The 57,040-nt window shown below is 72.0% G+C and carries 49 protein-coding genes (1 of these 49 running past the window's edge); 24 read left to right on the forward strand and 25 right to left on the reverse strand.

The features are described from left to right. The first annotated feature begins 249 nt into the window (after positions 1–249). From AB0M36_RS02830 to AB0M36_RS02845, 4 genes are all read left to right on the forward strand, one after another. On the forward strand, positions 250–921 hold the full coding sequence (locus tag AB0M36_RS02830; RefSeq protein WP_364151328.1) for a hypothetical protein: 672 nt from the start codon (positions 250–252) through the stop codon (positions 919–921). 1 nt (position 922) lies between these two features. Continuing rightward, positions 923–2,107: a M20/M25/M40 family metallo-hydrolase gene (locus tag AB0M36_RS02835; RefSeq protein WP_364151331.1), complete on the forward strand. Its 1,185-nt coding sequence runs from the start codon at positions 923–925 to the stop codon at positions 2,105–2,107. A gap of 32 nt (positions 2,108–2,139) precedes the next feature. Beyond that, entirely contained in the window at positions 2,140–2,907 is a 768-nt protein-coding gene (locus tag AB0M36_RS02840) for a hypothetical protein (protein WP_364151333.1), read from the forward strand. A 145-nt stretch (positions 2,908–3,052) separates the two neighbouring features. Continuing rightward, positions 3,053–3,913: a glycosyltransferase family 2 protein gene (locus tag AB0M36_RS02845; RefSeq protein WP_364151336.1), complete on the forward strand. Its 861-nt coding sequence runs from the start codon at positions 3,053–3,055 to the stop codon at positions 3,911–3,913. 647 nt (positions 3,914–4,560) lie between these two features. On the opposite strand, the gene AB0M36_RS02850 is transcribed toward AB0M36_RS02845, so the two are convergent. Further along, complete coding sequence (locus AB0M36_RS02850) at positions 4,561–6,009, reverse strand: FAD-dependent monooxygenase (protein WP_364151339.1); 1,449 nt, start codon at positions 6,007–6,009, stop codon at positions 4,561–4,563. A gap of 60 nt (positions 6,010–6,069) precedes the next feature. Here AB0M36_RS02850 and AB0M36_RS02855 point away from each other — a divergent pair, with 60 nt between their 5' ends. Then, entirely contained in the window at positions 6,070–6,888 is an 819-nt protein-coding gene (locus tag AB0M36_RS02855; RefSeq protein WP_364151340.1) for a TetR family transcriptional regulator, read from the forward strand. Positions 6,889–7,054: 166 nt separating this feature from the next. Here AB0M36_RS02855 and AB0M36_RS02860 read toward each other — a convergent pair whose 3' ends face one another. The 5 genes from AB0M36_RS02860 to AB0M36_RS02880 all read right to left on the reverse strand — a co-directional run bounded on the left by AB0M36_RS02860 (position 7,055) and on the right by AB0M36_RS02880 (position 17,400). Further along, positions 7,055–7,456: a nitroreductase/quinone reductase family protein gene (locus AB0M36_RS02860; protein WP_364152236.1), complete on the reverse strand. Its 402-nt coding sequence runs from the start codon at positions 7,454–7,456 to the stop codon at positions 7,055–7,057. A gap of 89 nt (positions 7,457–7,545) precedes the next feature. Further along, the gene (locus tag AB0M36_RS02865) at positions 7,546–9,822 is read right to left on the reverse strand and encodes a GGDEF domain-containing protein (protein WP_364151343.1); all 2,277 of its coding nucleotides are present in this window, start codon (positions 9,820–9,822) and stop codon (positions 7,546–7,548) included. Beyond that, positions 9,819–15,005 (reverse strand): diguanylate cyclase, encoded by a 5,187-nt coding sequence (locus AB0M36_RS02870; protein ID WP_364151346.1) that lies wholly within the window; start codon positions 15,003–15,005, stop codon positions 9,819–9,821. Before AB0M36_RS02870 ends, AB0M36_RS02865 begins: the two co-directional genes overlap by 4 nt. Positions 15,006–15,179: 174 nt before the next feature. Further along, positions 15,180–15,950, reverse strand: a complete 771-nt coding sequence (locus AB0M36_RS02875; protein ID WP_364151349.1) for an SDR family oxidoreductase — start codon at positions 15,948–15,950, stop codon at positions 15,180–15,182. Positions 15,951–15,972: 22 nt separating this feature from the next. Beyond that, a complete protein-coding gene (locus tag AB0M36_RS02880; protein WP_364151351.1) occupies positions 15,973–17,400 on the reverse strand; it encodes a multicopper oxidase family protein in 1,428 nt (475 codons plus the stop codon). A gap of 116 nt (positions 17,401–17,516) precedes the next feature. Here AB0M36_RS02880 and AB0M36_RS02885 point away from each other — a divergent pair, with 116 nt between their 5' ends. From AB0M36_RS02885 to AB0M36_RS02895, 3 genes are read left to right on the forward strand one after another with little or no spacing between them, the layout of a single operon-like run. Beyond that, positions 17,517–18,530 carry a magnesium transporter CorA family protein gene (locus tag AB0M36_RS02885; RefSeq protein ID WP_364151353.1) on the forward strand — a complete coding sequence of 338 codons (1,014 nt, stop codon included), beginning with the start codon at positions 17,517–17,519 and terminating at the stop codon, positions 18,528–18,530. A 14-nt stretch (positions 18,531–18,544) separates the two neighbouring features. After that, positions 18,545–19,006: an OsmC family protein gene (locus AB0M36_RS02890; protein ID WP_364151355.1), complete on the forward strand. Its 462-nt coding sequence runs from the start codon at positions 18,545–18,547 to the stop codon at positions 19,004–19,006. Between the two features lie 30 nt (positions 19,007–19,036). After that, a complete protein-coding gene (locus AB0M36_RS02895) occupies positions 19,037–19,975 on the forward strand; it encodes a ribose-phosphate pyrophosphokinase (RefSeq protein ID WP_364151358.1) in 939 nt (312 codons plus the stop codon). 3 nt (positions 19,976–19,978) lie between these two features. Here AB0M36_RS02895 and AB0M36_RS02900 read toward each other — a convergent pair whose 3' ends face one another. Together AB0M36_RS02900 and AB0M36_RS02905 are read right to left on the reverse strand one after the other, a co-directional pair. Beyond that, positions 19,979–22,045: a response regulator gene (locus AB0M36_RS02900; protein WP_364151361.1), complete on the reverse strand. Its 2,067-nt coding sequence runs from the start codon at positions 22,043–22,045 to the stop codon at positions 19,979–19,981. An 82-nt stretch (positions 22,046–22,127) separates the two neighbouring features. Continuing rightward, positions 22,128–23,039 (reverse strand): aminoglycoside 3'-phosphotransferase/choline kinase family protein, encoded by a 912-nt coding sequence (locus AB0M36_RS02905; RefSeq protein ID WP_364151363.1) that lies wholly within the window; start codon positions 23,037–23,039, stop codon positions 22,128–22,130. Between the two features lie 193 nt (positions 23,040–23,232). Here AB0M36_RS02905 and AB0M36_RS02910 point away from each other — a divergent pair, with 193 nt between their 5' ends. Beyond that, the gene (locus AB0M36_RS02910) at positions 23,233–25,017 is read left to right on the forward strand and encodes a protein kinase (protein WP_364151366.1); all 1,785 of its coding nucleotides are present in this window, start codon (positions 23,233–23,235) and stop codon (positions 25,015–25,017) included. Positions 25,018–25,058: 41 nt separating this feature from the next. On the opposite strand, the gene AB0M36_RS02915 is transcribed toward AB0M36_RS02910, so the two are convergent. After that, positions 25,059–25,856: an SGNH/GDSL hydrolase family protein gene (locus tag AB0M36_RS02915; RefSeq protein ID WP_364151369.1), complete on the reverse strand. Its 798-nt coding sequence runs from the start codon at positions 25,854–25,856 to the stop codon at positions 25,059–25,061. Between the two features lie 239 nt (positions 25,857–26,095). Here AB0M36_RS02915 and AB0M36_RS02920 point away from each other — a divergent pair, with 239 nt between their 5' ends. After that, entirely contained in the window at positions 26,096–26,479 is a 384-nt protein-coding gene (locus AB0M36_RS02920) for a hypothetical protein (protein WP_364151372.1), read from the forward strand. A gap of 78 nt (positions 26,480–26,557) precedes the next feature. Here AB0M36_RS02920 and AB0M36_RS02925 read toward each other — a convergent pair whose 3' ends face one another. The 4 genes from AB0M36_RS02925 to AB0M36_RS02940 form a co-directional block, all read right to left on the reverse strand. After that, on the reverse strand, positions 26,558–27,262 hold the full coding sequence (locus tag AB0M36_RS02925; protein WP_364151375.1) for a hypothetical protein: 705 nt from the start codon (positions 27,260–27,262) through the stop codon (positions 26,558–26,560). Then, positions 27,259–27,780 (reverse strand): SigE family RNA polymerase sigma factor, encoded by a 522-nt coding sequence (locus AB0M36_RS02930; RefSeq protein WP_364151378.1) that lies wholly within the window; start codon positions 27,778–27,780, stop codon positions 27,259–27,261. The genes AB0M36_RS02925 and AB0M36_RS02930 overlap by 4 nt, the downstream gene beginning before the upstream one ends. 70 nt (positions 27,781–27,850) lie before the next feature. Continuing rightward, positions 27,851–28,684 (reverse strand): patatin-like phospholipase family protein, encoded by an 834-nt coding sequence (locus tag AB0M36_RS02935; RefSeq protein ID WP_364151380.1) that lies wholly within the window; start codon positions 28,682–28,684, stop codon positions 27,851–27,853. 44 nt (positions 28,685–28,728) lie between these two features. Further along, a complete protein-coding gene (locus tag AB0M36_RS02940) occupies positions 28,729–29,883 on the reverse strand; it encodes a glycosyl hydrolase (RefSeq protein ID WP_364151382.1) in 1,155 nt (384 codons plus the stop codon). Between the two features lie 233 nt (positions 29,884–30,116). Between AB0M36_RS02940 and AB0M36_RS02945 the strand changes: the two genes are divergently transcribed. Further along, positions 30,117–30,404, forward strand: a complete 288-nt coding sequence (locus AB0M36_RS02945; RefSeq protein ID WP_364151384.1) for a DUF1540 domain-containing protein — start codon at positions 30,117–30,119, stop codon at positions 30,402–30,404. Positions 30,405–30,491: 87 nt separating this feature from the next. Here AB0M36_RS02945 and AB0M36_RS02950 read toward each other — a convergent pair whose 3' ends face one another. After that, a complete protein-coding gene (locus AB0M36_RS02950; protein WP_364151386.1) occupies positions 30,492–31,637 on the reverse strand; it encodes a DUF5925 domain-containing protein in 1,146 nt (381 codons plus the stop codon). A 185-nt stretch (positions 31,638–31,822) separates the two neighbouring features. Between AB0M36_RS02950 and AB0M36_RS02955 the strand changes: the two genes are divergently transcribed. From AB0M36_RS02955 to AB0M36_RS02970, 4 genes are read left to right on the forward strand one after another with little or no spacing between them, the layout of a single operon-like run. Continuing rightward, positions 31,823–32,836 carry an ABC transporter substrate-binding protein gene (locus tag AB0M36_RS02955; RefSeq protein ID WP_364151388.1) on the forward strand — a complete coding sequence of 338 codons (1,014 nt, stop codon included), beginning with the start codon at positions 31,823–31,825 and terminating at the stop codon, positions 32,834–32,836. Beyond that, positions 32,833–33,924: an iron chelate uptake ABC transporter family permease subunit gene (locus tag AB0M36_RS02960; RefSeq protein ID WP_364151391.1), complete on the forward strand. Its 1,092-nt coding sequence runs from the start codon at positions 32,833–32,835 to the stop codon at positions 33,922–33,924. Before AB0M36_RS02955 ends, AB0M36_RS02960 begins: the two co-directional genes overlap by 4 nt. Next, a complete protein-coding gene (locus AB0M36_RS02965; protein ID WP_364151393.1) occupies positions 33,921–34,952 on the forward strand; it encodes an iron chelate uptake ABC transporter family permease subunit in 1,032 nt (343 codons plus the stop codon). Before AB0M36_RS02960 ends, AB0M36_RS02965 begins: the two co-directional genes overlap by 4 nt. Continuing rightward, positions 34,952–35,794: an ABC transporter ATP-binding protein gene (locus AB0M36_RS02970; protein WP_364151396.1), complete on the forward strand. Its 843-nt coding sequence runs from the start codon at positions 34,952–34,954 to the stop codon at positions 35,792–35,794. Before AB0M36_RS02965 ends, AB0M36_RS02970 begins: the two co-directional genes overlap by 1 nt. 3 nt (positions 35,795–35,797) lie before the next feature. Here AB0M36_RS02970 and AB0M36_RS02975 read toward each other — a convergent pair whose 3' ends face one another. Continuing rightward, the gene (locus AB0M36_RS02975) at positions 35,798–36,235 is read right to left on the reverse strand and encodes a nitroreductase family deazaflavin-dependent oxidoreductase (RefSeq protein WP_364151398.1); all 438 of its coding nucleotides are present in this window, start codon (positions 36,233–36,235) and stop codon (positions 35,798–35,800) included. 71 nt (positions 36,236–36,306) lie between these two features. Here AB0M36_RS02975 and AB0M36_RS02980 point away from each other — a divergent pair, with 71 nt between their 5' ends. Continuing rightward, positions 36,307–37,044 carry a 4'-phosphopantetheinyl transferase superfamily protein gene (locus tag AB0M36_RS02980; protein ID WP_364151400.1) on the forward strand — a complete coding sequence of 246 codons (738 nt, stop codon included), beginning with the start codon at positions 36,307–36,309 and terminating at the stop codon, positions 37,042–37,044. Between the two features lie 14 nt (positions 37,045–37,058). Here AB0M36_RS02980 and AB0M36_RS02985 read toward each other — a convergent pair whose 3' ends face one another. Both AB0M36_RS02985 and AB0M36_RS02990 read right to left on the reverse strand, forming a co-directional pair. After that, positions 37,059–37,196 (reverse strand): hypothetical protein, encoded by a 138-nt coding sequence (locus AB0M36_RS02985; RefSeq protein WP_364151403.1) that lies wholly within the window; start codon positions 37,194–37,196, stop codon positions 37,059–37,061. Beyond that, a complete protein-coding gene (locus tag AB0M36_RS02990; protein WP_364152239.1) occupies positions 37,196–37,411 on the reverse strand; it encodes a Scr1 family TA system antitoxin-like transcriptional regulator in 216 nt (71 codons plus the stop codon). The genes AB0M36_RS02985 and AB0M36_RS02990 overlap by 1 nt, the downstream gene beginning before the upstream one ends. A 709-nt stretch (positions 37,412–38,120) precedes the next feature. Between AB0M36_RS02990 and AB0M36_RS02995 the strand changes: the two genes are divergently transcribed. After that, on the forward strand, positions 38,121–38,531 hold the full coding sequence (locus tag AB0M36_RS02995; RefSeq protein WP_364151406.1) for a hypothetical protein: 411 nt from the start codon (positions 38,121–38,123) through the stop codon (positions 38,529–38,531). Between the two features lie 68 nt (positions 38,532–38,599). Here AB0M36_RS02995 and AB0M36_RS03000 read toward each other — a convergent pair whose 3' ends face one another. The 6 genes from AB0M36_RS03000 to AB0M36_RS03025 form a co-directional block, all read right to left on the reverse strand. Beyond that, positions 38,600–39,775, reverse strand: coding sequence for a VWA domain-containing protein (locus tag AB0M36_RS03000; protein ID WP_364151409.1), 1,176 nt, complete (start codon positions 39,773–39,775; stop codon positions 38,600–38,602). Continuing rightward, positions 39,772–42,261 (reverse strand): DUF5682 family protein, encoded by a 2,490-nt coding sequence (locus AB0M36_RS03005; RefSeq protein ID WP_364151411.1) that lies wholly within the window; start codon positions 42,259–42,261, stop codon positions 39,772–39,774. Before AB0M36_RS03005 ends, AB0M36_RS03000 begins: the two co-directional genes overlap by 4 nt. Continuing rightward, a complete protein-coding gene (locus tag AB0M36_RS03010; protein ID WP_364151414.1) occupies positions 42,254–43,315 on the reverse strand; it encodes an AAA family ATPase in 1,062 nt (353 codons plus the stop codon). Before AB0M36_RS03010 ends, AB0M36_RS03005 begins: the two co-directional genes overlap by 8 nt. Next, positions 43,312–46,182 (reverse strand): SWIM zinc finger family protein, encoded by a 2,871-nt coding sequence (locus AB0M36_RS03015; protein WP_364151417.1) that lies wholly within the window; start codon positions 46,180–46,182, stop codon positions 43,312–43,314. The genes AB0M36_RS03010 and AB0M36_RS03015 overlap by 4 nt, the downstream gene beginning before the upstream one ends. Positions 46,183–46,191: 9 nt before the next feature. Then, positions 46,192–47,214, reverse strand: a complete 1,023-nt coding sequence (locus tag AB0M36_RS03020; protein WP_364151419.1) for a glutathione S-transferase C-terminal domain-containing protein — start codon at positions 47,212–47,214, stop codon at positions 46,192–46,194. Positions 47,215–47,288: 74 nt separating this feature from the next. Next, on the reverse strand, positions 47,289–47,468 hold the full coding sequence (locus AB0M36_RS03025; RefSeq protein ID WP_364151422.1) for a hypothetical protein: 180 nt from the start codon (positions 47,466–47,468) through the stop codon (positions 47,289–47,291). A 267-nt stretch (positions 47,469–47,735) separates the two neighbouring features. Here AB0M36_RS03025 and AB0M36_RS03030 point away from each other — a divergent pair, with 267 nt between their 5' ends. The 6 genes from AB0M36_RS03030 to AB0M36_RS03055 all read left to right on the forward strand — a co-directional run bounded on the left by AB0M36_RS03030 (position 47,736) and on the right by AB0M36_RS03055 (position 52,538). Continuing rightward, positions 47,736–48,110, forward strand: coding sequence for a VOC family protein (locus AB0M36_RS03030; protein ID WP_364151425.1), 375 nt, complete (start codon positions 47,736–47,738; stop codon positions 48,108–48,110). Between the two features lie 109 nt (positions 48,111–48,219). Further along, positions 48,220–48,579 carry a YciI family protein gene (locus AB0M36_RS03035; protein ID WP_364151427.1) on the forward strand — a complete coding sequence of 120 codons (360 nt, stop codon included), beginning with the start codon at positions 48,220–48,222 and terminating at the stop codon, positions 48,577–48,579. After that, entirely contained in the window at positions 48,576–49,835 is a 1,260-nt protein-coding gene (locus tag AB0M36_RS03040; protein WP_364151429.1) for a DUF6596 domain-containing protein, read from the forward strand. Before AB0M36_RS03035 ends, AB0M36_RS03040 begins: the two co-directional genes overlap by 4 nt. Positions 49,836–49,911: 76 nt before the next feature. Continuing rightward, positions 49,912–50,634 (forward strand): response regulator transcription factor, encoded by a 723-nt coding sequence (locus AB0M36_RS03045; protein WP_364151432.1) that lies wholly within the window; start codon positions 49,912–49,914, stop codon positions 50,632–50,634. Beyond that, entirely contained in the window at positions 50,627–51,976 is a 1,350-nt protein-coding gene (locus AB0M36_RS03050) for a HAMP domain-containing sensor histidine kinase (RefSeq protein ID WP_364151436.1), read from the forward strand. The genes AB0M36_RS03045 and AB0M36_RS03050 overlap by 8 nt, the downstream gene beginning before the upstream one ends. 40 nt (positions 51,977–52,016) lie before the next feature. Then, positions 52,017–52,538 (forward strand): hypothetical protein, encoded by a 522-nt coding sequence (locus AB0M36_RS03055; protein ID WP_364151440.1) that lies wholly within the window; start codon positions 52,017–52,019, stop codon positions 52,536–52,538. An 89-nt stretch (positions 52,539–52,627) separates the two neighbouring features. On the opposite strand, the gene AB0M36_RS03060 is transcribed toward AB0M36_RS03055, so the two are convergent. Both AB0M36_RS03060 and AB0M36_RS03065 read right to left on the reverse strand, forming a co-directional pair. Further along, a complete protein-coding gene (locus AB0M36_RS03060) occupies positions 52,628–53,404 on the reverse strand; it encodes a DUF5995 family protein (RefSeq protein WP_364151442.1) in 777 nt (258 codons plus the stop codon). Positions 53,405–53,564: 160 nt separating this feature from the next. Next, positions 53,565–56,381 (reverse strand): AAA family ATPase, encoded by a 2,817-nt coding sequence (locus AB0M36_RS03065; protein WP_364151445.1) that lies wholly within the window; start codon positions 56,379–56,381, stop codon positions 53,565–53,567. Positions 56,382–56,596: 215 nt separating this feature from the next. Here AB0M36_RS03065 and AB0M36_RS03070 point away from each other — a divergent pair, with 215 nt between their 5' ends. Further along, positions 56,597–57,040: the 5' portion of an adenylate/guanylate cyclase domain-containing protein gene (locus tag AB0M36_RS03070; protein ID WP_364151448.1), read on the forward strand. 153 nt of this gene lie beyond the right edge of the window; only the first 444 of its 597 coding nucleotides appear in the window; its start codon is at positions 56,597–56,599; its stop codon lies beyond the right edge, outside the window.

A 57,040-nucleotide genomic window follows, 5' to 3' on the forward strand; every position in this document is an offset into this window, starting at 1 on the left:
ACCGCCGGGTCGTTCGGCTGCGACACGTTGCCGACACCCGCGCGACACCGACGGGCAATGTCTTTCAGCGTTGTTTCATCCGGGGTACAGTGACCTCCGCTTCGATGGACGCACGCCAATGTCATCCACGATGGATGCCGGCAGACTCGGGCGAATCCAGGAAACGGCACCATCCATGCACCATCGGACAGGGCGAACGAGGCTGGACACGGCCCGCGGCCCGGTTCCCTCGCGGGAGAGGACTGGATCATGAAGTACGTCATTCCTGCCAAACGCTCGTCGAGCAGGGTGCCCGACAAGAACTACCGTCCCTTCGCGCACGGCAAGTCGTTGCTGGACATCCTGGTCGGGAAGCTGTCGCGCCTCGGCGAGCCGGGGGACGTCTACATCTCCTCGGAGGACGAGTCGACGCGTCTGCTGGCCGACAAGTACGAGGTCTCGTTCCTGCCCAGGCCCGCACACCTCGCCGAGAACTCGTACCCGTTCCAGTCCGTGGTCAACGAGGTCTGCAAGCAGCTGCCGGGCGACGACGACGTGATGTGGTGCCACGCCACGGATCCGTTCTTCGACGAGCACGAGGCGGTCGTGCGGGCTTGGCAGTCCCGCGATCCCTCCACCTCGGATTCCATCACGGTCGTATATCCGATGAAGGAGTATCTGCTCGACCCGAACTTCTATCCGATCGGCTTCGGCTTCGGCTCCTGGCACCGTCCCTCGCAGGAGCTACCGACCTTCTACCAGCTCGGCTTCACCTGCTCGATCATGACCAGGCACGTCGCGACGACCCTCGGACTCGTCGGCGCGCGACCGATGTGGCACCAGGCCTCGAATCTGACCATCGACATCGACACCCAGGCCCAGTTCGACCTCGCTGCCCGGCTCTACGAACTGGGCGACTCCCGCGAGGGCACCGGGGCCTAGCTTGCCCGGCATCGACGAGCGGACGCTCGCGCGATCGGTCGCCGAGCTGGTCCGCGTCCCCAGCGTCAACCCGCTCCACGCCGGGCCGCGGGCCGAGAAGCAGGGCCCGGTCGGTGAGGGCACGCTCGCCCTCCGGCTCGCCGAACGATTCGATGGGTACGGTGCGGACGACGTCGTTGTCGACGAGGTGGCTCCCGGCCGGCCCAACGTGTACGGCCGCTTCCGCGGGCGGTCCGACCGGCTCGTCGTGGTGGACGTCCACACCGACACCGTCACCGTCGAGCACATGACCGACCCACCGTTCGATGGGCGAGTCGCGCACGGCAGCGTGTGGGGCCGTGGCGCCCTGGACAGCAAGGCGACCATGGGCGTGATGCTCTCGCTGCTCGACGCCTGGCACCGCGACGGGCTGCGACCCGACCCCACTCTGCTTCTCGTCGGTTCGGTAGGTGAGGAAGCCGGAGGTTTGCTCGGCGCGACGCGGTTCCGGCCGTGGGCACAGGAGCAGGGGCTCCGGATCGACCAGCTGCTCGTGGCCGAACCGACCGAGTTCCGCCCGGTCCACGGGCTGAAGGGTCTGATCCTGATCGAGGTGACCGCGCGCGGCACCGCCGCCCACTCGGCGCGACCCGACCTGGGCGTCAACGCCATCGAGGCGATGGCACCGGTGATCGCCGCCTTCGTCGCCGAACACGACCGGCTGAAGACCCTCCCGGCGGCCACGGAGCTGGGCACCGGCACCGTCTCGGTCACCCAGATCTCGGGCGGCACCGGCGGCAACGTCATCCCCGACCGGTGCTCGATCTCGGTGGGGCGGCGCATCGTCCCGGGCGAGGACCCCGACGAGATCCTGGCGCGGCTATCGGCGACAGCACGCGCCGCCTGTCCGGTTCCGTGCGAGATCACCTCGCTCCTGCCGCCGACGCCGGATGGCAAGGCCGGGTCGCCGGCCTTCTACCAACGCCCCGACACCGACCTTGTCCGGTTCCTGGCGGACGCCTGCGGCACGGAGCCCACCGTCGCGCCGTTCGGGACGAACGCCCTGCGGTATTCGGGCCTGGCCCGCGAACTGGTGATCTTCGGCCCGGGCTCGATCGAGCACGCCCACCAGGCCACCGAGCGGGTCGCCGTCGCCGACCTCGTCCGCCTCGCCGGCGTCCTCGAGTCCTGGCTCGCCCCGGCGTGAGCACCACCTCACCCCAACCACGGAGGGAAACGATGGCGACCGCCACCGCGGCAGAGACGATCGACCGCGTGTTCGCACCGGTCCAGCAGTTCACCCGCGGCTATCTGCTCGCGAAATCGACCGATGCGTACGGCGTCGAGCTCGGCTTCGCCTCCGGGAGCCAGTTCTGGGTCGTCGGCCGCGCCGGAGTCCTCGGCAGCTGTCCGGCGGAAGTCGCCGCGGCGGCCATCGCGTTCGAGCCCTTCGACGCGGTGCAGCGGGCCTGGCACGCCGTACCTTCAGGGTTGACGCACTACGACGTGGCGCTTCACTACCGGGACCGCATCACGGCCTGGGGCGACCGGTCCTTCGCGTACACCGACCTCGACGCCCTCGGCGCCATCGACACCCTGGGGCGGCGGATCGTCGACGCGGCGCCCGGCGCGCTCGGCGCGCTCTTCGCGGGCTGGCGGCAACTCCCCGTACCCGAATCCCTCCAGGGCCGGGCCGCGCTCACCATTCATCTCATCCGCGAGCTGCGGGGTGCCGCCCACATAGCCGCGGTCCTGGCGTGCGGCCTTACTCCCCTCGACGCCATCCTGGCCGCGCCCCATCCGCCACCGCGCACCGGCCCGGCGTACGCCGAGCGCATGGGATACCGGGGGCCCTTCCGGGATCCGGAGGAGGTGCGGGAGCAGCGCCTGGAGGCCGAGAGGCTGACCGCGTCGATCATCGTGCCGTACTTCGCCAGCCTCGCCCCGGACGAACTCGCGCTCTTCGGCGCGGCGGTCGAGACAACATGCTCCGCGGCCGTGGTCTGAAACCCTTGGGGCCCATGAGGCGCTCCGAGAATCCTGAGCTTGGATTTCCGCCCCGACGGGTGCGCGGCCGCCGTTGAGGATTTCCTTGCCCTGGCTTTGAGATCGGCTAGAGGTTGGCTTGAGGTAGCGCTCCGATCTCCAGGGCATGACCGCAACGCTGGAACTCGCCCCCGCCGCCCAGGCCCCGCTGTTCGACGCGACCGCCCTCTGGGGCCGCGCCGCCGCCGGTGTCGAGCTGTCGGTCGTGGTTCCGTTCTACAACCCGGGCGCGGCGCTGCGCAGCACGATCGAGCGGCTGGTCGCCTGCCTCAGCGAGGCCGGCATCGGCTACGAGGTCATCGCGGTCTCCGACGGCTCGACCGACGGCTCGGCCCAGACCCTCGGCGGCCTGCCCGGCGTGCGGGTCATCGACAACGCCGTCAACCAGGGCAAGGGCGCCGCCCTGCACCAGGGCTTCTCCGCCGCCCGCGGCGCCTGGATCGGCTTCGTCGACGCCGACGGCGACATCGACCCCCAGCACCTGGTCGAGTACCTCTTCGTGGCGCGGACCGGCGGCCACGCCCTCGTCTACGCCGACAAGCGTCACGCCGCCTCGGCGAGCGCCGCCACCGGCTTCCGCAAGCTGGTCTCGCTGTCCTACTCGACGATGGTCGCCGGAATGTTCCGCCTCGACGTCCAGGACACCCAGACCGGCTGCAAGATCGTCCGCCGCGACGTCCTCGCCACGATCCTCCCCCGCATGCAGGAGCGCCGCTTCGCCTTCGACCTGGAGCTCTTCGTCGCCGCCGGCGCCGCCGGCATCAACGACCTGAAGGCCGCCCCGGTCCGCCTCGAGGAGCGCGTCGCCGGCTCCACGGTCACCACCAAGAGCATCGTCCGCACCATCCGCGACACCTTCGTCATCTACCGCCGCCACCGCAGCAGCCACTACCGCACCGCCGCCGTCCAGGTCGCCGCTCCGGCCGCCCCGCGCGCCGCGCTCCGCCCCCTCGCCTACGCCGCCTGAGCCGCTCGGCCTTGAGGTGCTCGGCCTTGAGGTGCTCGGCCTTGAGGTGCTCGGCTTGAGCCCGCTCCTCGTCTAGTCGCTTGATCTGCGCTCGCCGTCTCGGCTTGTGCTCGCTCGGCCTTGAGTTGCTCGGCTTCTGCCCACTCGGCCTTGAGTTGCTCGGCTTCTGCCCACTCGGCCTTGAGTTGCTCGGCTTGTGCTCCCTCGCCCTTGAGTTGCTCGGCCTGAGCTCGCTTCGTCTTGAGATGCTCGGCCTTTGCCCGCCCCGCCTTCGCGTTGCTTGGGCTGCGCTCGCTTCGTCTTGAGCCGCTTGGGCTGAGCCCGCTCCGCGTCGAGTCGCTCGGCCTGCGTCCCTCGCTTGGGCTTCCACCTCAGCTACTTTCCTCGGCGAGCCCAGGCAGCCGGGCGAGGGGCCGATTCGCCGATTCGCCGATTCGATCCCATCCGGGCCGGGCCGATCCGGGCTGATCCGACCGGGCTGATCCGGGCCGAGCTGATCCGATCGGGCCGATCCGGATCGGGCCGATTCGCATCGCGTTGACCCGCCGGATCGCTGGGGGCTTCTTGGCTCGGTCGGGGGGCGAGCCGGATTGACCCGGGGCTGCCGACCGTGGCGGCCGGTGCGTCTTCATCCCGGCGCGGTCAGCTCAATCGAGCGACGGCGGATGCCAGTCGGCGAAGCGGGCCATGGAGCGCAGCGCGAGCCGCGGCGGTGTCAGCCGCAGGATCGCGTTGCGGGCGGCAACGGCGATCGGGTGTTGCGCCTGCTGGCCGAAGCGGCCGATCGCGCGGGACGCCCTTGCCACCCGCTGGCTGCGGGGCCGGCGCTGCCGGTCGTATTCGGCGAGCCCGTCCGGTCGGTCGGCGACGGCGGCGAGAACGACGGCGTCCTCCAGCGCTTGGTTGGCGCCCTGCCCGAGATGGGGCGTCATCGCGTGCGCGGCGTCGCCGATAAGGGCGACCCGGCCCTTCACATAGGTCGGGAGAGGCTCTTCGAGGCACGCGAGCTCATCGCGCAGAACAGTGTCGGTTGCCGCGATGAGGGCCGGGATCGGGTCGTGCCAGGTCCCGAACAGCGCCCGCACCTGGACCGCCTCGTCGTTGCCCGCCGGGGGCGCGGCGGCAGTGGCGGCAGCCTGGGCCACGACTTCGGCGGGGGACTGCCGGTCTCCAGCACCCTCGACCGCGGCGGGCTGGAAGGACTCCGCAGACTGGGTGGGTGTGGCCGGCTGGGTGGGTGTGGCCGGCTGGGTGGGTGTGGCCGGCTGGGTGGGTGTGGCCGGCTGGGTGGGTGAGACCAGCTGGGTGGGTGTGGCCGGCTGGGTGGGTGAGACCAGCTGGGTGGGTGTGGCCGGCTGGGTGGGTGAGACCAGCTGGGTGGGTGAGACCAGCTGGGTGGGTGAGACCAGCTGGGTGGGTGTGGCGGGCTGGGAGGTGTTGACGGCGGCGTACCAGTACACGCGGCCGTCGGTGAGGGGGACCATCCCGAACTCGGCGCCGCGGTCCCAGCTGATGCCGACGACGAGGTTGTCGTCCCAGACCGGTGTGACGCCTCGCCATGCCGTCACGCCGATGCGTGCCGGAGCGGGGGCCTCCGGCCACAACGTTCGTCGCACCATGCTGTGGATGCCGTCTGCGGCGACCACCAGGTCGGCCCGCGTCCGGACGAGGCCGTTCGGGCCTCGCCAGGCGACGTCGCCGTCCTCGGTGACGGTTTCGACCTCGGCGTTGGTCACGACGGTGCCCTCGGGGAGGGCGGCGAGGAGGATCTCGTGGAGGGTAGCGCGGTGGATGCCGATGGCCGGAGTGCCGAGCATGCGCTCGAGGTCGCTGGCCTTGACGCGGGCCAGCCAGCGGCCGGCGGAGTCGCGCGTGCCGGCGGACATGTCGTTGCGTCCGCGTTCCCTCACCTTCGCGCCGAGGCCGAGGGCGGCGAGGCAGCGCAGGCCGTTGGCCTGGAGCACCAGTCCGGCCCCGACCGGCCGGAATGCGGGGACGCGGTCGAGCACGGTCACCTGCCAGCCCTTTCGGCGCAGGCCGATGGCCGCGCCCAGACCGCCGATGCCGGCGCCGATCACCACTGCGGTTCGGGTCACCCCGCACCTCCTTCTACAGATGTAGAAAACGATACTACAGCTGTAGAAAGGGGGAGTGTCATGCCGACCGACCGCTTCGCGGTCCTGACCGACGCGGCGATCGACCTGCTCGCCGAGCGGGGTATGCGCGGCCTGACCCACCGTGCCGTCGATGCCGGGGCCGGAGTGCCGCAGGGCACCACGTCCGCCTACTTCCGAACCCGCAAGGCCCTCATCGAGGCGGTAGTGCGCAGGATCGCCGATCTCGACCGGGTGGACATGGCGGAGAACCGCCTACCAGCGGACATGGACGCGGCAGCCACCGCCATGGCCGGCAAGGACGCCGCAGCCACCGCGTTGGCGGATGGGAACGCGGTAGGCGCCGGGTTGGCGGATGGGAACGCGGTAGGCGCCGGGTTGCCGGATGGGAACGCGGTAGGCGCCGGGTTGCCGGATGGGAACGCGGCAGGTGCCGCGTCGGCGGACGGGAACGCGGCAGGTGCCGGGTTGGCTGACGGGGGCGCCGCGGGCACCATGATGGCCGACGTCGGCGCGGCGGCCGCCGGGATCGCGGCGGTCCTTGACCGTTGGATGAGCACCGCCCGCAATCGCACACTGGCCCGCTACGCCTGCCTGCTCGAAGCCACGCATCATCCCGAGCTGCGGACCATCCTGCGGCACGGCGACGCATCCCGCGCTCAGGCGAGGTCGATGCTGGCCGCCGCGGGTGCACCGAATCCAGCGCAGGCCGGCGACCATCTTGTCGCCTGCATCGACGGCCTGCTGCTCGACCGGCTCATCGGCGCGGGCGCCCGGACCGCCCCTCCGCCCGGCACGGCGGCGAACCGAGCGGATCTCACCGTCGCGATCACGACCCTGCTCCACGCCTTCGCTGGATAGGCGAGGCTGGATAGACGAGGCTGGATAGACGAGGCTGGATAGGCGAGGCTGGATAGGCGAGGAAGGTGAGGAAAGCGGGCATGCGGCGAAGGCGCGAAAGACTCGGCGATGCCCGCCCCGGAAATCTGGCAGGCCTCGCCGCGTAAACAGCCTGAAGACGATCCGACTACGCGGGCCGGAGCAGCACCAGCGGAATCTCGCGCTCGGTCCGCCGCTGGTAGGCCGCATAGTTCCGGTATTGCCGCACGACCTGCGGCCACAGGCGGGCGCGCTCGTCCGGCGTGGCGATGCTCGCCACCATCGGCTGCCGCGGCCCGGTCTGGACGGACACCTGCACCCGCGGGTCGTCGCGCAGGTTCAGGAACCACGCCGGATGCCGGTCGTCCCCGCCACGGGAGGCGACCACGACGTACGCCTCGCCGTCGGTGAGGGGCGACGTGAGCATCACGGCCCGCGCTTGACCGGACTTGCGGCCGGTGGTGACCAGCTCGAGCACGGTCATTCCGGCGACTCTGCGGCCGACGCGCCCGCAGCTGACCCTGAGGATGGCTCGGTGGACGGCATTCATGGTTTTCAACGCGATGTCTGGCGGCACACGGGTCAGGATACGAGGATTCGCGCCGTCCGGCATGACGAAGAGGTGACGATTCTGGCGGGCTAGTTGGCGGTGCTCACGCGGCTCCCGTACGCGTCGAAAAGCAGTTTCTCGACCTCGGCGGCCGGCTGCGGCCGGGCGAAGTAGAAGCCCTGTCCCTGGTCGCATCCGCTGTCCAGCAGCGGTTGCCACTGGCTCGCGTCCTCGATGCCCTCCGCCACCGTGACCAGGCCGAGCGTGCGGCCGAGCCCGACGATGGCCGGGGTGAGGGAGGCGCCGGGCGTCTCGACGCCGATGTCGTCCACGAACATCTTGTCGATCTTCAGGATGTCCACGGGGAAGCGGCGCAGGTACGCCAGCGACGAGTAGCCCGTGCCGAAGTCGTCGATGGCGAGCAGGACGCCGAGCGCCTTCAGCTTGTGGAGCTGGTGCACGGTGGCGTCCACGTCGTGCACGAGGACCGATTCGGTGATCTCCAGCGTCAGCAGTTCCGCCGGGAGGCCGGTCTGGCGCAGGACGCCGGCGACCAGGTCGGGCAGGTCGGGGCGGCGGATCTGGCGGGCCGACAGGTTGACCGTGATGTGCAGGCCCGCTCCGGGCAGGGTCCGGTTCCATTCCGCCGCCTGCCGGCACGCCTCGTGCAGGACCCAGGAGCCGACCGAGACGATGTGGCCGGTTTCCTCGGCGAGGGAGATGAAGTCGAGCGGCGACACTGTGCCGCGCTCGGGGTGTGCCCAGCGCACCAGTGCCTCGCAGCCGGTGACACGGCCGTCGGTGAGGTCGACGATCGGCTGGTAGTGCAGCAGCAGCTGGTTGCGTTCGACCGCGTGGCGCAGGTCCATCTCGAGGCCGGCGCGCCGGGCGCGGACGATCTGCATGCCCGGTTCGAACATCTCTATGCAGCCGGGACCGTCCTGTTTGGCCGCGGTGAGGGCGAGGTCCGCGCCCTGCAGCAGGGCGTCCGCGTCGCGTTCGCCGAGCGCGCTGAAGGCGATGCCCGCGGTGGAGTCGATGGTGACCTCGCGGCCGCCGATCCAGAAGGGCTGGCGCAGCGAGGCCGCCAGCCGCTCGGTGACCTCCATCGCCGGCTCCGCCTGTTCCACTCCGGCGAGCAGGATCGCGAACTCGTCCGCGCCGAAGCGGGCCAGGGTGTCGGTGGCGCGCAGGCCGGCGTTGAGTCGCTCCGCCACACCGGTCAGCAGCAGGTCGCCGGCGGCGTGGCCGAAGGTGTCGTTGACCGTCTTGAAGCGGTGCAGGTTGAACAGGACGACCGCGACGCGGCTCTGCTCGCGGGCGGCCAGCGCCAGCGTGTGTACGAGCCGGTTGCGGAACAGCGCCGAGCTGGCAAGCCCGGTGAGTGGATCGTGGAACGCCTGGTAGAGGCCGTCCACCGCGCGGGCCGCCTCGATGGCGACGCCGACGTGTTCCGCGAACGCGGTCAGTACCGCCTGGTCGGCGGGGCCGTAGACCCGGTCGGGCCGGCGGGAGGCGACGAACAGGCCGCCGACCACCTTGTCGTGCTGGCGCACCGGGGCGGCCATGGCCGCCTGCACGCCGGCCTCGACGGCTTCCTTCGTGGCGTCCGGCGAGTGCGGGTAGCCCTCCACCACGATGACCTCACCGCTTCGGATCGCCTTGCCGGTGATCCCGGCCGTCTCCAGCGGTGCCCGCCAGAGCCGGTGCCGCAGTTCGTCGGAGAAGCCACAGGCCGAGGCGAGGTGCAGCATGTCCGGGTCGTCGCCCTCGCGCATCGCCAGCGCGGAGAGGGCGTCGCCGAGCAGCGACCGCGCGCCCTCGGTGATCGCGTCGAAGATCTCGCTCAGGGGGGCGCGCCGGGCGACCGCCCGCTGCACCACCGCGAGCTGTTCGAGGAGCATCCGGCCCGTCCGGGCGTCCTGCGCGGCGGCTTCGGCGTCGTCGCCGGCGTACCGTCGCTGCTCGGCGATGTGGTCGAGGGTGGCCAGTTGCAGTGCCAGGGCGGCGCTCAGCCCGGTCGCCAGGTCGGCCTCGGTGTCGACGAACGGGGAGCCGGTGTCGCGGACGGCGAGCAGCCGCCGGCCGGTGTGCCGGCCGATCGCCACGGTCAGGACGGAGCGGCCGCCGGCGGTCTCGCACGCGGCACCCGTCGCGGGCACCCGGGGCTGGGGCAGCTCCGGGTCCAGGGCGCCGCGGACGGCGACCGTGGCGCTGTCCTGCAGGATCGCGACGGTGTCCGCGGCCAGGATCGTGGCCATGCTGTCGGCGGCGGCCAGCGCGGCCGAGAGCACGTCGGAGGTGCCGGAGATCGCCTCGATGAACGCGGCCACGCTGCGCCCCGGTTCGAACGTCATGTTCGTCATGCCTGCTCCACCCGGTTGCGGCCGCCCTGCTTGGCTTGGTACAGCGCGTGATCGGCGCGCGCGAGGACTTGGTCCAGCCCGTCATCGTGCGGGTGGAGGTGGGTGATGCCGACGCTCACCGTCACCGACAGCGGACCTTCGCGCGTCGGTATCGGCGTGGCAGCCACCGCGTGCCGGATCCGTTCCGCCAGATCCGGGCCTTCCTCTTCGAGGTCCGGCAGGATCACCGCGAACTCCTCGCCGCCGTAGCGGCCGAGGACGTCGGCGGAGCGGATACTCTCCGCGACCCGGCGGGCGACCTCGCGGATGACGTCGTCGCCGGCGCCATGCCCGTACGTGTCGTTGACCGACTTGAAGTTGTCGATGTCGAGCATCAGCGCGGCCAGGTCGTGGCGGTTGCGGGCCGCCACGTTCAGCAGCGTGGTGGCCAGGGTGTAGAAGTGGCGGCGGTTGTTGACGCCGGTCAGTTCGTCGGTGGTCGCCAGCTCCTGCACCCGGGCGAACAGACGTGCGTTCGCGTACGCGCTCATGCCCTGGCTGGCCAGCGCCGCCGCGACCTCGCGGGCCGTGTCGTCGAAGCCGGCGCCGCCGAGCAGCACCACCCCGACCAGGCCGTCGTGGGACACCAGCGGTACGGCGAGCATGATCTCCGCGTCGCCGAGCAGTTCCCCGCGCAGCGCGTCACTCGCCGGCAGCGTCACCGGCGTGGCAGCCGCGCGGGCCGCGTCGAGCATCGGGTCCGCCCCAGCCGCCAGCCGCAGGCCGTGTAGGGAGGGGTGGGCGGTGCCGGCGAGGGCCACCACGTCCAGTTCGCCGTCGCCGGCGAGCAGCAGCCCGCCGGCCACTCCGCCGACGTGGGTGTGCAGTGTCGTGAACAACCGGTGCAGCACCTGCAGCGGATCCAGGATGGCGCTCAGTTCCGCCAGGCTCGACCGCAGTGTCTCGGCGAGCCGCTGCTGGTGACGGGCGGTCTGCACGGCGAGGCCGAGCTGCGCGGCGCGGGCGGTTTCCAACGACACCGCGACGTGGCTGGTGATGGCGGTGAGCACCTCGACGTCGTCCTCGGTGAAGATGCCGCGGGCCATCCGGCTGTCCAGGTACGCCACGCCGAGGAGCCGGCCCTTGAACTGCACTGGCGCCACCATGATGCTGCGCAGGCCGTGGACGACGACGCTCTGCGAGCCGAGCGCGGCGCCCTGCTCGGTGCCGGCGACGACCAGGGCCTCGCCCGTCTCGATCACCCGGTGCACGAGCGTGGAGCCGTAGCCGGTCACCGTGTCGAGGTCCGCGCCGGTCGCGTCACGGCCGGCGAAGGGTACGACGCCGGCCTCGTCCACCAGGAACAGCAGGGCCCGTTCGGCGCCGAGGATGCGCAGCGTCTCGTCGAGCGCCACCCGGGCCAGCCGCTGCGGGTCGAGGACCGTCGCGCCGGCGGCACTGACCTGTTGGAGCGCCTCGAGGCGGCGGTTGCGTCCGGCGTGCGAGTCGCGGTCGGTCAGGACGCGCTTCGGGCGGGACTGGGCCTCGTCGATGTCGAATTCCATCCGCACCTGGCGACGGCGGTGCTCCCAGCCGTACGTGTCGGCCAGCAGGTTGGCGATCCGGGCCTGCCGCTCGGACTCGGCGGTGTGTCCGAGGCCGCGCAGTGCCCGGGCCCGGATCCGGGCCAGCTCGAACTGCACCAGCGGTGCGTCCAACGCGCGGCTGTCCCGCTCCACCCGGTCGGTCTGGGCGATGGCTTTGCGGTGCTCGCCGCGTTGTTGCAGCAGCGCCGCCTGGGCGGTGCGGTGCGCGATCCGCAGCAGCACGGTGCTCGCCACCTTGCCGAGCTCGCGTGTCGCCTGCTCCGCCTCCAGCAGCCGGGCCGGGCGCTGCGCCTCGTCGGCCAGCCGCACCTGCGCCATCCGGCCGCTGACCCGCCAGACGTAGAACCACCTGAGGTGGGTCATCAGCTCGCTCTTGCGCAGGCCGAGCCCCTCGAACTCCGCGACGATGTCGTCGAAGCGGGCGCCGAACTCGCCCTCCTCCACCGCCGCGCAGAGCGCGGCGGTGGCGATGTTGGCGCGCTGCACCGGCGTGGCGGTCTCCGGCGGCAGCGCCTCGCGCATCGCCGCGACCATCGCGGCGGCCTCGGCCGGAAGCCCCAGCTGGGCCGGGATCATGACACCCAGCATGCCGAACGACGTGCCGTACACCTGGGTGGGATCGGCCAGTCGCTGCAGTCCGCGCTCGTAGTCCGCCTTGCTCTCGCGGGTGTAGCCGCGCATCAGCAGCCGCAGCGACGTCGTCGCCATCCCCGGCATCATCTGCGCCGGATAGAACCAGCGGGAGTGCCGGGCGAGAGCCCGTTCGTAGGTGCTGCCGTCGTCGATGCCGCCGAACAGCCGCGCCAGACCCATGAGCCAGTCGACGTACGCGATCAGCTGAGGATCGCGCAGAGTCTCGGCGTCCCGGGCTGCCCGCGCCAGGCAGCGCTCGGCCGTGCCGCGCAGCCGCAGCACCGCCGCGACGTAACCGATCAGCGAGTACACCCGGACGTACTCGGGGCACAGGCCGATCCGGTTGATCACGTATAGCGCCCGCAGGGCGAAGACAGCGGCCTCGCGCAGGCGCATGCCGAGCGCGGCGGCGTATCCGCCGGCGTCCAGCACGGCGGCGAGGGCGGCCAACTCGTCGCGGCGGCGGCCCGTCGCGGTGCCGTACCCGATGCCGGTGCGCCGGATGAGCGCGCCGGCCGCCGCGATGGCGAGGGTGGTCAGCAGCCGGACCGGCTTGCGCGCCGGCAGCGGGTGACCCAGTTCGTGCAGTGCCGCTGTCGCCTCATCCACGGCCTGCTCGTCGGCCCAGGTGGTGTGGTGCAGCTCGATCAGGGTGGTACGCAGCTCGGCGCGGCGCCGCCGGTCGGTCTCCTCGGCCAGCGCCCGGTCCAGCGTCTGGCGGGATTCGGCGAAGCGGCCGGTACGCAGGTACGCGATGGCGAGCGGGTGCAGGATCTCGCTGTCGGCCGGCCCGGCGTCGGTCAGGTATTCGATCGCGTCGGCGGGTGCCTGGTCGGCGAGGGCACGGCGGCCCGCCGCGAGGGCGCTGCGGCGCCAAGCGTCCGGGTCGGCCGCGTCGCCGGCGTGACGGTGATGGCGGGCGAGCACGTAGTCGTGATCGGTCTCGCGCAGCGCCGGCGGCAGCAGTTCGAGCGCCGTGGCGGCCGCCGCGTGCAGCCGCTGCCGCACCCGCGGCGCGACGTCGGCCAACAGTGCTTCGCGCAGGGCGGCGTGCACGAAGCCGTACCGGCCGCCCTCGCGGATCTCCACGATGCGCCGGTGCACCGCCGTGCCGAGCGCGGCGGCGACGGTCTCGGCGGGCAGGCCACACACGGCGGTCAGCACCTCGTGCCGGAAGCGCCCTCCGGCGACCGACGCCGCGACGAGGACGTCGCGGACGTCGTCCGGCAGCCCTTCGAGACGCGTCACGATCAGCGAGCGGGCATCCGAGGCGACGGGCAGACCCTCGACACCGCTGGTGTCGAGACACCACTCGCCCCACAGCGGCACCAGCAGGCCCGCGTCGACCAATTGCACCAGATACGCGACGAGCGCGAGCGGCGAACCGTCCGCCAGGGCCGCCACGTGCTCCACCAGGCCGGCCGGCACCCGTGCGCCGGGCAGCCGGGAGGCGATCAGCGCGGCCGTGGCGTCGGCGTCGAGCGGCTCGCAGCGCACCGTGGTGTCCAGCGACGTGTCCAGCTCGGTGAGGGGCCGCGCCGCGCCGTCGAGCTCGGTGAACAGGACGAGGAGCGGCAGCGTGGCCAGGTCGGGGTCGAGCAGGGCGAGCACGCGCCGGCTTGCCGCGTCGAGCCACTGCACGTCGTCGAGGGCGAGCAGCAGGCCCTCGCTGGCGCGGGCCAGCTCGCTGAGGAAGAGGGCGACCGCGGTCAGGAGGCGGTCGTCGCGGCCGTCGCTCGCCGTCGCGAGGGTGTCGCCGAGCAGCGCGGCCAGCCGCGGCGACAGGCCGGCGATGAGTCCCGGTCCCGCGGCAGCGGCGGCGGTGCGGATTCGCTCGTGGGCGGCGTCGCGCTCCGGGGTCTCCAGTCGAGCGACGACGTCCAGGTGTCCTTCGACCGCGGCGCGCAGCCCGCCGAGCGGCACCGCCTCGTCCTCGGCGCAGCGGCCTCGCAGCACCGCGGCGCCGGCCGCCTCCGCGGCGACGAGGCTGCTTCGGCCCGAGCCAGCCGGACCACGGACGGCCGCGGCACCGCCGGCGCCCTGCCGCGCGCGCTGCCACCGCTCGGTCAGCTGCTTGCTCTCGGCGTCGCGGCCGAACAACGGCCACCTGCCCGCGGTGGTGTCCGGCAGTTCGTGATGCCCGCCGGCGCAGGCGCGCAGCGCGTCGAGCAGACCGGCCGGGCTCTGGTAACGGTCGTCCGGATCCTTGGCGAGCAGCCGCGTGACGACGGCGGCCAGCTCCGGGTCGATCTCCGGTCCCAGCTCGGGCACCGGAGCGGTGGTGTGCAGGCGCAACAGCTCCCCGACGTCCGCGGCGGCGAACGGCGGCCGGCCCGTCAGGCACTGGAACAGCACGACCCCGAGGGAGTAGAGGTCGGAGCGGCCGTCCACCGGCCGCTTCAGCATCCCGGACTGCTCCGGCGAGCAGTACAGGAACGTACCTACCGTTTTGTCGGCGGTGTCCAGATCCTGGCCCAGCGTGGCCAGGCCGAAGTCGATCAAGGTCGCCGGTCCGTGCGTCGGCACCATGACGTTGTGCGGCTTGATGTCGCGATGCACCAGACCGGTGCGGTGCACGGCGGCCAGGGCCCGCGCGAGCTCGGCGGCGAGTCGCACCACCCGCTCCTGCGGCAGCGGCCCGTCGGCGAGCAGATCGGCCAGGGACCGGCCGTCGAGCAGCCTGGTGACCAGGGCGGGACTGCCGTCGTACAGGCCGACCGCGTGCGCCCGGACCACGCCGGGGTGGTCGATGCAGGCGAGCAGGGCGGCCTCGCGGAAGAAGGCCAGCATCGTCGTCGGAGCGTCTGCCACGTCGCCGCGCGGGCGCTTCAGCGCATACCGCTCGTCGCCGCGACGCACCTGGTAAACGGTCGTGAACGCGCCACGACCCAGCTCCGCCTCGAGGTCGAGTCCGGTCAGCTGTGCGGGCCGCCGGATCGACTCCGGACGCTGCGCTTCGCTCATCTCCGACCGCCCGTCAGTTTGTCCCTCCGTCTCAGGTCATCGACACGAGCGGGCGGAGGTTGAGCCATTCGGCGGAAGGCGGGTGGTCCGGGGGCCGTCGCGCCGTCCGTCGAGTCCGGGTCAGCCCGGGCGGTGGCGCTCCGCGCCGGAGAGAGGGCGGGCGGAGAGGGCCGTTTACCGGCCGAGGACGGCACCGCCGTTGAGGCCGATGATCTGCCCGGTGAGATAGCCGGCGTCCGCGGAGGCCAGATAGGTGATGGCCGCCGCCACGTCCGCCGGTGTTCCGGTCCGGCCGACCAGCGTGTCAGCGATCTTGGTGGCCACGAAGTCCGGCGTGTCCTGGCCGTGGAAGATGTCGGTGTCCTGGATATATCCGGGCGCCAGCACGTTCACCGTGATGCCGTCCCTTCCGAGTTGCCGCGCCAGCCCGAAGGCCCACCCGTGCAGCGCGGCCTTCGCGGCGGCGTACGACCCGGCGGAGTGGGATCCCGCGCCTCCCCGTTGCGCGGCAGCCGAGCTGACCAGGATGAGCCGCCCACCCGGCCGACTGAGGTGTGGCAGCAGGGCTGTGGTGAGCAGCACCGCGGTGAGCAGGTTGGTGTCCAGGTCGCGGCGCCAGGAGGCGGCCAGGGCCTCCAGCCCCTCGTCCGCCGCCGGCGTGATGATCGCGCCCGCGTTGTTGACGAGCACGTCGACCGTGCCGAGTTCCGCGATGCGCTCCGCGGCGCGCCGCACCTGCGCCGGATCCGTCAGATCCGCCGCGACCGGGATGACGCGGGCGGAGCCGATCGCCTGGTTGATCTCCTCGCTGGCCTGAACCAGCAGCTCACGTCGGCGTCCGATGATGACCACCCGGTCCCCGTTGGCGGCGAACGTGCGCGCGATCTCGCGCCCGATGCCCGTGGCACCACCGGAAACGACCGCCAGACGTGAAGAATCGATCATGTTCGTACGGTAACGGACCCCGCTATTCAGTGATCTCCATGGTGGCCATCATGGCGTGGGACGAGTGGTCGATCAGGTGGCAGTGGTAGACGTACCGTCCGACCGGTCCGTTGAATGTCGCCTGGAGCCGCACCGTCTCGCCCGGCTGGAGCGGCACCGTGTCCTTCCACCCCGCCTCGGAGGGCGCCGGCGGCTGGCCGTTGCGGCTCAGAACGCGGAACTGCACCAGGTGCATGTGGAAGTTGTGCGGGATCGTGAACGTGTCCCCGTTGGTCACCTCCCAGACCTCGGTGTCCCCGCGACGGATCGTGGTGTCCACCCGATCCGGGTCGAAGGCCCTGCCGTTGATCTTGAAAGTGAAGTCCTGGGGGTCGATGCCCAGGCTGAACCGGCGGACGACGTCCGCCTCGCCCAGCGGCGGCAGCGGCCGCAACACGGCCGGCACGCGGCTGGCGTCATAGGCCGGCCGGCCAACGTCGAAGCGCAGCACCGCCCCCGCCGTGTCGTCGGCGAGGATCACCTGGGTGCCGGCGGGGCGTCCGGTGAAGTCCACGATGACGTCGACGCGTTCGCCGGGGCTGAGCTTGATGTCGCGGGTGGTCACCGGGGCGCCGAGCAGGCCGCCGTCGGTGGAGATCTGGACCATCTCCTCGCCGGCGCCCAGCCGCAGCGTGAACGTGCGCAGATTGGCGCCGTTGAGCAGGCGCAGCCGGTAGCGGCGGGCGGCAACCGGAAAGTACGGTTGCGGGCGTCCGTTGGTCAGGATCGTGGTGCGGTTCTGAAAGTCCTCGGGGACGAAGAGCAGGCCGCCGTCGTCGTCGAACCGGGCGTCGCGCAGCATGATCGGCACGTCGAAGGCGCCGGACGGCAGGCCCAGGGCGTCCTCGCGGGGATCCTCGATCAGGTAGAAGCCCTCCAGGCCCCGGTAGACGTGTTCCGATTCCATGTGGTGGGCGTGGTCGTGGTACCACAGCGTCGTGGCCTGCTGGCGGTTCGGATACTCGTACACCCTCGTGCCTCCGGGGGCGATGACGTCCAGGGGGAATCCGTCGCTCGCCGGGGGTGTGTGGCCGCCGTGCAGGTGCACGGCCGTGTCCATGTCGAGCTGGTTGGTCTGGGCGATGACGACCCGGCGACCGGCCGTGGCGCGGATGGTGGGGCCGGGGAACTGCCCGTTGTAGCCGTACACCTCGGTGGGGGCGCCGCGCAGGATCGGGACCTTCGCCTTGCGGGCGGTCATCACGTAGAAGTCGGTGGTCGCGGTGCGGGTCACCGGCGCCAGCGTGGCCGGGATCGGCATCCGGACGGAGAACGGCTCGGGTACGTCGGCCCGGGGTGATCCGGTGTCGCGCGAGTTCGGCTGTGACGCGGCCAGTGCGGAGGCCCCGTACGCGGCGGTCGGCAGGAGCACGGCCCCGCTCGCCTTCATCACGGTACGTCTGGTCGGCATGGAATACCGAGCTCCTCTCGCTGGTCGCGGCGTGACACTGTGGATCACGGTGACGCGCGGCTCTCGAGGCCCACTCGAAGCCTCGTCGGGGCGCCGGTGCGGCATAGTGATCTGCCGTGAGACCTCAATCTCCGGCCATGCCGGCCTGCCCCGTCGCCACCCGCCTCTACGAGGGCGGCGGGGTCGTGGCCGAGGGCTTCGGCGCGGACGAGATCCCGCGGCTGCTCGGCGAGCATCCCGACGCGGTGCTCTGGCTGGACCTGTTCGACCCGGAGGAGGACGACCTGCGGGCCGTCGCCGCGGAGTTCGAGCTGCATCCGCTCGCCGTCGAGGACGCGGTGCACGACCATCAGCGGCCCAAGCTCGATCGCTATCCGGGCCATCTCTTCATGAACGTGTACGACGTACGCGTCTCGATCGGCGATCCCGCGCCCACCATGCGCAAGGCGGAGATCAGCGCGTTCATCACGGCACGGGCGCTGATCACCGTACGCAAGTCGGAGAGCGACGTGTCCCGCGTCGTCGCCCGCTGGGACGCCGACTCCGGCCTGGCCCGGCACGGCGGCGTCGCCTTCCTTGTGTACGGCCTGCTCGACGTCGTCGTGGACAGCCAGTTCGCCGCCGCCCGTGCCCTCGACGAGGCGATGGACAAGACCGAGGACACGATGCTGGAGGAGGGCGGCGCGCCGCGCGCGGTCCGCCGGTACGGGTTCGGCCTGCGCAAGGCCCTGGCCGAGCTGCGCCGCCCGGTGGCGCCCATGCCCGGCCTGATCGCCGAGGTGCTGCGCCTGGAGAGCGGCCTGGTCGACGAGCGGCTCGCGCCCTACTACCGGGACGTCGACGACCACGCGCGCCGGGCGACGGAGATCATCGACAGTGCCCGGGAGCGGATCAACGGGCTTCTGGAGGCCGACCTCAACGAGCAGAGCAACGACCTCAACGACGTGACCCGCAAGCTCGCCGCCTGGGCGGCCATCATCGCGGTGCCGACCGCGCTGACCGGCTTCTTCGGCCAGAACGTGCCGTACTGGGGCTACGAGCGGAATTCCGGGTTTCTCGCCAGCCTGCTGCTGATCGTGGTCTCCGCCGGCGGGCTGTACGTCTACCTGAAGCGTCGCGGCTGGCTGTGACTACGGTGGCGGGCATGGAACGACTCGCGCACGCGGCCAGGTTGGAATGGGACGGCGCCACGGGGGAGGGCTACCGGGCCTACTCGCGAAATCACACGGGGACTGCCCCGCCGGCGCACGCCTCGCTGCGGCTGAGTGCGGATCCGCACTTCCGCGGCGATCCCGACCTGCTGAATCCCGAACAGCTCGTCGTCCTGGCGGCCGCCTCGTGCCAGCTTCTGTCGTTCCTGTCGGTGGCCGCCCGTAAGCATGTCGACGTGGTGCGCTACACCGACGACGCGACCGGTTTCCTGAGCGAGGACCTGCGGCACGCCCGCATCGAGCTGATCGAGCTGAACCCGGTCGTGCACGTAGTCGCCGGCACCGACGAGGAGCTGGTGCTGCGGCTGGTGGAGCAGGCTCACGAGGAGTGCTACATCGCCCGGTCGCTGATCTCGGAGGTGACCGTGGGGGCGACCGTACGGGTCGCCCGGTAGTGTCCGTCGCCCGGACATTAGGGTGGGCGCGTGCGTGACATCGCCGTGTTCACCGGAAGCGCCCATCCCGAGCTCGCCGCGGAGATCTGCGAGCAGTTGGGCGTTCCGCTCCTACCCACCAGAACCTCCAGGTTCGCCAACGACTGCATCGAAGTGCAACTGCAGGGCAACTGCCGGGAACGCGACGTGTTCCTCATCCAGCCCCTGGTTCCCCCGGTCCAGGAGAACCTGGTCGAGTTGCTCTTCATGCTCGATGCCGCCCGCGGTGCCTCGGCCGGTCGCATCACCGTCGTCCTACCCCACTACGCGTACGCGCGCAGTGACAAGAAGGACGCCCCCCGCATCTCGATCGGCGGTCGCCTCGTCGCGGACCTGCTCTCCACGGCCGGCGCCGACCGCGTGCTCGCCATGACCCTGCACTCCCCGCAGGTGCACGGCTTCTTCAGCATCCCCGTGGACCACCTGCACGCCCTGCGGGAGCTCGCCAACCACTTCCGTGGCTACGACCTGAGCAACACGGTCGTGGTCTCGCCCGACCTCGGCAACGCCAAGGAAGCGGCGGCGTTCGCCCGGATGCTCGACATCGAGGTCGCCGCCGGCGCCAAGCAGCGGTTCGCCGACGACAAGGTGGTGATCAGCTCGGTGATCGGCGAGGTCGCCGACCGCGACGTCATCGTGCTCGACGACGAGATCGCCAAGGGCAGCACCGTGATCGAGCTGTTGGCCCGCTTGCGCGAGCGCCACGTGCGCAGCATCCGGGTGGCGTGTACGCACGGCCTGTTCTCCAGCGACGCGGTGCGGCGGCTCTCCGACGAGAAGGACGTCGAGGAGATCGTCTGCACCAATACCGTGCCGATCCCGCGCGAGGACCGCACCGACAAGCTGACCGTGCTCTCGGTGGCGCCGGCGCTCGCCGAGGCGATGCGCCGCATCCACAATGGCGAGTCGGTCAGCGCGCTCTTCGCCTGACCGTCACTCCCGCGCGGGCTGCGGGCCGCAGAGGGTGAGGATGGCGCCGAGCAGGGTGGAGCGGGTGAACGGCTTCTCCACCAGCATGCTGTTGGCGTCGAGGGTCAGCTGCGGCCCCAGCGACGCGGCCGTGTAGCCGGACATGTAGAGCACCGGCAGGTCGGGGTGGTGGGTGCGCAGCGCCGCCGCGAGTTCCGGGCCGGTCATCGTCGGCATCACCACGTCGGTGATCAGCAGGTCCGGGTGGGCACCCGCGGCGACCTGCGTGACCGCCGTGAGCGCGTCGGTGGCGACGGTGATCTCGTAGCCGGCCGGCTCGATGAGCCGCTGCACCAGCTGGGCGACCTCCGGCTGGTCCTCGACGATCAGCACCCGGCCGATGACGGCGGGCGTGAGCCGGCGGTCGACGGCCGGTGCCGTGCGTTCCTCGGCCGCGGGCAGGTAGAGGTGCACCGTCGTGCCCATCCGCGGCTGCGACTCCAGGGCGATGTGGCCGCCGATGCCCTGCACGATGCCCGCGCAGGTGGCCAGGCCCAGTCCGGCGGCGGTGGGCCGGGTGGTGAAGAACGGTTCGAGGGCGCGCTTGCGGGTCTCGTCGCTCATGCCCACGCCGGTGTCCTGGATGACCATGTGCACGATCCGGCCGGCCGGAGCGCCCTCGGCGAGCTGGCCCTGCTCCACCACCTCGTTGGTGGCGGCCACCCGCAGCATGCCGCCGTGCAGCATCGCGTCGCGGGCGTTGGCGGCGAGATTGACCAGCGCCTGCTCGAGCGGTCCGCGTTCGGCCCGCACCGGCCAGACGTCCGGGCTGAAGGCGAGGTCGAGGCCGATCCGTTCGCCGAGCGTACGGCTGAACAGGCTCTGCACGTCGGTGAGCAGGTCCGGGATCGGGATGATCTCCGGCCGGTTTCCCTCGGTACGCCCGAACGCCAGCAGCTGGTGCGTCAGCGTCCGCCCGGTGGCGACCGCGTCCAGGATGTCCTTGGCCATCTGGTGCTGCGGCGTGCCCTCGGCCAGGGTCGAGGCGATCATGTCGGCGGAGCCGGCGACCACGGTCATCAGGTTGTTGAAGTCGTGCGAGATGCCGCCGATGAGCTGGCCCATGCTGTCGAGCCGGCGCAGGTGGTCGAGCTGGCGCTTGAGCCCCTTGGCGTCGATGTGGTCGGTGGTGTCGGTGACCATGCACAGCACGCCGTTGCGCCGCCCGTGCTCGTCCTCGAGCGGCATCATGCTCATCCGCACGCTGCGCTGGGAGCCGTCGGCGCGCAGCAGCTTGGTGGCGCCGACGGTGGAGCGCCCGGCCTTGCACTCGGCGATCCGGCGGGTGAGCTCGGCCTGGCCGTGCTTGTCCAGGAAACCGCGCAGGGAGACGCCGACGAGCTGGGCGCGGGGCAGGCCGAGGACGACGCCGATGGGCTCGTTGGCGTAGGTGGCGACCCCGTCGTCGTCGAGTTGCAGCACGCCCTCGGGGATGGTCTCCAGCACCCGGCGGTAACGCTCCTCGCTGGCGCGCAGGCGTTCCATCGCGCGCGCCCCCGACAGGGCCAGGGACAGCTCTCCGGAGAGGTCGCGGGCGAGCTCCACCTCGGCTTCGGTGTAGATCGCGCCGGAGTTGCCGCGGGTCAGCACCAGGTAGCCCGCGTACGTGTTGTCGACGATGATCGGGCACAGCATCGCGGCGTGCACGGCGGGAGCCGGGGCGCCCGTGTCGACGTACGCCTCGTGCCGGGGCCGGGGCAGCTCGGTCAGGGGCTCGCCCTGCTCGCCGGCGAGGACGAGCGGGCGCCGGCTCGCGGCGAGGCTGGTCGAGAAGTCGTCGTCGGGCAGTTCGCCGACGCGATCGAGCAGGCGGCTGTACGCCGGGGCCCGCTCGTCGTCGGCATGGTGGTAGGTGAGCCCGGCGTAGCGCCCGTCGTCGCCCAGTAGCTGGACGCCGGCGCCGTCACCGACCATGTCGGCGGCGGCTCGCGCGGCGGTGGAGCACACCTCTTCCGTGTCGTCGGCGACGCGGCTGAGCGCCAGCGCCAGGTCGGCCAGTGCGTACCGGAGGGGATAAGCCATGACACCCATGTGGCAACTATCGGCGGAACTGGCTCGCGGTGCGGGCGGTTCAGGAGGAATGCAACCGTCCGGCCGAGGATGATCCCACGAGTCACGCGGCGAACCAGCACTCCGCGAGCTCGTCGAGGGTCGGCCCGGCGGGCGCCGGGAGCTTGGCCAGATAGCCCGGGAGATTGCTGTAGTAATGAAGTAACGTCCAGGCCATCAGACGACGGCGCAATTCCCGATCCGGTTTTGTTCCGTACGCCCGCAGCAGGCGCCCGAAGCTCCGGGCGTCCCCCCGGGTCAGGAACACCGCCGGCCCGACGAAGTCGTACTCGGCGGCACCGCGCATGGCCGGCTCGAAGTCGAACAGCCCGGTGAGCCGCCCGTCCCGCACGAGCAGGTGCTCGTCCATGATCTCGGTGTGCAGCAGCACGGCCGGGGCGGTCAGCGGCACTGACGCCAGGAAGCCCGGGATCTGATCGGCCCACTGTCTGTCGAGTCCCAGGGCGCGGTGCCGTCCGGCGCACCCGGCGACCTGGTCGTCGACGAACTCGTCCCAGCGCTGCGGCCACCAGTTCTCGACGTCCGGCGGCGGCAGGGCGTGCAGGGCCGCCATCGCCTCGCCGACCTGGTCCGCGACCGCGTCCCGCTGCTCGGTGGTCATCCGGGGCCACGCCTGGCTCAGCGGCTCGCCCGGGAGCCGGTCCATGAGCACGTAGCCCCAGCCCTCGAACGTTCCCGACGCGTGGACGCCCGGCGTCGGCACAGGTAGCCGTCCGTGCACCGCGGCGAGCACCCCGGCCTCGACCGGCAGTTCCTCGGCGTGCACCGGGGGAAAGAGCTTGAGCACCGTGTCGCCGATCGCATAGACGGGCAGCGACCCCGTCGGGTAGCGCGCGGGCTCACCCGTCACGCCGAGCTGGGCGAGCAGTGCTCGCACTCCCGGGCCGAGCGCCTCCTCATCGCGGGCGACGAGGTCGAAATCCTCCTCGTCCTCGGCGTCCGGCCAGAGGGTCATGACGTTTTCCCAGCTCAAAGCGGCTCCATCTCGGGCAACGACGGGAGGGGGATCCGGTGACGGGTGGCGAGGGACACCTACCTCACGTGCGAACTCCGACGCGTGGGGTTGCCTATTGAACGGACAAACAGCATCATTCCGGTCGGCCAAGTCGGATGTCGCGGCACGCGGCGGGCGGGAGGCACGACCACAGGTGGACCAGGATCCCACGAGCGGCGGCGCACGGACGGATTCCGACGGCGCGTCGACCCTCGATCTGAGCGGACGGTGTGTCGGCAGCTCGTACATCCTCATCCGCCCCATCGGGCACGGCGCGACCGGAACGGTCTGGCGTGGCGTCGACCGCTCCTCCGGCGAGCCGGTCGCGGTCAAGCTGCTGCACGAGAGCCTGCTGCGGCAGCCGAAGCTGGTCACCCGCTTCGTGCAGGAGCGCACGATCCTGCTCATGCTGCGGCACCGCAACGTGGTCCGGGTCCGTGACCTGTTCAGCGTCGGCGAATCGCTCGGGCTCGTCATGGACCTGGTTCCGGGCGGCAGTCTGCGCGACTACCTGCGCGAGCGGCCCACGCTCGCGCCGGCCGAGGTGGCACGGCTCGGCGCCCAGGTCGCGGCCGCCCTCGCCGAGGCGCACGAGCTCGGCATCGTGCACCGCGATCTCAAGCCGGACAACATCCTGCTGCACCGCGAGGACGGCCGGCTCGACATCCGGCTCACCGACTTCGGCATCGCCCGGATCCTGAACACCCCCAGCCTCACGACCACGCACGCCGTCGTCGGCACCCCGCACTACATGTCACCGGAGGCGTTCCACAGCTCCTCGATCACCCCGGCCGCCGACGTGTACGCCCTCGGCGTGCTGCTGTACGAGATGGTGTCGGGGCGGCCGCCGTACGACAGCGACACGGTCACCGATCTGATGCGGCTGCATCTCGAGGGCACTCCGGAGCGCAGGCAGGGCATTCCTGATCCGCTGTGGGAGGTGATCGCGAGCTGTCTGGAACAGAAGCCCCGGCTGCGCCCGGCGGCCGGTGAGCTCGTCGTCGAGCTCGGCGACGTGGCCCGCCGCGTGGACGCCCCCGCCCTGAGCGCCCCGGCGGTCCGCCCGCCCGGCCCCCGTGACTCGGGGCCGGCGGACCCGCCCGGCGCGGACGGCGGCCGGGCGTCCGCTGAACCGGACGCGTCGCGTACCCCCGATCCGCAGGGGCCGGCCTCGGGGCCCGGCCGGCATCCGTCGCTTGGCTCGCGCCGGCCCCGGGTGCCACGGCGCCGCAACCAGCCGGCGAGCTGGCGATGGGCCCGCCCGTGGGCGATGATCGTGCTGGTCTGCGCCGCGATGCTCGCCTCCGGGGTGGCGACCACGGCATGGCACCTCGGCCGCGCCGGCGGGAAGCCGGCCGCGGGGGCGCCCGTGGCTCAGGCCGGGACCGGGAACGCCCAGCCTTCCGTCGCCGCCTCCTCCGCGAGGTCGGCGCCGACGCCGACGCCGGCACGCTCCGCGCGTGAGCGCGGGAACGACTCCGGCGCCGGGCAGAGCCGGCTGCCCGCCGGAGCCGCCACGTCGGCGGTGTCGACCTCGCGCCCACAGACCACCGGGACCGCCGAGTCTCCGGTCACTGAGAAGACCTATGGCCCCTGGGAATGCGCGCAGCAGTACGCGCTCAGCTACGACAACGCGATGGCGGTGCGGCCGTGCCACAAGGTCGGGGAGAAGGTCCAGGTCACCGCGACGCTGACCGCCCCGCGCGACGGCACGGCCACGCTCTCGGTGGAGTTGCGCGACGTGGCGACCGGTGCCAGCTACCCGGGGAAGAGCTGTGCCGGCCTGGTCTTCCGGGACGGGGCACGGTCGCGGGAGTGTGGGACCGCCACGGTGAGTCCCCGCCGGGGACACCGCTACCAGGTGGTGATGTCGTGGCGGTTCAGCCACGACGGCAGGGTCGAGGCCGGTTCCGCGCGCGGCACCGAATTCGCCTTCTGAGACCACGGCGGGCACGTCACCGACGTGCCCGCCGCCCGGGTTCAGAGCACGGAGTTCAGCGCCGGCAGATAGCCGTACTTGTGGCCGTTGCCGTTGGGGTGGAAGGAGTCGGTCGGCGGGAGCAGAGTGAGGCCGTGCAGCCACGGGCTGGGACCGCAGACGCCGTGGCCCGCGAACTCGTCCGTCACGTCCGACCAGGTGAAGCCGGCCGCCCGGACGCGCGCCTGGATGACCTTGTTGAGCTCGGTGGCGCCGTGGTTGAGGGACTTGCGCTTGGGAATGCTCATGCCGGCGAAGCCGCAACTCGGCGCGGTCACGTCGAACAGCAGCGGATAGCCGAGCACGACCACCTTCGCGTTCGGCGCCTTCGCCCGGATGTCGCGATAGGTGGCGTCGAGCCAGGCGGGTATTTCCTCGTCGAGCAGCTCGAGCTGTTCGGCGACCTTGGCGGCGCAACCGCTGTCGCTGACCAGCGTGCAGGTGATGACGGTGGAGGCGAAGCCGGCGTCGTTTCCGCCGATGGTCACCGTCACCAGATCGGTGCCGGTGGACAGGGCGGACAGCTGGGTGGACCGCAGCGAGCTGGTGGTGGCGCCACTGCAGGCGACCGAACGGTACGAGGCGGGATCGTTCGCGGCGTCCCACAGCCCGGGGTAGGCGTTGGGGCTGCGCAAGCAGCTGCCGGACTGCCCGGACGTGCCGACGCCGGACGAGTAGGAGTCGCCCATGGCGATGTAGTCCCACGCCGAGGGGGGAGATGCGGCGGCGGGGGCCGCGGTGGCGACGGTGAGCAGGATGGACGTGACGAGGCAGGCGAAGACGGAAAGACGTCTGCTCATCGGGGGCCTCCAGATCCACTGGGGATGGTGGGGGCCGAAGCGCTCCGGTTACCGAAGAGTAAGTCAAGGCCTCGTCGAATGAAATATAGTGACATTCGAGTTACAACGTAGTAACATGCATCGATGTGACCTGCATGTATGTCATGCAGTTACGTTTCATGTGCGAAGAGTAGTCGATTGTCAACGGCGGTACAGCCGTTCTTCAGCGTGTCCACAGCTCGGCGCACTAGCGTCGCCGCATGGACGAAGAAAGGGCACACCGGGTCGTCAAGACACTCCGCGCGCGCAACGTCTTCGCGCACGTGAAACTGCCGCAGGCCGGCATCACCCGGTACGGGATCCGGGTCGTGCTGCCCGACGGCCGCGAGGCGATCTGGGACAACGACGGCACCGCGGGTCTCGAGGCGCAGATCATGCGCAACGGTGTTCTCGTGGGCTTCGTGCCCTCGATCCCGGGCTCGGAGAACTTCGGCGAGGAGCAGATCATCGAGGCCGTCGCCCGCGCGGACTACGACCAGCCGATCGGACGCTCCCGACCGTCCACGACGGCCCGCGGGCCCGCGCCCGTCGCGCCGCGCCCGCTCGGCCTGACCGAGCGGCTCCGCCGCACCTTCCGCGCCTGAGCCGCGTCGCCCGCTGAGCCGCGCCTTCCGCGCCTGAGCCGCGCCTTCCACGCTGAGCCGCCCCTCAGCGTGAGCGGGTCAGCCCGTGCCGAACCCGACGTCGCGGCTGGGCAGCGCCCTGCCGTCGGCGTCGTATGCGGTCAGCTTCGTCAGCGACCTCTCCGCCGGCACCTGCGCGGGATCGAACCAGAAGGCGACGACCGACGGATCGTTACTCCACCGCGCGAACCGCGCCTCGACGAGGTTTCCGTCGGCGACGGCGGTGATCCGGACCACGTCGGTGCCGACGAAGTAGCCGAAGGCGGGCGAGGAGTAGCCGTCCACCTCCGTCGCCACGTGCGGCGAGTGGAAGCCGGGAGAGCGGGACGAGCCCTCGGTCTCGTTCATCAGGACCAACCGCTCCAGCGTTCCCCGCGCCGTACGCCGGCCGGTGGTGAGTCCGATCGCGGTCCCCGGCACCATCGCGTCCTCGATCGGCACGAACCAGAGCAGCACCGGCTCACCGTCGGACCGGAAACCGGTGTCGATCACCTCGCCGAGCACCCCTGTGGAGGATGCGGAGGCGACCGGCGCGGACTCGATCGGCCCGTCGCCGAGGCGGGTCAGCATGCTGCCGCCGACCAGCAGGGCCAGGACGGTGGCGGCCGAGGCCCCGGTCACCGCCAGGCGGCGTCGGCGGCGCAGGCGGCTGCCCTGGGCCATGACCGCGCCGAGGTCGAGGGGGCGCGGCTCGAAGTCCGGCGGCGAGTGCATGGCGTCCTTCAGGTCATCTAGGTCGGTCATCGCGCTGCTCCGGTTTCCAGGCCCTGGCGGGGGGAGGGAATCGAGACCCGGAGCTTGGCCAGCCCGCGGGAGTTGAGGCTCTTGACCGTGCCGAGGGAGAGGTTGAGCTCCCGCGCGACGTCCACCTCGGTGATGTCGAAGAAATGTCGCATGACGACGACCGTGCGTTCCCGGGGGGAGAGTGCCTTGAGCGCCCCGATCAGCCAGCGCCGCCGGGTGACGTCGTCGGCCACGTCCCGGGCCGCCGGGCGCTCCGGCAGTTCCTCGGTGGCGTACTCGCGCAGCGGGCGGCGCCACTGGTCGGTGAGCAGGTTCGCCAGGACGGTGCGGGCGTAGGCGTACGGGTCCTTGCGGCGGACCCGACCCCACGACGCGTACACCCGGACGAGCGCGGCCTGGGCCGCCTCCTCCGCCTGATGTCGGTCGCCGGTCAGCAGATATGCGGCGCGTTGCAGCCGCGCCGAGCTCGCCAGGGCGAACTCGACGAACTCGTCGTCACCTCGTCGGCCTACTCCCACGGGAGCAGAGACGGGCGAGGGCCGCGAAAGGTTGCGGCGAGTTTGCGGAGCACCCGCCCATGATGGCCGCCTACTGCCAGGCCTTGCCCACCCGCTCTGCCACCTCGGCCGCCTGTGCCCTGCCCGCCTCGGCGGCCGGGGCGCGGCGCGAGGGGTCGAGCGCGTTGCGCCCGATAGCGGTCCGGGAGGCGGCGTTCGGGCTGATGACGGCCGTCCGCACGCCGGGCCCCAGCCGCTGCGCCTGCGCGTACGGGCGATCGGCTCGCCGGGCGGCGACGGCGATCGGCGCGATCACCACGACCCGGTCGTAGTCGCGGGCAAGGTCGACGTTCGCGGCGGATCGGACGCCGCCGTCGACGTAGCGGCGGGCGCCGACCGTCATCGGCGGCCAGACCAACGGCACCGCGCAGCTCGCCGCGACGGCGTCGATGAGGGACACCCCGCTGTCGCGGTCGAAGATCTCGACGGCGCCGGTCAGCGCGTCGACGGCCGGCACCAGCAGGCGGGTCGTGGGCCAGTCGTCGCGCCGGACCCGCGCCGCGATGGCCGTACGCCGCTCGGATTCGGGCACCGTGTGGGCCCGCAGCGCGGCCCGGCCGAGCCGTGCCCGACCCCGCGTACGGCCGCCCGGCCAGAGCGCGGCGAGCACGAAGCCGAGCAGCACCCGCGTGCCGACGACCGCGTTCGTGTCGCCGCTGGTGTCGGCGAGTTCGCGGGCGTACAGCTTGTCGAGGGGCGTGTCGCCGGTGAGCTCCGCGGCCACCACCGATCCGGCGGAGGTGCCGATGACCAGATCGGCGGCGGTCAGGTCGAGCCCGCGCTCGGCGAGGCCGTGCAGCAACCCGATCTCCCACGCGACGCCGGTGACGCCGCCTCCGCCCAGGACGAGCGCACGCTTCTCCATGCGCCCCACTATGCACTCTCCCGGTGGCGTCCGCGCGCCGGGATCTAGGTGCGGAACAGGGCCGCGTATCTGGCCGCCGAACCGGGGTTCCGGCGGCAGGCCGCGTCGGTGCGGAACAGGCTCGACTGCACCCCGCCGGCGCCGCAGTCGGAGAAGTACGCCTCGTAAGCCAGATGCGCCGCGTGAGCCGCGAACCACTCGTGCATCCACGTGATGAAGTCCGGGTTCTCGCGCCCCGCGTCCGCCGTCGGCACCACGCCCCACTCGCCCACCGCGAACGGTTTGCCGTGTGCCCGTGCGAAGTCGTACAGCCAGGTCAGTCCCTCGGGAGCGGCCGCCGCGCGGTCGAACGCGGCCTTCGTCGGCGACCAGGGGTAGTGGTCGTAGTTGTCGATGCCGACGATGTCCACGTACGCGTCGCCGGGATAGCAGTTGGTGCTCAGCCCGCCGCAGACGCCGGCCGGCGTGCTGTGCGCGTTGATCGTCCATTCCAGCAGCACGTCCGGATTGGTGGCGCGGATGTTGTCGGCCGCCCGCCGGTAGCACGCGATCCATGTCTTCGGGTCGGTGGCGAGCCAGGGGGACGTCTTCTCGTTGAACTCCCAGCCCAGCCGCACCACCGAGTCGCCTCGGTAGTGGTCGCGCATAAGCGTGCCGAAGGCCCGCCAGTCGGCGTCGTGCTCGCCGCGGGCGCAGGACGGCAGGTCCTCGCTCGCGCCCTTGGGCACCAGGCCCTGCGAGATCACCAGCATGCCGTCGAAGTCGGCCAGGAGCTCGAAGGTCCAGCCCGTACCCCTGGTCATCGACTCCCAGGACGTGCGGTCGGTGTAGGTCTGGGTCACCCGGCAAGCTCGGCCGCGGGCGGTGCAGAACGCGGTCACGTGCGCGGTGTCGAACCGGGGATCGCCGTTCACGCCGGACAGGCCGTTGGCGCCGGGCCAGGAGCCCACCGTCCGTGGCATCGCGAGGAGTTGTCGCGCCGACCGACGATCACGCACCGTGGCGGCCGGCGGGGACGCCACGGCGCCTGACGGGGCGTTCGACGCGGCGGCGGGGGAGCTGGGTGCGGGCTCGCCGTCGGGCGTGCTCCGGTGGGTGGCCGTCGTCGCGACGCCGACGGCGAGGCCGGTCAGGGCGACGAGTGTCGCGAACGCCGCGACCACCAGCGACCGGCGACCGTGCCCTCGTCCCTCGGCCATGCGGTGATCTCCCGGCGGTCGGAGCGTGTCGCCGCAGTCTGACATTTTTCGGGCCGGTGGGTGTGGGGTTCGCGCGCGGCGTCACCGGACGGGTCCGCCTCCTCGAAAGCAAGGTATGGCTTGCCTAAAGAATGGCTCTCCTATTCTTTGCATTCTCGAGAACTGTCGGACCGCCACCGCGCGTCGTGCTCTTCAATAGTTTATTCTCGGCCTTGAGAAAGGGAGGCCAGACCATGACTCAAATGATGGAGATGCCGCGTGTGCAGGCGTGCACGGTAAGCGGCTGCGGCTACAACCACGACGGATGCACGGCCTTCGCGATCACGATCGGCCGCGCCAAGAACGAGTGCGACACGTTCATCGAGGGCAACGAGGGCGGGATGGGCCAGGTCATGGCCCAGGTGGGCGCCTGTCACCGCGCCGAGTGCGTGCACAACACCGACCTGGAGTGCCACGCGCCGGCGATCACCGTCGGTGCCGCCGAAGATCGCGCCGACTGCCTCACATACTCGGCCCGGTAATTGTCTGCGAAGTGAGCCTTACCTAAGACCGCCGCCCTTTTCGAGGGCGGCGGTCTTCTTTAATTGCGACAACTTCGTCGCGGCGATCTACAGGTAAAGGCCGGTCGACGGTGCGGTGCTGGGCACGGTGACCGGGCGGGCGCCGGTTTTCAGGGCGTACAGCTCGGCCAGGGTGGCGCCCTCCGGGCCGAGGCCGCTCGAGGTCCCCAGCCACGCGGTCGCCTCCGCGTACGGCAGCCGCCCGACCTCGATGCTCGCGAGGCACCGCCCGGGCCGGACCACGGCGGGGTGCAGCGACGCCAGATCCTCGTTCGTGGTGATCGCGATGAGCGCGTTGCGGCCCTGGCCGAGGAGGCCGTCGGTGAGGTTGAGCAGCCGCGACAGCGACTGACCGGCGCTCGCCTTGGCCTCGCCGCTGATCAGTTCGTCGCAGTCCTCGAGCATGAGCAGCCGCCAGCGCGGCTCATCATCGTCTCCGCTGCCCAGCGCCACGCTCATCAGGTACGCGGGGTCGCCGAACATCCGCTCCGGATCGAGCACGCAGTCCACCTGGCACCACGAGCGCCACTGCTGGGCGAGGGCCCGCAGGGCGGTGGTCTTTCCGGTGCCGGGCTCGCCGTGCAGCAACAACAGGCGGCCGTTGACGGCGGTGCCGTCGACGGCCATGAGACGTTCGAGCGTACGGGCTACCGGGCCGGCGTAGTTTGCCCGGATCTTGTCCCAGGGGGCGGCGTCGATCTCGCGCTGCACCCGCCGCGGTCCGTGCGGGCCGAAGTGCCAGAACCCGATCGGCACGCTGTCCGCCGCCGGTCCGGGCTCCTCGACCGCGTTGACCGTAGCCGCGGCGAGCACCGACTCGGCGAGCTCGGCGCTCACCGCGGTGACCGTCACGCGGGCGCGGCGGCTCTGCTTCCACCGGGTCACGTGCAGGGTCCAGCCCTCACCGGTGGACAACCGTCCGTGGCTGTCCTCCTCGAGGGCGTCGCGGACCACACGCGCGTCGTCGGTCGTCAGGGCCGCGTCCGCGCGGACGTTCTCCAGGTAACTCGTCCGGCCGAACGGCTCACGCCCGGTGACGAAGGCATCGAGGGCGAGCAGGTCGACGACGTCCACCAGCCGGTCACCGTCGTCGACGGCACCGGACAGCGGCAGCGGGGTGTGAGCGGGCGGGACGGCCGCCGGCTCTACGGGACGGCTGCCGAGCCGGTCGACGGACTGGTGGGGGGTACGCATTACCCCATGATCGTCTGAAAGTCCCGGAGGGGCACCCTGTTTTACCGCAAGATGGTCCGAACGGGACCGTCGGCGCGGGTCCTCGGCCGTGCTTCCCGACTCCATTTCCCAAGATCACGGCTGGTCGGTAAGGTGAGGGTTACCTAACACGCATTGACCAGCACTCATATCGATCAGGAGACCACATGGCGACCAACCCGCTTATCTCGCGCCGCGGTTTGTTCTTCGGCGCGGCGGGTGTCGCGGCGGCCGGGCTGCTCGCGGCCTGCAGTGACGACAAGTCCGGTGGCACCGGCTCGAACACCACCTCGGCGAAGGTCGGCGGCGGCTCGTTCCCGGCCAAGGTCACCCACCAGTTCGGCACCACCACCGTCGAGAAGGCGCCGGCGAGCGTCGTCTCGCTCGGCTGGGCGGACGCGGACGCCCTGCTCGCGCTCGGCGTCGTCCCGGTCGGCATCCTCGACTGGTTCCAGGCGTGGCCGGTCGGCGTCGGCCCGTGGGCGCAGGCCAAGCTGGGCGGCGCGAAGCCGACCGTGCTGAAGGGCCCGGAGATCAACTACGAGCAGGTCGCGACCCTGCGTCCCGACCTCGTCACGTTCACCAAGAGTGACAACGACAAGGCGAAGTGGGACCAGCTCGAGAAGCTGGCACCCACCCTGAGCGGACCTGCCGGCGTGGCGGCCTACGGCACCACGCTCAAGGACCAGACGATGCTCATCGCCGAGGCCATCGGCAAGAAGGCCGAGGGTGAGGCGCTCGTCGCCGCCAACGACAAGGCCCTGGCCGACGTCAAGGCCGCCAACCCCACCTTCGCCGGCAAGAGCGTCGTCATCGCGGCCGCGTTCAGCGGACAGTACGGCGCCTACACCCGTGGTGACGGCCGCGTGCAGTTCATGGAGGCCCTCGGCTTCAAGAACTCCCAGAAGATCGAGGACCTGAAGCCGCAGAGCTTCTACGCCCAGATCTCCAAGGAGCAGGTCAACCTGCTCGACGCCGACCTCACCGTCGTCTTCGGCCTCGGCGCCGGCGACGCGATCCGCAAGGACGCCGTGCTTAACGGCATCGGTTCGGCCAAGGCCAAGCGCCTGCTCGTCATCGACGACGCCGACCTGGTCAACGCGTTCTCCACCAACTCGGTGCTGAGCACCCCGTACACCATCGAGAAGTTCCTCCCGATGGTCAAGGACGCCCTGGCGTGACCGCACTGGCCGAGCGGGATCACGAGGCCGCCGAGCGCGCCGGCTACGCGCCCCTTCAGGAGCGCGTCCGCGCTCGCGGCGGACTCACGACACGCGGCCTCGGCCTCGTCGTCGCGGTGGCGGCCCTCGTCGCCGTCGCGGCGCTGAGCGTCGCGGTCGGCACCAAGTCGATCCCGCTCGGCACGGTCTGGGACGCGCTGGACGGGCACACCAGCCTGGCCGAGCGGGCCCAGGACGTGCAGATCATCACGGAGCTGCGCATCCCCCGTACGCTGCTCGGCCTGGCCGCCGGGATCGCGCTCGGCCTGGCCGGCGCGCTCATCCAGGCGCTCACCCGCAACCCGCTCGCCGACCCCGGCATCCTCGGCATCGACGCGGGGGCCGCCGCCGCGGTGGTCGTGGCCGTCCAGATCTTCGGCATCGGCTCGCTGACCGGCTACATCTGGTTCGCCTTCGCCGGCGCGGCCGCCGCCTTCACCGTGGTCTACCTGCTCGGCTCGCGCGGCCGCTCCGGCGCCTCGCCGGAACGGCTGGCCCTCGCCGGCACCGCGATCCACGCCGCCCTGTTCGCCGTCGTCAACGGCTTCGCGCTGCTCAACTCCGCGACCTTCGAGGTCTATCGCGTGTGGATGATCGGCTCGCTCACCGCGAAGGACCTCCCCACCCTGTACGCGGTGCTGCCGTTCATCGCCGCGGGCGTGCTGCTGACCCTCGCGCTGGGCCCCTCGCTCAACGCCATCGCACTCGGCGAGGACACCGCCCGCGCCCTCGGCGCCAACCTGAACCGCACCCGGCTGTTGTCCGTGGTAGCCATCACCCTGCTCTGCGGCGCGGCCACCGCGGCCGTCGGTCCGATCGCCTTCGTCGGGCTCGCCGTGCCGCACATCGCCCGCACCATCGTCGGGCCGGACCAGCGCTGGCTGCTGCCCTATTCCCTGGTCCTGGCGCCGGTCATGCTGCTGCTCTCGGACATCGTCGGCCGGGTGCTGGCGCGGCCCGGCGAGCTCGAGGTCGGCCTGGTCACCGCCCTCCTCGGCGCGCCCGTCTTCATCGCGATCATCCTGCGCCGGCGGATCGTGCCGCTGTGAGCCGCCGACTCACCCTGCGCGCGCCCGGCGTTGCCGTCCGCCTCGACCTGCGCACCATGGCGGTCACCGTGCTGTTGGTCGCGGCGGCGCTGGCGATCGCCGCCTGGACCGTCACCGCGGTCGGCGTGCGGATCCCGTACCCCGATGTGGTCGAGATCCTGGGCGGCGGTGGCCGCCGCGCCGACCGGTTCATCCTGCTCGACCTGCGCCTGCCCCGGGTCGCCCTGGCGCTGCTCGCCGGCGCCGCCCTCGGCCTGTCCGGCGCGGTCTTCCAGAGCCTGTCACGCAACCCGCTGGGCAGCCCCGACGTCATCGGATTCACCGTCGGCTCGGCCACCGGCGCGGTCGTCGCCCTCCTGGTGCTCGGCGCCGGTGCGGCGGGCGCGGCGGTCGGGGCCGTCGTGGGCGGCACCCTCACCGCCGCCCTCGTCTACGGGCTGGCCGCGTTGGGCGGCGGCGCGATCCGGCGCCTCGTACTCGTCGGCATCGGCGTCAGCGCGATGCTCGCCGCCGTCAACGGCTACCTGCTCAGCCGCGCCGGCCTCGCCGAGGCGCAGGCCGCCGCCACCTGGCTGGTCGGCACGCTCAGCGGCCGGACCTGGGAGTACGCCCGGCTGCTGGGAATCGCCCTGCTCGTCCTCACCCCCCTGCTGCTGATCCTCAGCCGGCGGCTGGCGATGCTCGAGCTCGGCGACGAATCCGCGCGGTCCCTCGGCGTACGGGTCGACCGGGCCCGCCCGCTGCTCGTGTTCCTGGCCGTGGCGGTCTGCGCGGTGGCGACCGCCGCCACCGGCCCGATCGCGTTCGTGGCGCTCGCCGCGCCGCAGATCGCCAAGCGCCTGACCGGCTCGGCGGCGCCGCAACTCGTGCCGGCGGCGGTCACCGGGGCGCTGGTGATGGTGCTCAGCGACTTCGCCGCCCAACGGCTTGTCGCCCCGGCCCAACTGCCGGTCGGAGTGATCACCGGGGCGGTCGGCGGGGTCTATCTCGCGTGGGTGCTCAGCGTGCAATGGCGGAGAGGAAGCTAGTGAGTCTTCGTTTCGGTTTTCCGCCGCGGGAAGGCTCAGCGTCGCGGCTGTCTGGATCGGACCTGACCCTCGCGTACGACAACCGGGTCATCGCGTCCGGGCTGGACGTGACGATCCCGGACGGCTCGTTCACGGTCATCGTCGGGCCCAACGCGTGCGGCAAGTCCACGCTGCTGAGATCCCTGTCCGGCCTGCTCACCCCGAAGCGGGGCACGGTGGTGCTGGACGGGCAGGCGATCGGCTCGTACCGCGCGAAAGAGGTCGCGCGCCGCCTCGGCCTGCTCCCGCAGTCGGCGACGGCACCCGAGGGCATCTCGGTGGCGGACCTCGTCGCCCGCGGCCGCTACCCCCACCAGAAGCTCCTGCGGCAGTGGACCCCCGAGGACGAGAACCAGGTCGCCGCCGCGATGGAGGCGACAGGCGTGACAGAACTGGCCGACCGGGCCGTCGACGAACTCTCCGGCGGCCAACGCCAGCGGGTGTGGATGGCGATGGCGCTGGCCCAGCAGACCGACCTGCTCCTGCTCGACGAGCCGACGACGTACCTCGACATCGCCTACCAGATCGACCTGCTGGACCTCTGCGCGGACCTCAACGAACAGGGCCGCACGTTGGTCGCCGTGCTGCACGATCTCAACCACGCCTGCCGGTACGCGACCCACCTGATCGCCATGAAGGCCGGGCGCATCGTGGCCTCGGGCGACCCGGGCGCGGTCATCACGGCCGAGCTGGTCGAGGAGGTCTACGGCCTGCCGTGCGAGGTCATCCCGGACCCGCAGACCGGCACACCGCTGGTGGTGCCGGCCGCGCGAACCGGGAGAACCCGCCGCCTCGTGCGGTGAGTCTCAGGACATGCGGGACAGCACGAACACGGGGATGACCCGGTCCGTCTTGGTCACGTAGTCCGCGTACGCCGGCCAGACTTCGACGGCCCGCGCCCACCACTCGGCCCGCTCCTCGCCGTGCACCTCACGCGCCAGGTAGTCGTGCTTCTCCGCGCCGTCCTGGAGCTCGACGTGCGGATTCTTCACCAGGTTCCAGTACCAGACAGGATGGGTCGGCGCACCGCCCAGCGAGGCGACGGCCGCGTACTCGCCGCCGTGCTCGACGCGCATCAGCGGTGTCTTGCGCAGCTTGCCGGACTTGGCGCCCACCGACGTGAGCACGATCACCGGCTTGCCCTGCATCGTGCCGGCCTCCGCGCCACCGGACGCCTCGTACTTCTCCGCCTGCTCGCGTGCCCAGTCGGTGGGACTTGGTGCGTACTCGCCGGTCAAAGGCATGTTCGTTCCCCTTCTCCGTGCTCGATGGTGGCTTCTCCACCAGCTTCTCCACCAGGAGAACGCCGGTTGACGTGATCATCAAGTCCGATGTGGCCAGTGACCTGCGGCACGGCGGCCCGGTAGGGTTCCGCCATGCCCGTGATCCTCGCCGCCGCCGACCCCGGATCGCCTCCGGCATGATCGAGCGCATCCTGCCGGCACCGGTCCGATCGGCGTACGCCCTCGACGACCCACCCGCGGCCACGCTATACCCCGCCGAGGCGGAACTCGTGGCAAACGCGGTCCCCAAACGACGCAGCGAATTCACCACCGTCCGACACTGCGCCCGCACCGCCCTGGCCGCCCTCGACATGCCCCCCGCCCCCATCCTGCGCGGCGACCGCGGCGCCCCGATCTGGCCGCGGGGTATCGTCGGCAGCCTCACCCACTGCGCCGGCTACCGGGCGGCGGCGGTCGCCCGGGACGCCGACGTGACGGGCATCGGCATCGACGCCGAGGTGCACGGCCCACTGCCGGACGGCGTGTTCGACCTGGTCTCGCTGCCGGAGGAACGCGAGCATCTGACGGACCTGGCCGCGGAGCATCCGGAGACGTGGTGGGAGCGGCTGCTGTTCAGCGCCAAGGAGTCGGTCTACAAGGTCTGGTTTCCGCGTACGGGGGAGTGGCTCGGTTTCGAGGAGGCGTCCCTGACCTTCGACCCGAAGGCGGGCGAATTCTCGGCCCGGCTGTTGCGGTCGGGGCCGTTCGAAAGGCTGACCGGCAGGTTCCTGGTGGTGGACGGGATCGTCCTGACGGCCATCGTGCTCTAGCTCATGACCGACACTCAGAGGTCGAACTCGCCGACCTTGACTCCGCCGAGGAACGCCGCCCACTCCTGGCGGTCGAACAGCAGTTGAGAGTGCATCGTCTTGGGCCCGCCGACGGGCCGCTCCAGAACGGTGTAGTCGAATACCACCACCATCAGTGGAGGGGGGTCCGTTCCAAGACAACCTGCCGCTCGATCCGGCTCGCGACGATCTGCTCCACATGGTCAGCCGGCAAGTGACTGCCCGTCGCGCAGAGCGCATGTGCGTATTCCGGCGTCTGGAAGAGCCCGGGCAGTACCAGCGGTTGGAAAGACCGCAGGGTGCGTGCGTCACGCTCGATCGCGGCCCCCTCTCGGAACCAGGGAACCAGCGTCGACGCCCGCCTTCAAAGAGCCCAACGGCGGCAGACGCGACACCATCGCTGACTGAACACTGCTGGCCTGTGACGTGGCCGGAGTTTGTTGACGCCGGAGCCTGGACAGCGAACGAGACCGCGACGACGTTGCTGAGCGATGGAACGATCCTTGCCATGATCGTCTGGATCAACGGTGCGTTCGGATCTGGCAAGACAACGACGGCGGCCCTGGTGGTGAAGGGGCTGAGCGGTGCGAAGCTTTTCGACCCCGAGCACGTCGGCTACATGCTGATGCCGTTCGTCGAGTCGCCGACCGGCGACTTCCAGGACCTTCCGCTGTGGCGTCACCTCGTCATCGAGACGATGGTCGGCTTGGCTCGGCAGTATTCGCACCCATGGGTCGTCCCAATGAGTCTGATCAACGAGGCTTACCGGGCGGAGATCCTGGGCGGCATCCGCGGCGCCGGCGTCGAGGTCCGTGAATTCGTCCTGGACGTTCCGGAGGATCGGCTGCGGGTCCGGATCGACGCGGATCAGGTGGACTTCGAGGCCCGGCGATGGCGGCAGGACCACGTCAGCCAGGCGGTGACCATGTTCGCCTCGCTGACCGACGCCGCGTTCGTCGACGGGTCGCGGCCCCCTGAGCAGGTGGCCGAGGATGTGCTGGCCTTCGGCTGCTCGGAAATCTCTGGCCCGGGGTCCGGGCAGAAGTGATCATGTCAGCGTGAAGCAGTACCGGAACCTTGGTGACCCACTTGCCGGCGCCGACGTCGTGCTTGTCGGGCTGTTCTCGGCGAAGGAGAAGCAGTTCGGCGTCCGGCTCGACGAGCTTGCCGCACTGGTCGAGGCCCGCGGTAGCCGGGTGGTGGGCCGGTTCGTCCAGCGCCGGGGTCCCTCCGATCGGTGGAAGGAACGCCCCGGCGGGGCGGCCCGGATGGGCCTGCCGTTCTCGCGCCGGACGCTGCTGACGCACGGCAAGGTCCGCGAGATCGCCGAGGCATGCCGGGAGGCGGACATCGACGCCGCGGTTTTCGTGAACGACCTCACGCGGGTCCAGCGGACCGTCTTGACCGGCATCCTCGGCTGCCTCGTAGTCAGCGGTGATGACCTCGCCGTCCCTGGCGAGACGGGTTAGCGGGCGAGTCGGGTCAGCGGTCGCGAACGGGGAGTGTCTGTCGTTGGTGGCCTCCCTGAACGGCGGCGTCAGCGGTCGGCGAACCGCTGGGCGAAACCCATCAGGTCTCGGCGTTCGATGGCGGCCGCCATCAGCTCCGGGAAGGCGTCCGGAGTGCAGGCGAAGGCCGGCACTCCCAGGGCTGCCAGGGCCGCGGCGTTTTCGTGGTCGTAGGCCGGGGCGCCCTCGTCCGAGAGGGCCAGCAGCACGACGACCTGGACTCCGGCCGCGGTCATCTCGGCGACCCGGCGCAGCATCTGCTCGCGGACGCCGCCTTCGTAGAGGTCGCTGATCAGCACGAAGATGCTGTCGCGGGGCCGGGTGATGAGCTGCTGGCCGTAGCCGATCGCGCGGTTGATGTCCGTGCCGCCGCCGAGCTGGGTGCCGAACAGCACCTCGACCGGGTCGGCGAGTTGGTCGGTCAGGTCGACCACCGCCGTGTCGAAGACGACCAGGGAGGTTTTCAGCGAGCGCATGGAGGCCAGGACGGCGGCGAAGACGCCGGAGAACACCACCGAGGCCGCCATGGAGCCGGACTGGTCGACGCAGAGCACCACGTCGCGCTGGATCGCCGTGGTGCGTCGGCCGTATCCAACCAGGCGTTCCGGGACGACCGTGCGGTGCTCGGGCTGGTAGTGCTTGAGGTTGGCGCGGATGGTCCGGTCCCAGTCGATGTCGGTCAGCCTGGGGCGGTTGATCCGGGCCGCCCGGTTCAGCGCCCCGCTGATCGCCGCCCGGGTCTTCTGGCTGATCCGTTCCTCCAGCTCGGTGACGACCTTGCGGACGACCTGGCGTGCCGCGTCCTTGGTGCGTTCGGGCATCACCCGGTTCAGCGACAGGAGCGTGCCGACCAGGTGGACGTCGGGCTCGACCGCGGCGAGCATCTCCGGCTCGAGCAGCAGCCGGGTCAGGTCGAGGCGTTCGATGGCGTCGGCCTGCATGACCTGCACGACCGTACTCGGAAAGTATTCCCGGATGTCGCCGAGCCAGCGGGCCACCTTGGGGGCCGAGTCGTTGAGCCCGGCCGACCGGGACGTGCGCCGATCCTCCGTGTCCTCGGCGCTGTCATAGAGGGCCGCGAGGGCGGCGTCCATCCGGCCGTCCCGGCCCTGTGCCGCGCCCAGGGACTCGTCGGCGGGACCGCCCAGCACGAGTCGCCACCGGCGCATCCGCTCACGCCGCGCCGCGTCGTCGATGTCGGTCATCCGATCTCCCGTCCCAGCAGGGCGCTCAGGGTGGGCAGCACGCGCGCCGCCCGGTCGTGGTCCAGGGCGATGGGCTCCGCGTCGGCGCCGCCCGCGCCGCCCACGCCGCCCGCGATCCGTTCGCCGATGGCGCGGCGTTCCCCGGTCGCGAAAGCGCCGAAGGTACGCCGCAGCAACGGCAGTACGTTGTCGAAGCCGTCCGCCGGAATGTCGGCGAGCCACCCGTCAATGAGCTCCAACAGCGCGTCGTCGTGCACGAGCAGCAACCCGCCCCCGGACAGGAAGCCTTCGACCCAGGCGGCGCCGTGCGCGGGCGGCGTGCCGACGGTCAGCGGCAACCGCAGCCGCCGCCGCACCTCGGCGGTGTCCAGCCGGCCCGCGTCGAGCAGCAGCCGGGTGAGTCGCCCGGCCAACAACCCGTGCAGCCCGGACCGCTGAGAGACCGCCGCGAGCGTGGTCAGCCAGCGCTCGCGCAGCTCCGCGTCGTCCAACAGGCACACGGCCCGGTGCACCCCGTCGAGGTGGTCGCGCAACTCCCCGGCGGCCTCGTCGGAGAGCGAGCCGGCGGCCGCGGGCAGGCCGGCGCAGACCCGGGTGAGCAGGCTCGACGTCACCGTCGCCAGCCCGGCGATGTCCGAACGTCGCACATCGCCGTAACGCAGCGCCCGAGCCAGGGCGGGAATCGCGGCCATGAGGTGGTTGATGTCGGCGTCCACCGCGGCACGGGTGTCGAGGGCGGCGAGCACCGGCGGGAAGGCGTCGGCCAGGTCGGCGAGCAGGCACACCTCCACCAGCGCCGTCACGTCGCCGAGGGTGGCCGCCGCGCGGGCCGCTTCGGTCACCTTCGTGGTGGCCGCCGCCACGACCGTCGTGCCGTACATGCTGCCCTCGACCAGTTGCACCGCGAAGTCGGGCAGCCACCGCAACCGCCACTGCTCCCGGAAGGTGCCGGTGCCGCGCCGAGCCGTCTCCGGCTCACCCCACGGCACGCCGATCGCGCGCATCCGGTGCAGCAGATGGCTGCGGGCCAGGTCGATGTCGCGGCGCAGGTCCAGCTCGAGGGTGCGTTCCAGAGCCTCCGGCTTGAGGCGTACGGCACGCTGCCGTGCGGCGAGATCCTTGGCCAGTGGCACGGCGGGCATCTCGTCCGGCACGCCGCCGAGCCGCTCGCCGACGACCAGCTGCCGCCCGATGAGCTCGGACCGCAACGGTTCGCCGTCGCACATGACCGCCTCGGCGGCCTCGGTGACCTCGGCGAGCCCGGCGAGCGGGCGGCCCCGCAGCACGGCCAGGGCCTCGGCCAGCCGGGTCGCCTCGATGACATGCGCGGACGAGGTCGGCACCCCTTCGGCGCGCAACACCCCGGCGGCGTCGACGAGCCACCGCGGCACGACGTCACCGCCGGCGGTGAAAAGGTGGTGGTACCAGCCCGGGGACCGCACTCCGGCGCCGTAGCCGGACCAAGACGCCAGCCTTCCGTACGTCCACGGCACCCACGTGAACGCCACCTTCGCCTTCTTGCGCCCCTTGAGCAGCGCGCCGTCGTCCTTCGCGGTGACTTTGCGGGTGAGCGCCGGCACGTGCCACGCGCCGCAGACGACGGCGATGTCGTCATGGGTGCGCCGCACCTCGCGCAGCACCGTTCGCATGTACGCCTCGCGGACCAGATCCTCGGGATCCTCGGGGGAGTTCTCCCGGATGGCGGTCATGGCCTCGGCGATCGCGGCGAAGGCGGGCATGCCCCGGTGCTCGACGACGTCCTCCCACCACCGCTCGGGATCGTCGTAGCCGGCGGCCCGGGCCAGTTCCCCGATCGGATCGGCAGGCCGTCGCGCCCGCCCCGAAGACCCGCCGTCCTCCTCGGACTCCGCGTCGGGCAACGGAGGATCGACGGCCGGCGACGGCGACGGCCACGGCGAGGCGGCCGGCGATGGCGTGGCGGCCGGCGATGGCGTGGCGGCCGGCGGCGGCGAGGTGGTTGGCGGCGGCGCGGCGGATGGCGACGGGGCGGCGGTTGGCGGCGGCGCGGCGGTTGGCGGCGGCGCGGCGGTTGGCGGCGGCGCGGCGGTTGGCGGCGGCGCGGCGGTTGGCGGCGGCGCGGCGGTTGGCGGCGGCGAGGTGGACGGCGGGGGAGGAACGGCGGCACGTGGTAGGTCCGGTGTGTCGTCGTCCGCGAGCCGATAGGCGTAGGGAAGGTCGAAGAACCGCACCGGCACCTCGTGGCGCACGGCCCAGCGGATCGCCTGCCATTCCGGTGAGAAGACGGCGAACGGCCAGAACGCGGACCGGCGGGGGTCGTCCGTCGCGTAGCCGAGCAGCGCCACCGGCGGATCCAGGCCTGGGTCGGCAACCCAGGCGACCAGGTCGTCGGCCTCGGGCGGGCCCTCGACCAGCAGGACGGACGGTCGTTGCCGTTCGAGCTCCTGGAGCACCGCCCGCGCCGAGCCGGGGCCGTGGTGGCGGATGCCGTACAGCCGTTCAGGCATCGCGGGCCGCGCGGTAGAAGTCGCGCCAGTCGGTGCGTTCGCGGACGACCGTCTCGAGGTATTCGCGCCAGACGACGCTGTCGGAGACCGGGTCCTTGACCACGGCGCCGAGGATGCCCGTGGCCACGTCGGCCGGGTGGAGTCGGCCGTCGCCGAAGTGGGCGGCCAGGGCCATGCCGCTGGTGATGACGGAGATGGCCTCGGCGGTGGACAGGGTGCCGGTCGGGGACTTGAGCCTGGTGCGGCCGTCTTCGGTCATGCCGCCGCGGAGCTCGCGGAAGATCGTCACCACGCGGCGGATCTCCTCGAGCGCGGTGGGCACCTCCGGCAGGTCGAGCGAGCGGCCGAGCTGGGCCACCCGGCGTGCCACGATCTCCACCTCGTCGTCGGCCGAGGCGGGCATGGGCAGCACCACGGTGTTGAAGCGCCGCCGTAGCGCGCTCGACAGCTCGTTGACGCCGCGGTCGCGGTCGTTGGCGGTGGCGATGAGGTTGAAGCCGCGCTGGGCCTGGACCTCGGTGTTCAGCTCCGGCACCGGCAGTGTCTTCTCGGACAGGATGGTGATCAGCGCGTCCTGCACGTCGGAGGGCACGCGGGTGAGCTCCTCGACGCGGGCGATCGAGCCGCTCCGCATGGCGCGCATGATCGGGCTCGGTGTCAGGGCGGCCTCGGACGGGCCCTCGGCGAGCAGCCGCGCGTAGTTCCACCCGTACCGAATGGCCTCCTCGGCCGTGCCCGCCGTGCCCTGCACCAGCTGGGTGGAGTCGCCGCTGACGGCGGCGGCGAGGTGCTCGGAGACCCAGGTCTTGGCCGTGCCCGGGACGCCGAGCAGCAGCAGCGCCCGATCGGTGACCAGAGTGGACACCGCCACCTCCATGAGCCGGCGCGGGCCCACGTACTTCGGGGTGATCTTCGCGCCGTCGCCCAGCAGATAGGTCACCACGGCGTGCGGGGACAACCGCCAGCCGTGCGGGCGCGGCCGGTCGTCGGTCTCCGCGAGCAGGGCCAGCTCGTCGGCATACTGCTCCTCGGCGTGCGGGCGCAGAGCGGTCATTGAAACTCCATGAGCATCTCGTGGCGGAAGGTGAGGGTGCGGGCCAGGTCGGCGACGGGCCGGATCCGGGACGGGTCGGCAGAGTCCTGATCGAGGCGGGTGGTGAGCTGGGCGACGTGCGTCGCGTACGCCGGGGGCATGGCGGTGGCGGCGGCGCGACACAGCTCGGCGAGTTGCCAGCTGTGCCGGTCGGTGCGGGCCCGGTGCGCGATGGTCTCGATCACCGCGACGGCGAGCTCGTCCGGCCAGGCGCCGGGATGCACCGCGAGCAGGCGGTGGGCGAGATGGTCCTCGCGGCGCAGGAAGTCGGCGGCGATCCGGGCGAGGTCCGCCGGGGGCAACAGCAGATGCAGGTCCCACCGGACGGCCTCGCGCAGCCCCGCGGCACTCTCCCGAGAGTCGTTGCGCACCAGCGCTGAGGCCCAGTCCGAGTCGGCCTGGGTGATCGCGGCCTTGGCCCAGCCGTGCAGCAGGGCCGCCTCCCAGTCGTTGCCGCGCGCCAGATCGACGACGGCTGACGGGCCTCGGCCGAACGCTGTCGTCCAGGTGGCCAGCGGGGTGCCGGCGACGACCTCTTCGAGCAACCACGCCCGCACGCCGTTGCCCCGGGCGGGCTGGGCGGCGACACCGTCGCGGCGCAGCTCGTCGGTGAGCTCGGCGGGCGGCGTGACCGCCACCCGGTCGCGTCCCAGGGCGCGGCGCTCGAGCGTGACCGCGGCCAGCGCACGCGTCGCCATTCGCTTGCCGAGGTTGGCACCCGGAAGCCGTCGCAGCAGCTCGAGCGCGGCTTCGCGAACCTCCTTGCGCCGGTCGTCGAGGGCGGCCTCGAGGAACTCGTCGTCGGCGAGGGACAACCCGGCGCACAGCGCGGCGACGAACCGGGCGCGGTCCTCGGGCGTCTCGCCGCGCCAGGTGCCGCGCAGCAGGGCCAGCCCGGCGGCGGGGTCGGTGCCCCGCAGGCGGGTGAGGTGGGCGAGGCGCTCACCACCGGTGCCCGTTTCCCAGATCGCCGGGTCATCGGCGACCGCCGCGCCGGGCGCCTCGTCCCGCAACCACCGCCATTCCGGCCGCAGGTCCGCCAGCCAGCGGCCGCGTTCCCCGGCGACCCGGCCGATGGTGGGCCGTACGACGCTGTTGCGGCGGCCGGCGTCGAGCAGGGCGGGCAACGCCTCCGGTGGGACGTGGCCGCCGTGCGTCGCGGCCGCGACGAGCCACTGGGCGAGCAGCTCCTGAGCCTGCTGGGCGCCGCCCGGAGCACCACCGTCGCTGAGCAGGCGCAGCAGTCGCGCGCCTGCGGCGGACGGCACCGGCGGGCCGGTCTCGGCGGGTGCCGGCTCGACCGGCGGGTGCGAGGTGGACGGTGTCGTGCCGGCGCGGCGGTAGACCAGGGCGGTGGCCGCGGCCTCCAGGAGGGAGCATCCGGGACCCAGGCCGATGCCGTGGTCGCCGACGTCGACGGACGTCGCGGTGAATGGCCGGCGGCTCGTGCCCACCAGGGCCGCCGCCAGCAGGCCGGGCGGAAGCTCGGGAGAGTGCCGCGCCCCGCCGTCGGGCACCGGGGGAGCCGCCGGCACGAAGCGGCCCTGCACCCAGGCGGCCAGCGGCCGCAGGCCCGCCGGCGTCCACTCGGCCGACACTGTGGCCGGTGCACCGCCGGCGGCGGCCAGCAACCACCACGGCTCCCGGTGCCCGGCGGCGAGCGGCAGCGCGTCGCCGTCGGCGTCGGTGAGGAAGCCGTCGGAGCCGGGCGTGACGTCCGCCAGCAGGGCGGGGGCGTCGAAGCGCCACGGCTCGGCGGCGAGGACGGCAGCCCAGCCGTGCAGCGCCCCCCGCACGGTGGTCGCCCCGCCCGGCTCCGACATCGGCCGTGGCGCTGATCGGCGGTCCTTGACGAGGGCGCGCAGTGGTGCCGCGCCGGGATAGAAGCACAAGTCGGCGTCGAAGGACGTGCCGGGAACGAGGTCGGCCGCCAGCGTCTGGCCGGGAGCGGCGAATGACAGGTGGAGCGCGAATCGTCCACTGTCGACGCCGTGCAGCCAGGTGCGCCGGGTGATGATCGTGCCGTCGTCGCTGTCGGTCTGACCGAGCACCTGCCAGTGGTCGGACACGGGCGCGGTGGCTAAGACATCCTCCGTCGCAACCGGAAAGCCGATCCGCGCGCGCACCGTGGCGGCCACGGCCGGAGGCAGCGTGTCGACGCGCTCGTGGCCGGCCGCCAGCAGGCGCACCATCGCCAGGCCGCCGAGAAGCCGGTCGGCCCACTGCGGCCCGATGCCGACAACGTCACCGAGGCGGCGCACGGCGGAGGCCGCACCCGGCGCCTGCGCGTCGACGAGGCGGGCCGCCATGGTCTCGAACGGCGCGCGCCCGGCGTGCTCGGCGCCAGCCAGACCCTGCTGCATCTGGTCCTCCAGCCAGCGGGTGAGCTCGGCCATGCCCGCGGCGACCCGCTCCTCGCGTTGGCGGGCGCGCTTGCGGGCACCCTCGGGATCCACCGGTCCGGAGGCCTTCCGCGCGGTGGCCACGGCGCGCGCCGCCCGGCTGGCCCGCCACTCGGCGACGAAAGCGGGTGTCTCGGCGGCCGGGCCCGGCGCGGCGTCCTCCGCCCACATCAACAGCAGGCCCAGAGCATGCTTGCAGGGGAACTTGCGGCTCGGGCAGGAGCACTTGTAGGCCGGACCGGAGAGATCCACGCAGACCTGATAGGGATTCTTCCCGCTGCCCTCGCACAGTCCCCACAGGACATCGTCGAGCAGGCCGGTCGCCTGCCACTTCGAGGCGACACCGACACCGCGGGCGCCCTTGAGTGAACCGGCGTCCGGGGCGACGGCGGTGACCTGGGCGGTGGACCAGCGTTCGACAGGCACCCGCAAACTCTATGAGCGGGGTACGACGTTTTCCGCCCCGTGCCCCGCCGGCACTTCCTCGCCTGCTCTCGGCGCCGGGGGCGGACTTCCGTCCCCGAACGGCCGCCCGCCGAGCCGCTCGCGCCCGTGCTCCTCGAGCCACCCCGACAGGTCCGGCCCCGCCGGGACGATCCCCGTCGGATTGATGTCGCGGTGCACCTCGTAGTAGTGGCTCTTGATGTGGACGAAGTCGGTCGTGTCCCCGAAGCCCGGCGTCTGGAACAGATCCCGCGCGTACGCCCACAGCACCGGCATCTCGCTCAGCTTGCCGCGGTTGCACTTGAAATGCCCGTGGTAGACCGCGTCGAAGCGCGCCAAGGTGGTGAAGAGCCGCACGTCGGCCTCGGTGATCGTGTCGCCCACCAGATACCGCTGCCGGGCAAGCCGGTCCGAGAGCCAGTCCAGCCGGTCGAAGAGCCGGTGGTACGCCCGCTCGTAAGCCTCCTGCGACCCCGCGAAGCCGGCCCGGTAGACGCCGTTGTTGACGTCCGCGAACACGTACCCGTTGACCTCGTCGATTTCCTGCCGCAACGCCGGCGGATAGAGCTGGGGGGCGCCCTCCCGGTGGTGTGCCGTCCACTCCAGCGAGAGGTCGAGGGTGATCTGCGCGAAGTCGTTCGTCACCACCTTCCCGGTCGGCACGTCCACGATCGCCGGCACGGTGATGCCCTTGTCGTAGTTCGGGAACCGCTGGAGGAACGCCTCCTGCAACCGTTCGATCCCGAGCACCGGATCCCGCCCGCCCGGATCCAGGTCGAACGTCCAGCTTCGCTCGTCGTGCGTCGGCCCGGCGATCGCCATCGACAGCGCGTCCTCGAGGCCCAGCAACCGCCGCACGATGATCGCGCGGTTGGCCCACGGGCAGGCGCGGCTCACCACCAGGCGGTAGCGGCCCGGCTCCACCGGATAGCCGTCGCGGCCGTCCGCGGTGATCCGGGTGGCGATGTAGCGCTGGTCACGGGTGAACTCACCGGACTCCGAGACATAAGCCATGTGCTCATCATCGCTGGTCGAAGAGGAAAGCACGGGACCCGGCCCGCGCGGGCCGGGTACCGGTATGTCGGTCGTCAGTCGCGGGCGCCGCTGAGGTGCGGGCGCCGGGCCAGGATCAGGCTCAGCGCGACGTACGCCGCCGTGACCCTCTCCGTGCTGGTCGTCGACGCCTGCGTGCTGGGCGTGGCGAGCGCGGTGCTGGGGGAACGGCTCGCCGAGCGCGACGCCGCCGTGCTGGCCCTACTGCTGGTCACCGCCGTGTACGGGCCGCTGCGGCAACGACTGTGGACCCTGGTACGCCGGCTCGTGCGCGGCCGCCGCGACGACCCGTACGGTGTGGTCGCCGGCCTGGCCGAGCAGCTGGAGCGGCAGCCGCCAAGCTCCAGGTGGCCGACCGCGCCGAGGCGATCGTCCGGGCCCGCGACGCCGGACTCGGGCGATAGCCGACGGCTCGCGGGCTCCTTTTGTCGGACCTCGGGACTAGCGTCTAGGGGTGAACCGACAACCCTAGGAGGGGCGAGATGGACAAGGTGGTCCACTTCGAGGTGCCGTTCGAGGACGCCGAGCGCGCACACGGCTTCTACCGCGAGGCCTTCGGCTGGCAGGTGACGTCCATGCCGGAGATGTCCTACACGATGGTCACGACCACGCCGACCGACGACACCGGCCGTCCCGGTGAGGTCGGCGGCATCAACGGCGGCATGTTGGCCCGGCAGGGGCCGATCACCTCGCCGGTCATCACGATCGGCGTCGAGGATCTCGACGACAGCCTGGCCCGGATCGAGAAGCTGGGCGGCCGGGTCGAGATCGGCCGGCAGGCGGTCGCGGAGATGGGCTTCTCGGCCTATGTCCGCGACACCGAGGGCAACCTGATCGGGCTCTGGCAGAACGCCTAGCCGGATTTCCGCGGAGATTCTTCCGCGGGGATGTCGAGAACGTCGCCGAGGCTCCGACCTACCCGCGCAACGGCCCCGCAGCGGCGGGGGACGACATCTGGGAGACGCGATGAAGTACATGCTGATGATGTTCGGTGACGGCGCCACGATGATGGAGCAGCGCAGTCCCGAGTGGGTCACCGAGATGATCGCCTTCATGGGCGGTTTCAACGCCGAGCTGGAGAAATCCGGTGAGTTCGTCCACGCCTACGGTCTCGCTGACCCCTCCTCGGCGAAGACGGTGAGCCTGGCCGGTGGGCAGGTGGTGGTGACCGACGGCCCGTTCGCCGAGGCCAAGGAGTCGCTCGCCGGATTCTGGATCTTCGACGTGGCGGACGAGAAGCGCGCGGTCGAGCTGGCCGGGGAGGTCGTGGTGTGGGCCGAGCGGGTCGAGCTCCGCGAGGTGCCGGACGGGCCTCCCGAGCAGTGACCCGTCCGGGGCCGGAGATCGAGGGCCTGTTGCGTGAGCTCGCGCCGCAGGTCCTCGGCATTCTCGTGCGCCGTTACGGCCAGTTCGACGCCGCCGAGGACGCCGTGCAGGAGGCCCTGCTCGCCGCCGCCCTGCAGTGGCCCGGGGCAGGTGTTCCGGACAGTCCCCGGTCGTGGCTGGTCACGGTCGCCGGCCGCCGGCTCGTGGACGAGTTCCGCAGTGAGAGCGCCCGGCGGACCCGCGAGGCGAATGCCGCGCTGCTGGAGCCGGTCGAGCCCGGCGGCGTTCCGGACGAGGATGACACGCTCACGCTGTTGTTCCTCTGTTGTCATCCCGCGTTGTCGGCGCCCTCGCAGCTCGCCCTGACGCTGCGGGCCGTCGGCGGGCTCAGCACCGTCGAGATCGCGCGGGCGTTCCTGGTGCCCGAGGCCACCATGGCGCAGCGGATCAGCCGGGCCAAGCAGAAGATCAGGAGCAGCGGTTCCGGCTTCGTGCCGCCGGCGGGCGACGACCGGGCCGCCCGCCTCCAGGTGGTGCGCCAGGTGCTCTATCTGCTCTTCAACGAGGGTTACACCGCCAGCTCCGGGCCCGGCCTGCAACGGACCGACCTGACCGCCGAGGCGATCCGGCTCACCCGGATGCTGCACCGCCTCTCCCCGGACGGCGAGACCGCCGGGCTGCTCGCGCTGATGGTGCTGACGGACGCCCGGCGGGCCGCGCGGACCGACGCGCGGGGCGCTCTGGTGCCGCTCGACGCGCAAGACAGAACCCTGTGGAAGCGGGAGCTGATCACCGAGGGCGTCGCACTGGTGTCCGCGACGCTGGGGCGCGGGCCGCTGGGGCCCTATCAGCTGCAGGCCGCCATCGCCGCCGTGCACGACGAGGCTCCGGACGCCGAGCGCACCGACTGGCCGCAGATCCTCGCCCTCTACGAGGTGCTGGAGCGGGTCGCGCCGGGTCCGGTGGTCACGTTGAACAGGGCTGTCGCGGTGGCTCGGGCCCGGGGGCCGCTCGCCGGGCTCACCGTGCTCGCCGAGCTGGACGGCGACGAGCGGATGAGGGACAACCACCGGCTCGAGGCGGTCCGCGCCCACTTGCTGGAGCTCGTCGGCAACGCGGCCGCCGCGCACGCCGCCTATCTGAGGGCCGCCACGATGACCGCGAGCCTGCCCGAGCAGCGATATCTCACGCTCCGCGCGGCCGAGCTGGCACCCACCGCGGCAGCCCTCCGCCGAGCCGACCCGCCCGAGCAATGAGCGCATCGGCATCGAGCTGCGGCGTCTGATCGCTGATCCGAGGCGCGTCGACGATGATCCGTACCTGACCCGAACAATGCTGTGGCCGTCGCGCGGGCACAATGGGCGCGTGAGCGATGCATCGCCCAAGGGGCTCGTCCTGGTCGTCGAGGACGAGCGTCCCATCGCCGACCTCGTGCGGATGTACCTGAGCCGCGACGGCTTCGGCGTGCACGTCGAGCACGACGGCATCGCCGGGCTGGCCGCGGCGCGGCGGATGCGGCCGGTGGCGTGCATCCTCGACATCGCGCTGCCCGGCATGGAGGGCACCGACATCTGCCGGCGGCTACGCGAGGACGGCGACTGGACGCCGGTGGTCTTCCTCACCGCCCGGGACGACGAGGTCGACCGGATTCTCGGGCTCGAGCTCGGCGGCGACGACTACCTGACCAAGCCGTTCAGCCCACGCGAGCTGGTGGCCCGGGTTCGGGCACTGCTGCGGCGGGCCGCCGGGCCGGCCGACGGGGGCCGGGTCCGCAGCCTCGGGCCGGTGTCGCTGGATCCTTCCCGCAGGCAGGTAACCGTGGACGGCGCGCCGCTGTCGCTCACCCCGACCGAGTTCGATCTGCTGGGCCACCTGCTGAACCGGCCCGGGCGGGTGTTCACCCGCGAGGAATTGCTGGCCGGCGTCTGGGGCTACGCCTCGCACGCCGGCACCCGTACGGTCGATGTGCATGTCGCCCAGGTCCGGGCCAAGCTCGGGTCCGCCGCCGGGGTGATCCGCACCGTGCGCGGGGTCGGCTATACCGCCGATGCGTAGGTTCTTCGTCACCCTGGCCGGGCGGACCGTCCTGGTCACCGCCGCCACCGCGGTCGTCGCGGTGATCATCACGGCGGTGGTGGCGCTGCCCATCGCGGTCCGTTCGGCCAACACCGCCGCCCGTACCGAGCTGGTGGAGAAGTCCGTCCTGGCCGTGGAGCTGCTCAGCACCGCGGGGCCCGCCGTTCGTACGCGCATCGTCGAGCGGTTGCGCGAGGACGACATCGACGTCTATCTGATCCGGCGCGGGGTGGTCGACCGGCCTGGGCTGCCCGCGCGGGTGATCGAGCAGGTTGCCGCCGACACGGTCGTCGACACCCGGGGCGTGGTCGACGGCCGTACCGTTCTGATCGCCGGGCGCCCGCTGCGCGGCGTCGACAGCGGTGTCGTGCTCACCCGTCCCGCCGTGTCGGGTACGGCCGGCCGCGTGCTCGGCGGGGTGTGGGTCGCGCTGCTCGCCGGGCTTCTCGGCGGCGTGGGCGCCGGCGCGCTGCTCGCACACTTCACCGCGCGGCCGTTGCGGCAGGCGGCGTTGGCGGCGGGGCGGCTGTCGGCCGGCGACCGGTCGGTCCGGCTGGCGGTGCGGCCGCCGGCGGAGGCCGCCGAGCTGGCCACGGCGCTCAACCAGCTCGGCGCGGCGTTGCAGATCAGCGAGGGCCGGGAGCGCGACTTCCTCCTCTCGGTCTCCCACGAATTGCGTACGCCGCTGGCCACGATCCGCGGCTACGCCGAGGCCCTCGCGGACGGTGTCGTCGACGCCGAAGGCACCCCCAAGGCCGGAACGATCATGCTCAACGAGGCCGACCGGCTCGACCGGCTCATCTCCGATCTGCTGGTGCTGTCCCGGCTGGAGGCCGCGGACCTGCCGGTCGACGTCGTGGGGGTCGACCTCGTCGACCTGGTGGGTTCGGCGGGGGAGGCGTGGGCGCCGCGCTGTGGCCCGGACGGGCCGAAGCTGTCCGTGGAGCTGCCCGCGACCGCGGTCGTGGTCGACACGGACCCGGGCCGGATCCGGCAGGTGATCGACGGGCTGTGCGAGAACGCGCTGCGGGTCGTGCCGGCGGGGGCGGCGCTGGTGTTGGCGGTCCGGCCGGGGGAGCGCGGCGGCGTCGTGGAGATCCGCGACGGCGGGCCCGGCTTCACCGACGACGACCTCGCGGTCGCCTTCGAGCGAGGCGCGTTGCAGCAGCGGTACCGGCACGTCCGTAAGACCGGCAGCGGCCTGGGGCTCGCCCTCGCCGCGCGGCTGGTGACCCGGTTGGGCGGCGGCATCGAGGCGGGCCACGCTCCCGAGGGTGGCGCGATGTTCACGGTGACGCTTCCTTACCCTGCTCGAACATGACGCTGATCGGGCTCGTGCACGCCGGGCGGACGCTGTCGGCATGACACGAACCCGAATCGCGCTGACCGTGACCACCCTGGGCCTCGCCGGCCTGCTCGGGCTGACGGGCTGCGGCGCCTCCGGCGCGGGTCCGTCCGCGGCGCCGGCCGCCGTCGCCGTGGATGTCGCCGGGGAGGCGTACGCGCTGACCTCCGTCGGCTTCGAGACCGGCCTCGAGGGCGAGCCCGACCCGGGGGCGTCCACGGGCCCGAAGGAGCGCAAGCACGGCCTTCGTAAGCAGCTGCGGAAGAACACCCTGCACGGCGAGACCACCGTACGGGCGAAGGACGGTGTGCGGACGATCGTCGTCCAGCGTGGCACCGTCACGGCGGTGGACGCGCGGACCGTGAGCGTGAAGTCCGCCGACGGCTTCACCCAGACCTGGACCTTCGGCGAGAAGCTCAAGGTTGTGCAGAACCGCAAGGCCGCGGAGCTGAGCGCCCTCAAGAACGGCGTGGAGATCGGCGTGGCCGGTGCCCGCGAGGGGGACAAGGCGATGGCCCGGCTGGTCGCGATCCGCTAAGACCGGACATGTGGGTCAGGGCCCGCACTCGGTGCCGTCGAGCACGGGCCCTTCCCCGCCCCCTGAATGAAAGATCGGTGGTGACGCCGTCACTGCAGGATCGTGCCGAGGGGGGAGAGCAGCAGCTTGCCGAAGGCCTCGGTGGTGTGGTCCAGCCGGTTGCGCTCCCGGGTCATGGCCTGCTGGTCGTGGCGCACGGACCAGAGCCGCTGGGCGTTTCGCCAGGCGACGTTGCGGGTGTACTCCACCAACTCGCCCTGCCACCGGTCGTCGAGGTCGCCGTTCATCATGTCGATGAACAGCTGCCACTTCTCCAGGTAGCCGCGGCGCAGGCCGGGGATCTGCTCGGCGAAGATGTCGTTGATCTGCAGGTAGTCGTGGTGCTGGTCGCTGTCGTCCACCGGGTCGCAGCCCTGGTGGTCGAACGTGGTGACCAATGCGAACGGCAGGTCGTAGTTGATGTGCGCGTTGACGCCGGCGGCGGCCGACGGCAGCGGTCGGGCGTCCGGGCCGGGGATCCGGTGGAACAGCACGGACCAGGCTTTCGGGCAGCCGGCGCTCATGTCCGACCATTGCCGCAGCGCGTCGAAGTACCGGGCGGCGAACTCGACGTCGAGCCGGGCGAGGAACGCGGGATCGGCGAAGCGGCCCGCGTACAGCCGCTCGAGCACACAGGTCGTGATCGACAGGTAGAGCTTGTTGAAGTCGGCGAGCGGATTGCTGTTCAGCAGCGGTGGCACCCGCTCCAGCACGTCCTGGAGCTTCGTGAGCTGGTCGACCACGGCGGGTACGTCGTCCGGGTGACCGGACAGCACGTCGGCCATCTCCTGTCTCACGGGCCCCCAGACGGACGTCTCGGTGATCATGGGTCCTCCAACGGCGGGCATTCACGGCGGAGGCCCTCAGCACCGCCCGGCGACTCCGACCGCCGGGCGGTGCTCCCCCGAACGACTGTGAGCCTTTCACCGACGGACTACGTGGGGATCGGTAAAACGACGTATTCCGCGTACGTAGATAACGAAATGGTCACGCCGCGCGGAGGTAGACCCGGCTGGCCTGCACCCGGGTGCGCACCTGGAGCTTGTCGAAGATGTGGCCCACGTGGACGCCGACCGTCCGCTCGCTGATGAACAGCGCCTGGCCGATCTCGCGGTTGGTGAGGCCCTCGGCGACCGCCGCCAGCACTTCCCGCTCGCGCTCGGTGAGCATGCTCAGGCCGTCGTCCCCACGCGCCAGGGCCGTGGGTGTGGTCTCCTGCTCGCCGGTCAGCGTGACCCTGGCCCGGGCGGCCACCTGGGTGATCTCGGCCGCGAACGGCTTGGCGCCCATCGCGCGGGCGGTCTCGTACGCCTCCCTGATCGCGGCCGTGGCGGCGGTCCGCTTGGTGCGCCGGGCGAACGACGCCTCCGCCTGCCGCAGCCGCGAATAGGCGGCCGGGTACGGCTGCTTGCGCCGGTCCCACGCCTGCACGGCCCGCGCCCACAGGGAGGGGTCGTTGCGCTGCTCGATCCGGCTCAGCTCCGCCGCGCACAGGTCGAGATAGCCGTCGACGACCGCGCGCACCGGCGGCGCCGCGTTGCCGGCTCCGCGCGCCATCCGCTCGACCACCGCCTGCAACCGCCGCACCGCGCCCGGGTCGACCGCGATCTCGCCGCCGGCCTGCGCCTCGGCCTCGGCCCGCAACCCGTGCCAGGCCAGCACGCCGAGCAGCACGAGATCGTCGGAGCGGGTCTCGGTGAGCCCGCGCTGCACCGCGGCCCGGGCTTCGGCGTGCCGACCCTGCCACATGGCGAGTCCGGCCCGCAGTGTCAGCATCGGCAGCACGTGCCGGGCGCCACCGCCGGCGAGGATGGTCGCGACGGCGTCCAGGTCCCGGTCGGCGCGTACGTCTCCGAAGCCGACCCAGAGCCGGCACCGGGCGAGCAGGATCTCGACCGCGTCGGCGCCGGACGGGCGGTGGCGCATCGCGTCGTCGAGGACCTGGCCCGCCTCGGTCCACTGACCCACCCGGAACAGGCCGTTGGCCGCGATCGCCAGCAACCGCGTCTGGTAGGTGCGGCCCTGGCCCATCGCGGCCAGCCTTTCCGCGCCGCGACGGGCGACGAGCACACCTTCCTCGATGTTGTTCAGCGGGTTGGTCAGCAGCTCGGCGAGGTGCAGGTAGGCGCAGCCGATGTCGTCCGGGTGCTTGGTGCGCTCGGCGATCTCCACCGCCTGCCGGATGACCGCGAGACCCGCGTCCGGATCCTCGCGGAACGCCAGGCTGAAGCCCAGCGCCGCGCTGGCCCGTACCAGGTCGGCGGTCGAGCCGTCGGCGCGTTCGGCCAGCTCCAGGGCCTCGCGGGCGCGGACGCCGGCGTCGGCGTACCGGCCGAGGTGCACGAGCAGTTCGGCGAGGTTGGCGGCGGCGCTCGCCTTCTCGTTGGGGCTGCAGTCGGGGGTGGCCAGGGCGCGCTCGTATTCGATCTCCGCGGTGGCGGTGCGTCCGGCGGCGGCGAGATAGCGGGCCCGGCGCAGGTGGAGCTCGCAGTCGCCCGGCCCGTCCGAGCGGTCCGCGAGCCGCTCCAGCGTGGTCAGGGCGCGCTGGTGCTCGCCGCAGCGGTGGGCGGCCTCGGCCGCGTGCCCGAGCAGGTCGGTGCGCTGCGGGGAGTCGTCGGGAGTGAGCTCCAGAGCCAGGGCCCAGTAGCGGTGTGCCTCGACGTAGCCGTACAGCCGTTCGGCGGCTCGGGCGGCGGCGACGACCGAGGGGAGGGCGCGGGCTGGCTCGCCGGCCTGCTGCCAGTGGTGCGCCAGCCGCGCGTGGTCGGGCTCGCCCGAGGCCTCGATCGCCTCGGCGTAGCGCCGGTGCCGGGCGGCGTGCTCGGCGGGCAGGACCTCGTGCGCCAGGACCTCGGCGACCACCTGGTGCCGCAGCCGGTAGCCGTCCGCCGCGCTGGTCAGGAAGCGGTGCGCGACCGCGGCCCGGACCGCCTCGATGAGCTCGGCCTCGGGCAGCGGCAGGACCCGGGCCAGCAGGGCGTGCTCGACCGGCTCGACGCCGGCGGCGACCGCGTGCACCACGTCGTGGGCGTGCTGGGGCAGCTCGTCGACGCGGGACAGGAAGATCTCGCGCAGGGTGTCGGACAGCTCCACCCGGCCGTCCCGCAGGTCACGGGCCAGTTCCTCGGCGACGAACGGGTTGCCCCCGCTGCGCTTGTAGACGCGGTCGGAGTCCTGTGCCGCGAGGCCGGTCCCGGCGATGGCACCGACCAGCTCGGCGGTCGCGTCCTGGTCGAGGGGTGCCAGGTCGAGCACGCGGACCGAACGCAGCCGCCGCAACTCCGCGAGGACGCGGCGCAGCGGATGCGCGCCGTGCAGCGACTCGGAGCGGACCGCGGCCAGCACCGACAGGTTGACGTCGCCGAGCCCGGCGAGCAGGTAGAGCAGGAGCTGACGGGTGCTGCGGTCGGCCCATTGCAGGTCGTCGAGGACGAGCAGCAGCCGGCGGCCCCGGGCGAGCGCGCGCAGCTCCCCCGAGACCCGCTCGAGCAGGGCGCCCGCGCCGTCCTGGGGGTCGGCCGGGCCGGGGCCGGGCTGGACGCCGGCCTGGCGCAGGGCCTGGAGGACGGGGTGCAGCGGGGACGCGTCTCCGATGTCTAGGCAGGCGCCGCGGAGCACGGCGGCACCGGCCGCGCGCATCACCTCGGCGGTTTCGCGCAGCAGGCGGCTCTTGCCGACGCCGCTCTCACCGGTGACGAACACCGCCGCGGTGCCGCCCGGGCCCGCGGCGAGCAGGTCGGCCTGGATCGACGTCAGGATGTCGGAACGTCCGACAAGTGGCGCGTCATCCCCTTCGCTGGCCATGCGTGGCAGCCTAGTGGGAACGTCGCTATGCCGTTCTCGTCGGTTCGGACTGTTCTGCGTCACAAAGAACCGACGACGCGGCCGCTGTCATAGATACGTCATTCTGCTGATCCGCTGTCCAGCCCGTCCTGGCACCGTTCACTGCGCCAACGCAGCTAAGGGGGGCGTAGGACATGAATAGATTGTCCGCCGGTGTCCGGTGCCGGCGACAAACGGTGACGGTGTTGTTCGTCGACATCGTGGGTTTCACCAGCATGGTCGACGAGCTGGACTGCGCCGATGTGCGCGATCTGCAGATCGACTACTTCGGGCTCGTGTCCGCGGTCGTGCGCGCCGCGGGTGGTGTGGTGGAGAAATTCATCGGCGACGCGGTCATGGCGGTCTTCGGCGCGCACGGTCCCCGGGCCGGCACTCCGGACGCGGTGAGCTGCGCGGCCGCCGCCGCGGTCCGGGCCGGGCTCGGGGTCCAGGAGGCGCTGCGGGGGCGTCTTCTGGCCGGTCGGTTCCCGGTCCGCACGCGCGTGGGGCTCGCCACCGGTGACGTGATCGTCGACCTCGACGCCGCCCGCGACGGCGGATACGGGATGGTCAGCGGCAGCGTGGTCGCCACGGCGGCGCGGCTGCAGGCCTGTGCGCCGCACGACACCGTGGTCGTCTGC

Origin of the sequence: Actinoplanes sp. NPDC051346 (assembly GCF_040682215.1) — a bacterium.
Taxonomy (GTDB): domain Bacteria; phylum Actinomycetota; class Actinomycetes; order Mycobacteriales; family Micromonosporaceae; genus Actinoplanes.

Bases quoted from the DNA above. Each gene is read 5' to 3' on its own strand.
- AB0M36_RS02830 (WP_364151328.1), top strand. From the start codon at position 250: ATGAAGTACGTCATTCCTGCCAAACGCTCGTCGAGCAGGGTGCCCGAC.
- AB0M36_RS02840 (WP_364151333.1), top strand. From the start codon at position 2,140: ATGGCGACCGCCACCGCGGCAGAGACGATCGACCGCGTGTTCGCACCG.
- AB0M36_RS02845 (WP_364151336.1), top strand. From the start codon at position 3,053: ATGACCGCAACGCTGGAACTCGCCCCCGCCGCCCAGGCCCCGCTGTTC.
- AB0M36_RS02855 (WP_364151340.1), top strand. From the start codon at position 6,070: ATGCCGACCGACCGCTTCGCGGTCCTGACCGACGCGGCGATCGACCTG.
- AB0M36_RS02860 (WP_364152236.1), bottom strand. From the start codon at position 7,456: ATGAATGCCGTCCACCGAGCCATCCTCAGGGTCAGCTGCGGGCGCGTC.
- AB0M36_RS02865 (WP_364151343.1), bottom strand. From the start codon at position 9,822: ATGACGAACATGACGTTCGAACCGGGGCGCAGCGTGGCCGCGTTCATC.
- AB0M36_RS02870 (WP_364151346.1), bottom strand. From the start codon at position 15,005: ATGAGCGAAGCGCAGCGTCCGGAGTCGATCCGGCGGCCCGCACAGCTG.
- AB0M36_RS02875 (WP_364151349.1), bottom strand. From the start codon at position 15,950: ATGATCGATTCTTCACGTCTGGCGGTCGTTTCCGGTGGTGCCACGGGC.
- AB0M36_RS02880 (WP_364151351.1), bottom strand. From the start codon at position 17,400: ATGCCGACCAGACGTACCGTGATGAAGGCGAGCGGGGCCGTGCTCCTG.
- AB0M36_RS02890 (WP_364151355.1), top strand. From the start codon at position 18,545: ATGGAACGACTCGCGCACGCGGCCAGGTTGGAATGGGACGGCGCCACG.
- AB0M36_RS02900 (WP_364151361.1), bottom strand. From the start codon at position 22,045: ATGGGTGTCATGGCTTATCCCCTCCGGTACGCACTGGCCGACCTGGCG.
- AB0M36_RS02905 (WP_364151363.1), bottom strand. From the start codon at position 23,039: ATGACCCTCTGGCCGGACGCCGAGGACGAGGAGGATTTCGACCTCGTC.
- AB0M36_RS02915 (WP_364151369.1), bottom strand. From the start codon at position 25,856: ATGAGCAGACGTCTTTCCGTCTTCGCCTGCCTCGTCACGTCCATCCTG.
- AB0M36_RS02920 (WP_364151372.1), top strand. From the start codon at position 26,096: ATGGACGAAGAAAGGGCACACCGGGTCGTCAAGACACTCCGCGCGCGC.
- AB0M36_RS02925 (WP_364151375.1), bottom strand. From the start codon at position 27,262: ATGACCGACCTAGATGACCTGAAGGACGCCATGCACTCGCCGCCGGAC.
- AB0M36_RS02935 (WP_364151380.1), bottom strand. From the start codon at position 28,684: ATGGAGAAGCGTGCGCTCGTCCTGGGCGGAGGCGGCGTCACCGGCGTC.
- AB0M36_RS02940 (WP_364151382.1), bottom strand. From the start codon at position 29,883: ATGGCCGAGGGACGAGGGCACGGTCGCCGGTCGCTGGTGGTCGCGGCG.
- AB0M36_RS02945 (WP_364151384.1), top strand. From the start codon at position 30,117: ATGACTCAAATGATGGAGATGCCGCGTGTGCAGGCGTGCACGGTAAGC.
- AB0M36_RS02950 (WP_364151386.1), bottom strand. From the start codon at position 31,637: ATGCGTACCCCCCACCAGTCCGTCGACCGGCTCGGCAGCCGTCCCGTA.
- AB0M36_RS02955 (WP_364151388.1), top strand. From the start codon at position 31,823: ATGGCGACCAACCCGCTTATCTCGCGCCGCGGTTTGTTCTTCGGCGCG.
- AB0M36_RS02975 (WP_364151398.1), bottom strand. From the start codon at position 36,235: ATGCCTTTGACCGGCGAGTACGCACCAAGTCCCACCGACTGGGCACGC.
- AB0M36_RS02985 (WP_364151403.1), bottom strand. From the start codon at position 37,196: ATGGTGGTGGTATTCGACTACACCGTTCTGGAGCGGCCCGTCGGCGGG.
- AB0M36_RS03000 (WP_364151409.1), bottom strand. From the start codon at position 39,775: ATGACCGACATCGACGACGCGGCGCGGCGTGAGCGGATGCGCCGGTGG.
- AB0M36_RS03005 (WP_364151411.1), bottom strand. From the start codon at position 42,261: ATGCCTGAACGGCTGTACGGCATCCGCCACCACGGCCCCGGCTCGGCG.
- AB0M36_RS03010 (WP_364151414.1), bottom strand. From the start codon at position 43,315: ATGACCGCTCTGCGCCCGCACGCCGAGGAGCAGTATGCCGACGAGCTG.
- AB0M36_RS03020 (WP_364151419.1), bottom strand. From the start codon at position 47,214: ATGGCTTATGTCTCGGAGTCCGGTGAGTTCACCCGTGACCAGCGCTAC.
- AB0M36_RS03030 (WP_364151425.1), top strand. From the start codon at position 47,736: ATGGACAAGGTGGTCCACTTCGAGGTGCCGTTCGAGGACGCCGAGCGC.
- AB0M36_RS03035 (WP_364151427.1), top strand. From the start codon at position 48,220: ATGAAGTACATGCTGATGATGTTCGGTGACGGCGCCACGATGATGGAG.
- AB0M36_RS03045 (WP_364151432.1), top strand. From the start codon at position 49,912: ATGCTGTGGCCGTCGCGCGGGCACAATGGGCGCGTGAGCGATGCATCG.
- AB0M36_RS03050 (WP_364151436.1), top strand. From the start codon at position 50,627: ATGCGTAGGTTCTTCGTCACCCTGGCCGGGCGGACCGTCCTGGTCACC.
- AB0M36_RS03055 (WP_364151440.1), top strand. From the start codon at position 52,017: ATGACACGAACCCGAATCGCGCTGACCGTGACCACCCTGGGCCTCGCC.
- AB0M36_RS03060 (WP_364151442.1), bottom strand. From the start codon at position 53,404: ATGATCACCGAGACGTCCGTCTGGGGGCCCGTGAGACAGGAGATGGCC.
- AB0M36_RS03065 (WP_364151445.1), bottom strand. From the start codon at position 56,381: ATGGCCAGCGAAGGGGATGACGCGCCACTTGTCGGACGTTCCGACATC.